Genomic DNA, 54,957 nt, shown 5'->3' with positions numbered 1-54,957 from the left:
TCCGACCCGACGCGGCTGGCGCTCATAGAAACGCTGAGCGATGGAGAAAGCCGTTCGATCGTGGCGCTGTCGCAAAATGGCAGCATTACACGGCAGGCCGTGACCAAGCACCTGTCCGTGCTGGAACAGGCGAATCTGGTCGAACGGGAAAGGGTCGGACGGGAAAGCCGTTTTCGTCTGCACCCCGCCCCGCTCATCGATGCCCGCGCCTATCTCGCAACCGTTTCCAGCCAGTGGGATGATGCTCTCCAGCGCCTGCGCCGGTTTGTCGAGGATTAGAGCGCATCCCGAAAACTGTGAAACGGTTTTCGGAAAAGATGCGCGTCAAAACAAGGAGATAGAGTGCCGATCTGATCCAATCCGATCGAAACGCGCTCTAAGGCTGATTGAAAAGCAATGACGACGTGCCCTTCACGAAGCCCAGCTTTTCGTAGAAGGGCACGAGCCGTTCGGGGCAATAAAGTTCGAAGCTTTTCACGCGCTTCAGCTTTTCATGACTGAGGATGCGTTCAATCAAGGCTAGCCCCAGCCCTTGCCCGCGATGCCGTTCCGCCACGATGACATCGAAGATCATCGCCTTGAAGGTGAAATCGCTCAGCACCCGCGCAAAACCTGCAATGCGGCCATCGGCATCGAGGCAAAACAGCAGCAGGTCGCAGTGGGCGAGCATGTTGGTGACGTCCTCGAAACTCCGCTCTTTCGTCCACCACTCCCCGCAATAAAGGGCATGGAATTCACTGTGCCGCTCGACTGGCAGCTCTTCCATCCATCGGAAATTCTTCACGGTCCCTCCCTGCTTGCAAAAACACCCGCCAGATCGTCTGGCGGGTGTCCTCAATTCAGAAGCTGAATGCCGGATCAGTGCAGGATCTGGCTCAGGAACAGTTTTGTGCGCTCGTGCTGCGGATTGTCGAAGAATTCGTCTGGCGAGTTCTGCTCGACGATCTGGCCCTGATCCATGAAGATCACACGGTTGGCGACCTGACGGGCGAAGCCCATTTCGTGCGTCACGCAGATCATGGTCATGCCTTCGGCAGCAAGGCTCACCATCGTATCCAGAACTTCCTTCACCATTTCCGGGTCGAGCGCCGATGTCGGTTCGTCGAAGAGCATGACCTTCGGGTTCATGCACAGGGCGCGGGCAATTGCCACGCGCTGCTGCTGGCCGCCCGACAGCTGCCCCGGATATTTGTTGGCCTGTTCCGGAATTTTGACGCGGGCCAGATAATGCATGGCGATTTCTTCCGCCTGCTTCTTCGGCATCTTGCGCACCCAGATCGGGGCAAGCGTGCAATTTTCCAAGATGGTCAGATGCGGAAAGAGGTTGAAGTGCTGGAACACCATGCCCACTTCGCGCCGCACTTCGTCAATCTTCTTGAGATCGTTGGTCAGTTCGATGTTGTCGACGACGATCTTGCCCTTCTGGTGCTCTTCCAGACGGTTGATGCAGCGGATCATGGTCGACTTGCCCGAACCGGACGGCCCCGCAACGACGATACGCTCCCCGCGCATCACCTTGAGATTGATGTCGCGCAAAACGTGAAACTCGCCATACCACTTATGCATATTGGTGATTTCGATGGCTACGTCGGTTTTCGAGACCTGCATCTTCGAACGATCGACTTCCACACCGATCTCGGATTGCGGCAGGGCGCTTTGTGCACTCATTTCCATTATTCCCTTTATTCTTATCGTTTATGACCCGTGTCGAGGCGTCGTTCCATGAATATAGAGTATCGCGACATTGCGAAACAGAAAATCCAGAAAACGAAACCCGCAAAGATCAGACCGGTGGCAGGTGTCTGTGGAGAAGCCCAGTTTGCATCGGAAAAGTTCTGACGGACGATGCCCAGCAGATCGAACATGCCGATGATGTAGACAAGGCTCGTATCCTTGAAGAGACCGATGAAAGTGTTGACGATTCCCGGAATGACGAGCTTCAGCGCCTGCGGCAATATGATCAGTCCGGTTTTCTGCCAGTAACTGAGGCCAAGCGCATCCGCACCTTCATATTGCCCGCGCGGGATAGCCTGCAGGCCACCGCGCACCACTTCCGCCATATAGGCCGAAGCGAAAAGCGCCACGCCGATGAGCGCACGCAGCAGCTTGTCGAACGTTACGCCCGGCGGCAGGAACAGCGGCAGCATGACACTGGCCATGAACAGCACCGTCACCAATGGGACACCACGCACCATTTCAATGAAAATGATGGAAAGCGTCTTGATGACCGGCAGCTTCGAGCGCCGCCCGAGCGCCAGCACGATGCCAAGCGGCAGCGAAACTGCGATGCCGACAAAGGACAGAACAAGCGTGACCAGAAGCCCGCCCCAGAGCGGGGTTTCCACGTAAGGAAGGCCGAACCAGCCGCCAACCAGCAGGAAGAAGGCGACAATCGGAAAGACCAGGAAGAACAGGATCGCGTTCAACCCCTTTTTCGGCGCCTTCGGGATCAGCAGCGGCACGAGCAGAACGATGAATATCAGCGCCGTCAGATTGACGCGCCAGCGTTCCGAAATCGGATAGCGGCCATAGAGAAACTGCTCGTATTTCGCATTCACGAAAGCCCAGCAGGCGCCCGACCAGCCTTCCGGTTGCGCGCCGCCTTGCGCGACGGTGAGGCAGGCGGTGCGATCCGCACCGGTCCACACGGCCTTGACGAACAGCCACTCGATGATCGGGGGAAGAAACCACGCGACAACCAGCAGGCCGAGAATGGTCAGCGCCGCATCGACGGGCGTTGCGAACAGGTTGACGCGCAGCCAGTGGGAAATGCCCTGCACCGAGCGCGGCGGCGCTTCGCCATCCACCATCTGCGTGCGGACATATTGGAGATCTGCGTTTTCCATTGTCATCTCTCCACCAGCGCCATCTTGGCATTGAACCAGTTCATGAGGCCGGAGGTAATCAGGCTGATGCCGAGATAGATCACCATCCAGATTGCCACGACTTCAACCGCCTGACCGGTCTGGTTGAGGATCGTTCCGCCGACCGCGACAAGATCGGGATAACCGATGGCAATGGCGAGCGACGAGTTCTTGATAAGGTTGAGATACTGGCTCGACAGCGGCGGAATGATGATGCGTAGCGCCTGTGGCACGATGATGAGGCGCATCGTCTGGCCGGGACGCAGGCCGACCGCATAGGCCGCTTCCGTCTGTCCCTTGTTGACGCCGAGGACACCGGCGCGGACCGTTTCTGCGATGAAGGACGCGGTGTAGAAGGACAGCGCCAGAAACAGGGCCAGAAACTCCGGCTTGACCTGCGCACCGCCCGACAGATTGAAGGTGCCGAGTTTCGGAAAGTCGAATGTGATCGGAAAGCCAGTCGCGATCAGCGCCAGGATCGGCAGGCCGATGATGAGCGCAGCCGATACGCGTATCGTGTGAAGGGGCTGGCCCGTCGCCATCTGGCGGCGTTTGGCCCAGCGCGCGACGACGACCGAAGCCACTATGCCGACAAGCAGCGCCACAGGCAGAAGCCACGCCCCCTCGCCCCACACCGGCGCGGGCATGAAGAAGCCGCGATTGTTAAGATATGTGCCGAGCGGGAGGGCGACACTGTCGCGAGCCTGCGGCAGCACCGACAGCACCCCGAAATACCAGAAAAAGATGACGAGCAGCGGCGGTATGTTGCGGAAGACCTCTACATAGACGGTACAGATCTTGCGGATCAGCCAGTTGCGCGAAAGACGCCCGATCCCGACCAGAAACCCGATGATCGAAGCCGTCACGACACCGAGCGCGGCCACGTAAAGCGTGTTCACGAGGCCGACGAGAAAGGCCCGGCCATAGTTTGAATCGCTGTTGTACTGAATGAGCGTCTGACTGATGTCGAAACCGGCGCGGCCATTGAGGAAGGCGAAGCCGGACGCAATATTTGCGCGCTGCAGATTGGTGATCGTGTTGCCGACGATCCAGTATATTGCGGCAATTACCGCCCCGAAGACAACCACCTGATAGAAGATGCCGCGAACGCGCGGATCATACAGGAGCGAGGTTCCGCCGCTATCCTGGCGGCGTTCAGTTGCAGAATAGGAAGCCATATGTTTCCTGAGCCTCTCGGCTGGCAGCATCGGCCCCAAACAAGAATGGCTGGCCCGTCTTTGCGGGGCAATTCCTGAAATGGGAGCATCGAATGCCGAACCGTTCGGTCTTGCCATTCCCTGTTCGAGCCCGTTTCGAGCTCACTTCCAACGGGGGACAGCAGGACGCGGTTAAATTCCCATAAGCAGCTTGTCAGCGTCAGACGGCCGCGCGATGCGGGCCAGCAGCAAACGGACAAACTGCAGAGCCGACAAATCCGGCGGGTGCATCCGCACCCGCCGATGATCAGTCGGGAAAGTGAGACCCGTTAGCGCACGGGGATGCCATATTGCAGGCCGCCCTTGTTCCACTGGGCGTTGATGCCGCGTGCAATCTTGAGCGGGCTGCCGGCGCCGATGTTGCGTTCAAAAATTTCGCCGTAATTGCCGACGCCCTTGATGATCTTCACAACCCAATCATTGTCGAGACCGAGATCGGTGCCGATCTTGGTGTCGGCTTCCACGCCGAGAAGACGCTTGATGTCTGGGTTGTCGGATTTCTTCATCTCTTCGACATTGGCCTGCGTAATGCCGTATTCCTCGGCGTTGAGCAGCGCATTGTGCGTCCAGCGAACAACGTCGGTCCACTTGGAATCGCCCTGACGAACGGTCAGGCCGAACGGTTCCTTGGAGATGATTTCCGGCAGGATGACGTGATCGTCCGGATTGGCAAGCGCCAGACGAACGCCGTAAAGGCTGGACTGGTCGGTCGTATAGGCATCGCAACGGCCGGAGTCGTAAGCGGCGTTCGCTTCTTCGATCTTTTCGAAGACGACCGGGTTATACTCCATCTTGTTGGAGCGGAAATAGTCCGCCATGTTCAGCTCGGTCGTCGTGCCGGCCTGAACGCAGATGGAAGCGCCGGAAAGCTGCAATGCGGAATTGATGCCCGACAGCTTCTTGGAATTGATCATGAAGCCCTGGCCGTCAAAGTAGTTGACGCCAGCAAAATCGAGGCCGAGCGCAGTGTCGCGGCTGATGGTCCAGGTCGTGTTGCGGATCAGGACGTCAATTTCACCCGACTGGAGGGCCGTAAAACGCTCCTTGGCGTTCAGCGGCGTGAACTTCACCTTGGTTGGATCGCCGAAAATCGCAGAAGCCACAGCGCGGCAATAGTCAACGTCGAAGCCCGACCATTCACCCTTGTCGTTGGGCGAAGCAAATCCGAGCAGACCCGTGTTGACACCGCACTGCAGAAAACCTTTCGCCTTCACATCGGAAAGCGTGTCAGCGGATGCTCCCGAAGCTGCGCCAAACAGCGCCACCGCACCCAATACACCCGTCATAAGAGTTTTTTTCATCTGGCCTGCAACCTTTTTGTTCCCTGGAGAGCGCCGAGCCTTTGGCTCACGGCGTCTCTTGTTGCTTTATTTTTTGCATAAACCCGTTGGATAAGTCGTGTGACCTCCCAAGCCCATGCCTCCAACAGATTGCCCTCACCCGAGACCGCTTTCCGGTCTTCGATTTTTGATTTGAGCGCAGTGACAAACCTGTCGCCTTCACGGGTCTTATCGAAGGCGAAATTTTGTCTTTGGTCAAGGCTTTAACGCAGCCTGATGAAAAGGCTTTCAAAAAAATGGAGGGGGAATTCTTTGAAAATTTACACGATTTCCCGATTTCTGGGTAGCCAGCTTCGTGAAAATGTCCCGTGCCGCACGCAAGCCCGGCACGGTGATTTATTCTAATGAATACAATTTATTACGCATCGCTACCATGTCGGATGGGCGGCGATTCCGGCAACTTGCGATGGAATCAGACGTGCGGCATCGCGCTTTCGCCATCCAAAGAAAAAATAATATTTCGCGTGGCCATATAGCGGGCCACCCACCAGGTCGTCACGAATCCGATTGTCAGACCGGCAACGACGTCGGTGGGATAGTGTGCCCCGGCTGCAAGCCTGCTGATCCCGAAGAGAATGCAGACGAGCACGGTGAGGATGCGCCAGCGCGGCAGGAATATCCAGAGCGAAACCATCATCACACCGGCCATCATGGAATGGCCGGAGGGGAAGCTTTCATAAAGAAACTGGCCGTTGAAAGGCGAGAAATAAGCCGCTCCCACGTCGTCGAGGAGAAACGGGCGCGCGCGACCGATGGCGAGTTTGCCGATTTCGACCGGCACGCTTGCGACAACGATCGAGGTCAGGATGAGCGTCGCCCAGCTGTGGAGCCTCACCAGCCATGATCTGGCGCCAGCACGCAGTTTCGGCGAAAGCAGGATCGCCGTGGCGAGCCATACGAGGATGCCGATTGCAAGCCAGACGACGGTGCGAATCGCATCCGTGACTGTCCGCAGGAATTCCATGACGAAACTGGTGCTTTGCGCGGTCACGCGAATGATGTCGGCGTCCCACAGATGCAGCACGAGAATGATGAAGGGCAGAAGCACGACGATTGCCGTCATTTCAAGCGTCCACGAGGACGGCGCCCCCTTATAGGCGGGGCGCAGCAGAGCTTTCAGAAGTTCCAGCGCCGCGCGAAAGGGATAAAGAAAAATGCTCTCCGTACCTGACGTCGCCATGCTGAAATGTCCTTTCACAAGCTTATTACGCAACAAATTGCGCGCGAGGTTGCATCCGCAACGCGCGCATCCTATCCAAGTATTCAAAGTTTCCGCCGCAGACGGAATCGCAGATCTTTTTGCCGCAGCCGACCTCGATGCGCCCGGCAGAATCCTCTCGTTCGAGAACCGGCGATAGCATGCAACATGGTCTGGAGGCATTTTCGTGACTAAGCAGCAGGGCAAGACAGAGAAGCTGGGAATAAACACGCGGCTCGCTCATGACGGTTATCAGCCGCGCGACTATCATGGCTTCGTCAACCCACCCGTTGTCCGCGCCTCAACCGTGCTTTTCCCCGATGCGGAAACAATGGCGACCGGCAACCAGAAATACACCTACGGCACGCGCGGCACGCCGACCAGCGATGCGCTCTGCAAGGCAATCGATGCGCTGGAAGGTTCGGCGGGCACGGTCTGCGTGCCGTCCGGCCTTGCAGCCGTCACGGTTCCGCTTCTCGCTTTCCTGTCGCCAGGCGATCACGCGCTGTTCGTCGATTCGATCTACAATCCGACCCGTCATTTTGCCGATACGATCCTGAAGCGCATGGGCGTGGAGGTCGAATATTACGATCCTGAGATCGGTTCCGGCATCGCGAAACTGATGCGCCCCAACACCAAGGTCGTGTTCACGGAATCGCCCGCCTCGAACACATTCGAGATGCAGGACATTCCGGCTATCGCGGAAGAAGCGCACAAGGGCGGCGCCATCGTCATGATGGACAATACCTGGGCCACCCCGCTTTACTTCAAGGCGCTCGATTTCGGGGTGGATATCACCATCCACGCATCGACCAAATATCCATCCGGTCATTCCGATATTCTGTTCGGCACGGTTTCCGCCAATGAAAAGTGCTGGCCGCAGCTTCTGGAAACGCACGGAACGCTGGGTCTTTGCACTTCGGCTGACGATACCTACCAGATCCTGCGCGGCCTGCGCACGATGGGCGTGCGGCTTGAACAACACCGCAAGAACGCGCTCGAAATCGCGCGCTGGCTCGAAGGCCACCCAGCTGTCGACCGCGTTCTGCATCCCGCGCTGGAAAGCCATCCCGGCCACGAAATCTGGAAGCGGGATTTTTCCGGCTCCTCCGGCATTTTCTCCGTCGTGCTTGCCCGTGGCGGGCAGAAGGAAGCCCATGCCTTCCTCGATGCGCTTGAGATTTTCGGGCTTGGCTACTCATGGGGCGGCTATGAAAGCCTTGCGGTTCATGTCCGCCTCAATGACAGGACCGTTGCCAAGGGCGACTATCCGGGACCGGTGATCCGCCTGCAAATCGGCCTGGAAGACGTGCCGGACCTCATTGCCGACCTCGAAAAAGGCTTCGCAGCGATCTAGGCTTATTTTTTGGCGGCCGTCTTGCGCGAGCGCGGGCCCGCTGGCTTCTTCGCCGCCTTCAATGGTTTCGGCTCTCTTTCGGAGAGCCCCTCCACGACGGCCTCCAGCATGGTGCAGGCGACGAAATCCGCCTGCATTTCTTCCCGCAGCGCCTCCCGGTCGACGGATCGCGCTTCGACCGGATCATGCCATAGCACCACGCCAATCCGAACGGAGGGTTGCAGCCGTCGCAAGCGGCGCACCGCAAACCGGGCACCGCGCGCCGCCTTCTGATCCAGAAAACAGATTATCAGCGTATCCCTTCCGGAAATATCCAGCTCCTTCAGGTTGGCGGGCGTGAGCGCATCGTGCGCGACGGCTTCTGCCGAGGCGCCCTGCACGGCAAGCACCTGCGCCAGCATGGCCGCCGCCGTGTCGTCGAGGCCTTTCCGCCCGCCGAACGTCAGAAGCGCCCGGCCTTCGCCGGAGGGGAGCTCCAGATCGGATTTGCTGCTATCACCATCCGGGTTTTCGATGGCGATTCCTTCGTCGTCGTCCTCCTCCTCGCTCGCGATCTGTTCGAGATTGGCCACCAGCGTCGCCGTGCTTTCGGTAACGATCTGCAACTGCTGCTCGGTCAGCACGCCGCGAAGCCGGTCGCGCTCTGCCATCAGAAGCGCGGGAACAGCGACCGAACCATAGAATTCGACCAGATATTTCTGTTCCAGCATTTCCTCGGCATTATCGGTCGCTTCATCCGGGTCGCCCGCCAGAAGGCGCTGATAGAGACGCTCCTTCGGATCAAGCACCGGCTCGTTGCCGAACAGGATTTCCAGAAATTCGAATTTCGGCACGTGACGCCCCAGCACCACGAGGCAGACCGTCAAAGGCGTCGACAGGACGAGCCCGACCGGCCCCCAGAGCCATGCCCAGAAAATTGCGGAAACGATGATCGCAAGCGGTGAAAGGCCGGTGCGCGAACCATAAAGCCACGGCTCGACCACATTATTGATAAGAAGCTCGATGACGACAAAGAGCCCGATGGTCCACAAAAGCAGGTTCCAGCCCGGCGCCACGGCAAAGGCGAGGAACAGCGGCAGGATAGCCGCGATCACCGGTCCGATATAGGGAACGAACCGCAGGACGATTGCCAGCATCCCCCACAGGGCCGCGTTGGGGATACCCAGAATCCAGAGACCGAAGGCGAGCGGCACGCCATAGGTTATATTCACCACAAGCTGGGTCAGCAGATATTGGCCGACGCGCTTTCCCGCATCCTGCAAGGCTTCGGTCGTGCGATGGAGATCGCCGTAGCCCACGAGCCTTATGAAACGGTCGCGCAGTTCCTCCCTTTCGAGCAGCATGAAGATCACCACGATGACGACGAGACCCGTCGTCGCCAGCGGACCGATGAGCGGTTCGATGATGCTCCTCAGCGTTTCAATCGGATGGCGCGGCGCGAATATCTGGACGAGGAGCGGCTTTTCCTCCGGCTGATCGGAAGGCAGCGCCTGCGTTTTCTGCTCCGGCCTGTTGATTTCCGTGCCGATGCGCTCGGCGAAGTTGTTGAGCCTGTCGATGAAACTGTTGTCGGAACCGGCTTCCTTGAGCGTCCTGATCTTCTCGATGATGTTGTACTGATAGTATGTAACATTCTGCGCGACTTCGGAGACCTGAAAGGCGAGCACGGCGCTGAATATAGCCACGACCATGAAACCGCCGGCCACGCTGGTAATCACCGCGAACAGACGCGGAAGGCCGGCCCGGCGCAAAAAGGCGACAATCGGCGCAAGTGCAAATGTCAGCAGCACCGCAATGGCAAGCGGCAGGAAGACATCCTTTGCGAAATAGAGAATGGCGACGGCGACAGCCATTGCCGCCAGGGTGGGCAAGCGTGGCGGTGCCGACGTGATCGGACGCACCGCGGAATCCCCCTCGTTGATACTATTCATGAACCCCTCTTTTTGCCTCGTTATTATTTTGGCTTGTCGGCCAAGTAACTGAAAAAGGAGGCGATCGGTTCCATATCACAGCGGAACAGGCAACATGGTAAATTAGATAACACTAATGATAATTATTCACGCGTCGCGGCAGCGATTCTGGAAATAAATATTAATATAATCACAATATAGAGCCTGTATAAAATACCGGAACTACCAGAATTTCATGGGGGACGCCTTGTCGATAAAGCCACCAACAAAACTTATCAATCACCACTTATGCTTAGCTCTGCTTACTCTACTTTTGGTAGCAGCTTCGTCATTCTCCCACGCCCAGCAACCACCGAAGCCTGTGCAGGTCGGCGTCTATGTCAGCGAGCCTTTCGTCAACAAGGAGGGCGATACCTATTCGGGCATGGCCATCGACATCTGGCACGATATTGCCACGCGCATGAATCTTGCCTCGCAATATGTGGAATATCCGAACTATGGCGCACTGGTGAAGGCTGTCGCCGAAGGCAAGGTCGAAGCCGGCGTCACCAATCTGACGATTACAGAGAGCCGGGCGGAAATCATCGATTTCACGCATCCATGGTTCGATGCGGGCTTGCGCATCATGATCCACACCCAGGCGGGCAGCGGCTGGGACGATCTTATCGATCGCCTGGATAATGCCGGGCATCTGGCGACCTATGCCTGGATACTGTCCATTCTCATCGCCGCCACGGTGGTGCTGACGATCTTCGACCGGCGTTTCGATGACAGCTTTCCGAAGCGTTGGCGCGAGGGGCTGGCGGAGAGCTTCTATCACGTCGTTTCGATTGCGACCTCCGGCAAAACCTCGCGCAAGAACCTGTTCGGCTGGGTGGGACGCATCTGGCAGACATTCTGGATGGTGTTCGGCATTGCGATCATCGCTTACCTGACATCGTCGATTACCAGCGTCATGACCGTCGCCCACATCGAAAACAGCATTTCCAGCCTGTCGGACCTGCAGGGAAAATCCGTCGGCGTACGCGCGGGCAGCGTCGCCGAACAGTTCCTGAAATCACGCTCCATCGCGACCGTGCCCTTCGACCATATGCCGGAAGCCGCCGAGGCCCTCGTCAATGATGAAATTGCGGCGATTGTAGGCGACGGTCCCGTTCTGGAATATTATGCCCATCAGCATGCCGACATGCCTGTTGATCTCGTCGGCAATGTGTTCAGCCCCGACAAGTACGGCTTCGCCTTCCCGCGCCAGAGCGCACTTGTCAAACCGGCGAGCGTGGCGATCATCAGCGCGCATGAGAATGAGGAAATCGCCCGGCTGAAAGCCAAATATTTCGGACCCGAGAACTGACGCTCAGACGCAAGAAAGGCGGCCACTGGCCGCCTTTTTTCATTTCTGCAAGGGATTTTACCGTCCCGCGACGATGGACGAAATGATGCCGGTTGCAATGCCGATCAGCATGTAGTCGTTGTTGACCTTGACCCAGTGATAACCGCGCGGCGGCTGGCGCAGCTTGTAGCGCGAATAGTTGTTCACGACATGACCGCGATAGTTCGGCGGCAGGCGGTTGCCCTTCTTCCAGCTCTGATGACGGCGATTGTCGTACTTGCGCGCATCGTATTTCGGGCCGCCCTTGTGCATCTGGCTGTGAGACGGCTTGCCATGATGCGCGGGGTAGGACTGGGCCATGGCAGCAGGCGCGGCGAGAAACGAAAGGGCGGTAAGAGCAATCACGATCTTCTTCATATCGGCATCCTTTGTTGTATTCGATGGGAGGACAATGCGCCCGCTAATGTGAATGACAAGTGAATGGGACCATTAAATAAGTTTAATGATTTCATCGGCCTGGAACAAAGCCGCGATCGTGCGTTTCCCATCCGCACGAAATGCGCTAGGTAGAAACCAAATTCGTGCGCACCCCGAAAAAGGGGCAAGTGTCAGAGGACTGGATGATGATGAACTGGGTTTTCATTCTGCAGGGTGTTATTGCGTGCGGACTGGCCGGACTGGCCGTCGCAGTCATCCTGCGGCACCGCCGCCACTGACACGGAGTCGGTCCGCGATATTTTTCGCACCGGCCGGCCGGTTCCAAAGCAACGGAACATGAAGTCAATCGTTTAAGCTTGGTCTGATATTTCTCAGGAGGAGACAAGAATGCGGAAAGTAGCACTTGGGTTGGTTGCCCTGCTCGCAATAACGGGCTGCACCACCACGGAAAAAGATCTTTCCATCGGCACTGGCGCAGGCGCCATCATTGGCGGCATTGCGGGTGGCGGACGCGGCGCATTGATCGGTGCCGGCGCGGGCGCGCTGGGTGGCCTGCTGGTGCGTGAATTGCGCAACGGGAATTGCCAGTATCGCGACCGCCATGGCCGCATGTATGTGGCTCGCTGCAGGCGATAGTCCGGCAATTCAAGGTTTATCGAAAGCGCCGGTTCTCCGGCGCTTTTGCTTTGCGACGTCTTCGCCTTGCCTGCCCTGATTGGAACCTTTGCTCGCCGCTGTCGTTTTATACGCAATAGAGACAGTTGAGGAGAATTCCGATGAAGCTTGTTCTCAAAGCCGCCCTTGTCGCCCTGGGCGTATTTGCGGCGGGCGCGGCGCAGGCGGCGAACGCCATATCCACCACCAACCTCAATATCCGCACCGGCCCCGGCACGCGCTATGCGACGCTGGGCTCCATCCCGAGCGGGGCGCCCGTGAACGTGCGCGGCTGCACCTCCGGTTACGGCTGGTGCCAGGTCAGCTACGGCCCGACCTTTGGCTGGGCCTCGTCACGTTATCTGGCATTCCGGGAGGGGACGTCCGGCGGTTATTCGGATGATTTCGGGCGAACGGCTGCGCTGATCGGCATTCCGCTGATTGCTGGCGTCGCCATAGGCTCGGCTCTCAATGACCGCGACGACTACTGGTATCGCGACCGCCGCTATTACCGGAACAGACATTGGGACCGCCGCGATTGGCGCGACCGTCCTCGCTGGCACGGCGATCGCGGGCCGCGGGTTTACCTGAGGCAGCGCGGGCCGGATGGTCCGCACGGACAATAACCGACTGTCGAACACGGACAGAAGACGCCGCGAAAGGAGCCATTTCGCGGCGTTTGTGTCCAAGCTTTTCAGTGATCTCAGGAGATGTCCAGACATTGGCTGAGGGAAGCAACCTTACCTGAAGTCTCAAGGCGTTCAGCTCACGCAAGTTTATCGGAGGTATAGAAATTCGCTTTATGAAACAGTAACTCGCAATCGTTAATCGATAAATGTCACGATAACTTTTTTCTGTTTCTGGACAGTGACGTCGTAGGAACCACTATTTTTCCAATAAACGCCGGGCGTATCAGCAAACAGGAGCGTTAACTCCCCATCAGCCGGGACACTCCAGTTGAGTACACCCGTGCCGATAGGGTACTGGGTTTTGTCGTCACCAATCAGCGCCACGAGCTTGAATAACGCATCATCTACTTTCCCAGAGGTGGGAATGGCTGACGATGGATCGGCCCAGTGGGTATCATCGCCACCGAATCTTACATAACCGGAAGCTTTAACGGTAATGATGTCTCCCGTCTTGAGCTGCAACCCCGTTTTTTGACCGTTTTCCAACGTGGAATCGACTTTTCCGACCCATGTTAATTGTTCTTCCATCTTAATATTCCTTTAAATTATACAAGCGATTTTCAAGATATAAATAGCGTTATGAGCATTATTAATAAGAAGCCCATAGAATCTAATATTATTGATTTCCTTTCAGAAGGAACGGAGAAAGCTCTTATTAATCGATAAACGTCACAATAATATTTTTCTGCTTCTGAACCGTAACATCGAAGGAGCCGCTATTATTATAATAACCGCCTGGCGAGTCTGTAAATAAGAGGGTTAACTCTCCATCAGCCGGGACGCTCCAATTAATCACACCGGTGCCTATCGGGTAACGGGTTTTGTCCTCGCCAATTAGTGCTACCAGCTTAAGAATTTCATCATCTGCTTTCCCGGAAGGGGGGATGGCAGATGACGGGTCCGCCCAATGGTTGCTGTTACTGCCAAATTTTACATAGCCTGAAGCGATAACGGTGATGACATCGCCCTTTTTCAGTTGCAGCCCTGTCTTCTGTCCCTGCTCCAAGCTCGCATCCACTTGTCCGGTCCATGTCATTTGTTCGTTCATTTGAGCATTCCTCTGACTTATTTGATAAATTCGGTGATTTATGAACTATACTGAACAACTATTTTAGGGAACGTCCTAGGAAAGAGTATTGGCATTCCTGACAGGCTGAATGGAAAACTTGCCCTTAGTTGATGCATGTTACGATAAGCTGTTTTTGCTTCTGGACCGAGACGTCGTAGGAGCCGCTGTTGTCGCCATACGCCCGAGGTTTATCAACAAATAGGAAGGTCAACTCACCCTCAGCCGGGGACACTCCAATTAAGCACCCCGGTGCCGATTGGATAGTGAGTTCCCTCGTCACCAATCATCGCTACGAGTCCGTGTTCGTATCCGTCATCTCCATAGGGCGGAATAACAGATGCCGGGTTGGCCCATTGGTTATCGCCGATGCCGAATTTCACGTAGCCCGAGGCGATAACGGTAATGATGTCTCCCTTTCGGAGCTGTAGTCCGGTTTTTTGACCTTGCTCCAAATTCGCAGCAACTTTTCCGGTCCATGTCATTTGTTCGTTCATTTGAAAATTCCTCTGACGTATTTGAGCTTTTTTTGATTTTTATTAACTATACCGACACCTAATTTACGAAAATTCCAGATAAATATTATCGGCATTTCTAACAGGCTAAATGGGAAAACTTGCCGTTAGTTGACGCAGGTTACGATAAGCTGTTTTTGCTTCTGGACCGTGACGTCGTAGGAGCCGCTGTTGTCGCCATACGCCCGAGGTTTATCAACAAATAGGAAGGTCAACTCACCCTCAGCCGGGACACTCCAATTAAGCACCCCGGTGCCGATTGGATAGTGAGTTCCCTCGTCACCAATCATCGCTACGAGTCCGTGTTCGTATCCGTCATCTCCATAGGGCGGAATAACAGATGCCGGGTTGGCCCATTGGTTATCGCCGATGCCGAATTTCACGTAGCCCGAGGCGATAACGGTAATGATGTCTCCCTTTCGGAGCTGTAGTCCGGTTTTTTGACCTTGCTCCAAATTCGCAGCAACTTTTCCGGTCCATGTCATTTGTTCGTTCATTTGAAAATTCCTTTCGATTGGTTGACCAATTGGTGAGTTGTTTGGAAACCCGCCGAATGCTCAGTTTAAGGAACGGCCAAGGGAATGGTATTGGCGTTTCTGACAGGTTTGCTGGTGCGTGAATTGCGCAACGGGAATTACCTGTATCGCGACCGCCATGGCCGCATTCATGTGGCTCGCTGCAGGCGATAGTCCGGCAATTCAAGGTTTGAGACAGTTGAGGAGAATTCCGATGAAGCTTGTTCTCAAAGCCGCGCTTGTCGCCCTGGGCGTATTTGCGGCGGGCGCGGCGCAGGCGGCGAACGCCATATCCACCACCAATCTCAATATCCGCACAGGCCCCGGCACGCGCTATGCGACGCTGGGCTCCATCCCGAGCGGGGCGCCCGTGAACGTGCGCGGCTGCACCTCCGGTTACGGCTGGTGCCAGGTCAGCTACGGCCCGACCTTTGGCTGGGCCTCATCACGTTATCTGGCATTCCGGGAGGGGACATCCGGCGGTTATTCGGATGATTTCGGGCGAACGGCTGCGCTGATCGGCATTCCGCTGATTGCTGGCGTCGCCATAGGCTCGGCGCTCAATGACCGCGACGACTATTGGTATCGCGACCGCCGCTATTACCGGAACAGACATTGGGACCGCCGCGATTGGCGCGACCGTCCTCGCTGGCACGGCGATCGCGGTCCTCGGGTTTACCTGAGGCAGCGCGGGCCGGATGGTCCGCACGGACAATAACCGACAGTCGAACACGGACAGAAAACGCCGCGAAAGGGAGCCATTTCGCGGCGTTTGTGCGGAGATTTTGACGCTCCCGACGCCGACAGGATTCGGTTAGCGCCGGGCCGCTTGGAAAAGGCCGTCCCTGAAGTGCGACGGCCGATATCGGCGGGCTTCAATTTACTTCGAGCACATCGCCAGTGCGCCGGTCAATAACCACCCGCATATCGTCGCCGCGTCTGTCTGCTCCACGCACGACGATTACGTTTCTACGCCGGGAGACGTCATCGACTTCCCGCATTCCTTCCCGATAGGCGATCCGCGCCGCCTGTCTTTCGCCAATTTCACGGCCACGCATCGGTGAACGATCTCGATCCCGGTCCGGGTTGACCTGAATACCGTTCGGACCGATCTCGATGCTTTGCGCGTGCGCGGGAGCAACTGAAATGAGCGAGGTCAGTACGACCGCCGCGATTGCTGAAAACTTGTACATGACATTCACCCACTGTTTGTTTGGGCCCACCGCGGGGATTAACCAACGGGAACGCCGGCGGTTCCTCCAGGAGCGCTCAACTCTCTTAACGTCCCGAATTTCCCGTGATTTTGTGTGGGTTTCTGCCGAGTTCCGGCTTTCTCTGAAGGAGTTGCCGCGATGGGCTTAGGCGGAAGGCGGGCGCATCGAGAGGAGATTATGACCTGGGGAAAGCCGGTAGAGGTAGTTGTATGGGGTCGGTCATACCGAGTTGTACCGGATCGGCGACAGTCGCCCGATGCCTGACTGGCCATTTGGAATGGCTTGCAGAACACCGCAAGAAAATCCTCTTGTGAAAACGGCAAAAACTGCTGCGCTGGCAATTCGCCCTTCTTTTTCATTTGGCTGAATACGCGTGCGTCGTTAATTAGAAGCAAATCGCCAGAAAACGGGGTAACAGAGGCTCAGCGCAACTATTATCCAAATAATCCGCCATATTGGCCGATTAGTCCAGACAAACGCCAATCCAATAATGAGGGCAGCGACAACCAGCGTTGCAGGCCAGCCTACGGCGAGGACGATTATAAGTACGTCCCACAAACTTAAAGAGTTCAACATATTAAACGGATAGCCAGGTGATATTGAAGATGGAGCAGGGCAAAAAGTGAACAGTTCTGTAACCGCCCCAAAGTGCTGTAAACCAGCCACGAACCTCCAACCACCTAAATGATTGAAAAGGTTGGCGATCCCGACAGGATTCGAACCTGTGACCATCGGCTTAGAAGGCCGGTGCTCTATCCAGCTGAGCTACGGGACCTCGCCTTTCGAAAAAGATCGAAGATATTTCAACAAGGGCAAGGCTTTGCCAGCAAAGCCTTGCCGAATTAACGCATTGCCCGGCCTGAAGCAAATTGTCAGGCCATACAGGCGGTCAGTGCGTCCAGGGCATTGTCCGGTCGAAACGGAAATTATCCGAATAGGAAACCTTGCGGCGCTTCGGCTCGTTCGGCTCGAAAACGCGATATGCAATGCCGTTGCGCTTTGCATAATCGACGGCTTCTTCCTGGGTGGCGAAGAACAGACGAATCTGGCTCTTCATATCGCCGGAAGAAGTGTAGCCCATCAAAGGCTCAACCATGCGGGGGCTTTCCGGCTCATATTCCAGAAGCCACTGGTCTGTCTTGGCCTGACCGGACTGCATGGCAGTCTTAGCTGGACGGTAGATACGTGCAACCATTTGAAGAACCCTGAACTACTCTCTTGCCCACCGGGGAGCTGAAAATCCACCAAGGCAATAGTTTACACGTGAATGCATGTCAACGCGATAAAGGCGCACGCCACAGGCTGTGGCGGGACGTTCATATATCGGCCATTTAATCCTTGGGGAAGATGGTCGGAGCGGCAGGATTCGAACCTGCGACCCCCTGATCCCAAATCAGGTGCGCTACCAGACTGCGCTACGCTCCGTCGCTTTCAAGCGGGTGCGGCTTCACTAGATAATCAAACGAGATAAAGCAAGAGGCAAATTTGTCAGATCGCACTTTTTCCTTTCAATCCGAACAGGATGGCCTTCAATGGTGCCGACAGGGCGAACCTACGCCGAGCTCCGCTTGCATCGATGTCCGTTGTGCAAAGCTCCTTCCGGAACCAAATCGCCGGTGCCCGCGTTCTCACTTCACGACCAACCACTGGAGACTGAATGTGAATAGAAACGGGCTTTATCTGATTATTGGCGCGCTGATCGTCGTGGCCGCAGGGCTGGCGGTTTATGTCTATCGCGAAGAGACCAAACCCGCCGGGATCGAGATGAAAATTGGAGAAGGCGGCGTTTCCATTCAGGAAAATTGAGATCGAAACAGAGTTATAAACATATAAACCGATTAAGATTTCAAACGCTTACGCTTTGTGATGCAACGTTTTCCCCCTCGCCATGTTATTTGGGGCGCCAGATAAAACGGAGGACTAAATGGGTATCCAGACTGTTTCCGATGAGCTTTATCGTCGTCATGAACGCGAATGGGCAGAGCTGCGCAACGCGGTTGAAGCAAGCGAAGCCAACCAGCGGCAGCAGGAGAAGGCTTCCGGCCAGACCTCCTGTGATCAGAAGACGTCTGGCCAGCAGTAAGTCTTGCAGCCTTGCCTCGAAACGCCGCGAAAGCGGCGTTTTTTGTTTCCGCCTCATCGGTCGGGCTGCGCCCGCCTGAAGCTCCGGTAACCAAATGCGAAGGAACAATTGGTAGCGTCTCCCCATCGCGATTCGAACAGGAGACAGACGATGGCTGCACGCAAACGCACCACCCGCTCGCCCAAGCGCTCCACCAAGCGTTCAAGCACGTCGTCGGGCAAATCTTCGGGCTCGTCCACCCCCCTGCTCGCGCTTGCCGCAATTCTGGGTCTCGGTGCGTTCAGCCTGTGGGCAACCTCCCAGCACAAGAGCCCGCAAGCGGCGATAACTGCCCTGTTCCAGCGCCCTACTTCCAAGCCGGTTTCGCAGCCCGCTGCGCGAACGGAACCGAAGGCGACCGTCACCAGCAAGGCGCCTGAAAGCAAGGCGCCGTCGAAGGATTTTGGCGCTGCCGTCGGCCCCGTGCCTCGCCCGTCCGCGCCCGTTGCAGCTCCCGCGCCGCAAAAGCCGGTGCAGCAGGCGGCAATCCAGACCGCTCCCCCGCCTCGCCCCGCAAGCCAGGTTGTTGCGCCCCCACCCCCGCCGCCCGCGGCTGCGCTGCGCTCCCTGCCGCCGCGCGGCGTCAACACACCGGCCAGCTCGCCCTCGGTAATTTACGCCAAGGCGCGCCTCACCATCCACAAGAATGCCTGGGACAAGTCGCCGTCCATCGGCGTCGTGGAAAAAGGCCGCGAGATGCGTTCCTATGGAAAGACCGGGCGCTGGCATCGCGTGATCGTCCCGAAGACGAACATGATCGGCTGGGTGCATGAAGACCAGCTCATCGGCGGGCGCAACAAGCCGGACAGCGCAAGCCTGATAACCGGCTCCATTGCGAAGAAGCAGCAAACCGCGACCGCAGCCGCTCCCAAACAGGCTCCGGGTCCGGCGCATTCGCGCATGGAACCGCCCAAGGCTGTCGGCCAGAAGAACTAATCCAGACGACGCGCCATTGCTTCCAGCTGCCCGTCGCCCGGCAGATAATCGAACCCGGCATCGATCAGCGATGAAGTGTCGGCGACCAGATCGCCATAAAGCTGGCCGTAAAGACCGCCTTTGCCCGCAGCCGTAAGCAGGAGCCGCATGAGAACCGGCGGAACGGGCAGAAGCCGCGAGGGTTTTCCCAAGGCAGCGCGCAACTTCGTCACCAGCTCTTTTGTCGAGCGCGGTTGCGGTTCGGCAAGATGAAACACCCGCCCGGCAACCTTGTCCGCAGGCGCAACGCTTAAGAATGCCAGCGCACGTGCGACATTCTCAAGAGACACGAAACTGCGCCGGTTATTTGCCAGACCGAAAGGCAGCGGCAATCCGCTATCGCAGAGCCTTATCAGCGCTTTCAGGTTCGCCCGCGCGCCGGGACCGTAAACGAGAACCGGGCGGGCGATGACGAACTCGATCCCGCTTAATTCCCGCAGATCGGCTTCGGCCCTGGCCTTGGCGCGCCCATAATCGTCACGCGGCTTCAGCGGCATGTCCGGCGTCAGTGGCGACGGGTTTCCGGCAATCGTATAGATCGTGGACACGAAAACGAAGCGCCTGACACCGGTTGCCTTTGCCTTGACGGCAAGTTCCACTGCCAGCCGATGATTGACCGCATCGAAGGTGGCGGCATCGGGACGTTCCGCGCCGGTCCGATGCGCGAGTGCCGCACAATGGACGACGGTTTCCACGCCTGAAAAATCGGGGTCAGACAGATCATTGCGGGACAGAGGCAGCACTTCATGCCCCTCACCGGCCAGCATTTGCGTCAATGCGCTTCCGATGAAACCGCCTGCCCCGGTGACCGCTATCTTCATCCTCAGCGGTCCGGCTGTTCGCTATCGGCCAGAACCTGAGCGGCAAGCGTGCGCGTGATGCGGCTTTTCTGTTCCAGCGCCGCCCGGTCGAGCTTGTCGACAATGCGGATTGCCGACAGAAGCGAGCGCTCTATCCGGCTGACCAGATAGGCGACGACATGCGGCTCGACGCTCACCTGCCGGTCAGCAAAGAGCTTGTGAATGACGCCGGAAAGCAAGAGGTCGTCCGGTTCGGCAATTTCCACGACGGTCGCAGCCTTGAGGCGCGAGGCAAGATCTGGAAGCTTGACGTTCCAGTTCGCGGGCCACAGCCGTGACGTCATGAGCAAGGAAGGTCCAATTCCCTGCGCCGCATTCTGCCGGACGCTGTTGATGAGGTGGAAAAGCCCGGTTTCATCGAAAGGCGTGGCGCCTATATCGTCGATCAACACGGGATATTCGGCAGCGCCGTTCACGGCCTCTTCGGTGATGTTGGAAGGATCGACCAGCAGCGCGCCCGTTCCGGCGCGCCAGATTTCCGCCAGATGCGTCTTGCCCGAGCCGGTCGGTCCGGCAAGGATCGTGACCGGAGACAGCCAGTTCGGCCAGCGGTCGATGAGATCGATGGCGGCGCGGTTGGAGCCCGTGACGATCAGGTCTTCCCGGTGATAACCGGGCTGATGCTCAAGGTTCAACGGAATCTGGCGCGGTGCCTCACGCATCGCGGCCTCCTGCAAGCCTTGCCCGGTTATGACCCAATCTCATTTCTCTCTGCCCGCATTCTCGCCTGCCTCGATCAGCGGTCCGGCATCCGGGTCCGGCTGATGATAGGCAGGATCATACATCGGTGAGTGGAGATAGCTATTCAGCGCGAACCGCACAAGCACCCCGACCGCAGCCGCGGCAGGCACCGCGACCAGCATTCCGGTGAAGCCGAACAGCGAACCGAAGGCGAAAAGCGCAAACATGAGCCAGACCGGATGCAGGCCGACCGACGAGCCGACAAGCTTCGGCTGGAGGATGTTGCCTTCCACGAACTGGCCAAGGAAAAACACGGCGGCAACAGCGCCGATCATGATCCAGTCAGGCCAGAACTGGACCAGCGCGACGCCGATGGCGAGCGCCAGACCGACGAAGGAGCCGATATAGGGAATAAAGCTGATGAGACCGGCGAAAAAGCCGATCAGCAGGCCGAAATTGAGCCCTGTCAGCGTAAGGCCGATGGCGTAATAGGTTCCAAGAATGAGGCAGAGCGTTCCCTGCCCGCGAATGAAACCGGCAACGGCTGCGTTCATCTCGCGTGCAATGCGGCGCACCGTGTGAAGCTGGCGGCGCGGCACCCATGAATCGATGCTCGAGACCATGCGGTCCCAGTCCAGAAGCATGTAGAACGCGACCACCGGCGTGACGACGAAAAGCCCCGCAATATCGATCAGCGATTTCCCCGAATTCCACAGGGACTGAAGCAAGGTCGACAGGAAACCGGCGCCCTGCTGGAGCAGGGAACTGAGATTTTGCTGAATGACGGAGCTGTCGATGCCGATATATTTCTTCAGCCATTGCGAATCCTCATTCGCCAGAAGCGATTGCAGCTGGGTGATGTATTCGGGGATTTTGGAAATGAAATCCGCAAGCTGCGTTGCGAGGATCGGCACGACGATCATCAGGCCGAGGATCAGTGCCATTAGGAAGATGAGCAGGATGACGACCGTGGCGGCAAGCCGCGAAAGGCCGAGACGTTCCAGCCGGTCGGCAACAGGATCGAGGAAGTAGGCCAGCGCCATTCCGGCCACGAAAGGTAGCAGGACGGAACTGAACACGACGAGGAACAGCACGAAGATCGCGACTGCGCCCACCCAGAACATCGCCTGGCGGCGCACCGAAGAACCTGTCAGCGCGCCCACTTCCACATTGACGTGAATGTCGCCGTCGCGAACCTTCGCTTCCGATTGGCGGATCGTTCGGCTGGCGGTGGTGCGCGTGGGTGTCGGCTTCTTGACCATGGGCTTCTATTTCCAGGAAACGTATTGGATAGAGCCAGTCCTGATAGCAGAATGGCGTTACGGATATCTTATTGCGGTCGGGAACAAGTTAGAACGGTTGCTGAGGATTGCAATGTCTGTGCGAAAAGCCTGACGAAACACAACCTCCTATCGAGTTATGGACGGTGCTTTACGATTTCAGGCAGAATCCTGCGCTGTTTCACTCTTTTCGGGCCTTGTGGCCTTGCAGGCAGCGCCGTCTCGTGTCATTGCGCGCACATTCTCTGTTTATCGCATTTTCTCAAGCAAAACCGTTACACGCTTTTGCCGAAAATGCATTAGACAGCTGCGTGGAAAAGCACCCAGTTTCAGGAGCAGGCCATGACCATGGAAAACAAGCCCGCCGATAAGCCCGCCGACAAGTCTGCTGCCCAGAATGGCCTGACCTATGCGCAGGCTGGCGTCGACATCGATGCCGGTAACCTGATGGTCGAGAAGATCAAGCCGCTCGTGCGTTCCACGCGCCGCCCCGGTGCGGACGGCGAGATCGGCGGCTTTGGCGGCCTGTTCGACCTCAAGGCTGCGGGCTTCAAGGACCCGGTGCTCGTTGCCGCCAATGATGGCGTCGGCACCAAATTGAAGATCGCCATCGATGCAGACAAGCACGACACGGTGGGCATCGATCTGGTTGCCATGTGCGTCAACGATCTCGTCGTGCAGGGTGCGGAACCTCTCTTCTTCCTCGATTATTTTGCGACCGGCAAGCTTTCGCCAGATCAGGGCGTCGATATTGTCGCGGGCATTGCCGAAGGATGCCGTCAGGCAGGCTGCGCGCTGATCGGCGGTGAAACCGCTGAAATGCCGGGCATGTACCGCGACGGCGATTATGATCTTGCCGGTTTCGCGGTTGGCGCGGCTGAGCGCGACCGCCTGCTGCCGCGTGGCGACGTTGCCGAAGGTGACGTCATTCTCGGCCTTGCTTCGTCCGGCGTTCATTCCAACGGATTTTCGCTGGTGCGCCGCATCGTCGAGCTCTCCGGCCTCGGCTGGAAGTCCGATGCACCGTTCCAGCCGGGCGCGACGCTCGGTGAAGCGCTGCTGACCCCAACGCGCATCTATGTGAAGCCGCTTCTCGCCGCGATCCGCGCGTCGGACGGCATCAAGGCGCTGGCGCACATCACTGGCGGCGGTTTTCCGGACAATATCCCGCGCGTCCTGCCGGAAGGTCTTGCTGCCGAAATCGACCTTGCGTCGATTGCCGTTCCGCCGGTCTTTTCCTGGCTTGCCAAGACGGGCGGCGTCGAGCCGAACGAAATGCTGCGCACCTTCAACTGCGGCATCGGCATGATCGCTGTCGTGAAGCCTGAAAAGGTCGAGGAAGTCGTGGCCGCGCTTGCCACCGAAGGCGAAAAAGTCGTCACGCTTGGCCGGATGGTCAAGCGCGAGAAGGACGGCGTGGTCTACAAGGGCCAGCTTTCACTATGAGCCGCAAGCGGGTCGTCATCTTCATTTCGGGCGGCGGCTCCAATATGGAGGCGCTGATCCGCGCAGCTGAAGCCCCCGGTTTTCCGGCGGAAGTGGTGGCGGTCTTTTCCGACAAGGCAGAAGCTGGCGGTCTTGCCAAGGCGCAAGCCGCCGGTATTGCCACGCAGGTTTTCAAGCGCAAGGATTATACCTCGAAGGATGAGCATGAAGACGCCATTCTGGAGGCCCTTGCCGCGTTGCAGCCGGATATTATCTGCCTTGCCGGTTACATGCGTCTTCTGTCGGGCCGCTTCATTGCTCCCTATGAAGGCCGCATTCTCAACATTCATCCTTCGCTGCTCCCGCTCTTTCCGGGGCTTCATACCCATCAGCGCGTGCTCGATGCGGGCATGAAAATTGCTGGCTGCACGGTGCATCTTGTGACCGAAGGGATGGATGAAGGTCCAATTCTGGCGCAGGCGGCGGTGCCGGTGCTCGCCGGTGACAATGCCGAAGTCCTCGCAGCCCGCGTTCTGAAAGCCGAGCATCGCCTCTATGCTTTGGCGCTGCGCAAATTTGCCGGCGAAAAGCCGGAAGCGGCAGAACCGGCAGACGCCTTGATTGTCAGCGCCTGACCCGCGGCAAAATCATCACACACGAAGTTTTTTGTTAACGAAACTTTAATTTCCCGCAAAAAGCTCTAATTCCCCCTCGTAACGGAACTTGCTTCGGCAAACCCCGTTAAGAGTCGTGGAACGCGACTCTTTCAATATGTTTTCAGAAGAGGACAAAGACATGTCTCTCCGTTTTTCGACTTCCTTCCTTTCGGCAATGGCCGTGGTTTCCGGCATTGCGGTTACGGCTCCAGCTCTCGCAGCCGACTTCGTAGCTCCTCCCGCTTCGGGTCGCACCCAGCCGCGTTCGGAAGTCGGTATGCTGTCCTGCGATATTTCTCCTGCCATCGGCGTCATCATCGGCAGCCAGCAGGATGTGGATTGCGTATTCCGGCCTGCCCGCGGCCGCGGCCCGCTTGAGCATTACACCGGGACGATCACCAAGATCGGCGTCGACGTCGGCTTCATCAATGGCGGCCGTGTCGCCTGGGCCGTATGGGCTCCGAGCGTTCGCCCCGAAGGCGCGCTTCAGGGCCGCTATGTCGGCGCTTCGGCCAATGCGGCTATCGGCGTCGGCTTCGGCACCAATGTCCTGACCGGCGGTTCGTGGAAGACGATTTCGCTGCAGCCGATTTCGGTTCAGGGACAGCGCGGCCTGAATGCGGCTGTCGGTGTTTCGAAGCTGAAACTGCGTTACGCTGGCTAACGAGCCCAAAATCAACAACGCCCGGCGCATATATAGTTTATATATGCGCCGGGCGTTGTTGGATAAATTATTTATGCATTTATTTTGCGTATCCAGATCTTGGTGTCGTGCACCGCAAGCCCGCCATAGGGGGCGGCAGGTTCAGCACCGATCAATATATTGATCCCCTCGCCGCGCTCGAATGCCGAGTTCGGGAAAATGCCCTCCGACACCACGACGCCGCGCTTTTGCCCGGCGCGCAGCACGGCATGGAGCACCAGCTCGCCGCGATGATTGCCGATCTCGATGCGCTCGCCGTCCTCGATGCCAAGCTCTGCCGCATCGTCGGGATGGATCAGAAGTTCGGGCCGAACTTCCTTGGCAAGCGATGTCGGCGTTTCGGCAAAGGTCGAGTTCAGGAAGTTATGGGCCGGTGAGGTCGTCATGCGGAACGGATGTTCGGCATCCGCCGTTTCGATCACTTCCCAATGGTCCGGAAATTCCGGAATGGCATGATGAGGCCCCTGAAGTCCCATGACTTCCGGCGGCTTGTTCGGCGAAGGGCTTCCGGTCCAGTCGGGACGGAAGCGGAATTTGCCGTCCGGCCATTTGAAGCCGTTGATATAATGCGCCTCCTCGAAAGGCGGCTGGAGATCGACAAACCGCTTTTCCTTCAATTCGTCGAAATGCGGCAGATCGCTATTGGCGTTCATATTGTCGATCAGCGTGCGCTCGTCGAGATCGAAGCCGGGCAGATGCCCGACGCCGAGCCGTTTCGCCAGCTCGTTGATGACGAAGATGTTGGGACGCGCATCGGCAAGCGGCTCGATCAGCTTCGGACCGAGCACCACATGCTGCTGCCCGCCGCCGCGATAGATATCGTCGTGTTCAAGAAAGGTCGTCGCAGGCAGGACGACATCGGCCATCTTCGCCGTATCGGTCATGAACTGCTCGTGCACGGCGACGAAAAGGTCCTCACGCGCAAAGCCCTTGCGGACAAGGCGCTGCTCCGGGGTGACATTCGCTGGATTGGTGTTCTGAATCAACATGGCCATGACGGGCGGCCCGCCATAAAGCGCTTGCCGGTCGCCGGTCAGGATACGCCCGATCTTCGACTGGTCGAGAAAGCGAATGCCGACATCCTGCATGGCGCGGCCTTCGATTTCGCGCTTGTCCATCTTGAAGATGCCGGAGTTTGAATGGAACGCTCCGCCGCCTTCATGGAGAAACGCGCCCGTCACGCAGGCAATCGAAGCGGCGGCGTGCATGTTCACCGCGCCATTGCGCTGGCGGGTGAAACCATAGCCAAGGCGGAAATAGGTGCGCTTGGTCTTGCCAACGAGATGAGCGAAAGCCTCTATCTCCTCGACGGTCAGGCCGGTGATCGCAGCCGCCCATTCCGGCGTCCGGGTCTGAAGATGCCTTTCAAGCCCCTTCGGATCGTCGGTATAGTGCTCCAGATAATCCCAGTCGGCCAGACCATCGCGGAACAGCACATGCATGACGGCACAGGCAAAGGCGCCATCGGTGCCGGGCTTCAGCACGATGCCCATATCCGCCTGCCGGACGGTCGCATTGGCGTAAACGTCGATGACGACGATCTTCGCGCCACGCTCCTTTCGCGCGCGAACCGCGTGGGTCATCACATTGACCTGCGTGGCAGCGGCATTGGTGCCCCAGATCACCACCACATCGGCTTTGGCCATTTCACGCGGATCAGGACCGGTCAGGCTGCCGGTTCCGGCAAAATAGCCGGTCCAGGCCATGTTGGTGCAGAAACTGTCGAACTGATTGGAATAGCGCTTGGCAAAGCGCAGACGATTGATCGAGTCCCGCTGCACCAGCCCCATCGTGCCCGCATAATAATAGGGCCAGACGCTTTCGCTGCCATAGTCCTGCTCGGCTTTCAAAAAACGCTCTGCGATGAGATCAAGGGCTGCTTCCCATGAAGCCTGCTTCCATTGCCCCTCACCTTTTGCACCGGCGCGAACCAGCGGATGCTTCAGGCGGTCGGGGTGATGCACACGCTCCGCATAGCGCGCGACCTTGGCGCAGATGACGCCAGCCGTGTAGCTGTTGTCCTTTGCGCCGCGCACGCGCCCGATGGTGCGCTCGTCGAGAATTTCCACGTCGAGTGCGCAGGTTGACGGGCAATCATGCGGACAGGCCGAATGACCGATCTTGATATTCGAAATGGGGGCGTGCTGGTTCATAGAAGTTTATTAGCTCAAGCCGTTCTTTGCAGAAACGAAATTCTGCCGGAAGATTGTCGCCGTGACGAAATAAATTTTCAAGATAAGCGCAGCGAAATCGCCCCAAGGACAATAAGAGCCGCTGCTGCGAAGCGCGGCAGGCCGACTTTTTCCTTCAATACCAGTGCGGAGATCAATACGCCGAAGAGGATCGCGGTTTCGCGAAGTGCGGCCACGACAGCAATGGGCGCCATTGTCATTGCCCAGAGCGCGAGACCATAAGAGCCGAGCGTACCGACCCCGCCGATCAAGGCCGGACGCCAGCGATTGCGCAGATATTGGATAAACCGGTCCGGCTCGCGATAGAATGCCCAACCAGCAAGAGGTACGGCATTCATCAGGAAGAGCCATAGCGTATAGGAAAGCGGCTCGCCGGAAACACGGACGCCAAGACCGTCGATAATCGTATAGCTTGCGATGAAGCCGGCATTGGCGAGCGCCAGCAAGGCGGTGCGGCTCGAGGTGCCGCCATTCCTGCGCCGCGCATCCAGCGCCATTGCGAGGACACCGGAACAGATCAGGATGATGCCAAGCCAGCTTTGCCAGCCCATGACCTCGCCGACCAGCGGCGCGCTCACCAAAGCCACCAGCAAGGGCGGCGTGCCGCGCATGATCGGATAGGCCTCGCTCATATCGCCGGATTTATAGGCGGCGGCCACCAGCGACATATAAAATGTCTGCGTGACCGTCGACAGAAGCATGTAGATCCAGCTTGCCGGGTTCGGCAGCGGCAAAAAAGGCAGGACGAGGAGAGCAATCAGCCCGGCAGCACTGGTGACGCTGGCTGCGCCGAAGAACTTGTCTCCGCTCCCCTTGACGATTGCGTTCCAGCTCGCGTGGAGGAACGCGCCAAAAAGGACGATCAGAAGGACGCCACCAGACATTTCGGGACTCGACTCAAAGGTAGGAGCGGAAGTTGAAGGTTGTATGTCATATTTGTGACGGCAGGGATACAGAGGTGTTTTCGCCTTTCCCTATCATCCCTCTTGCCGAAAACAGGCCGACATGAAACAAGCGCTGCCATGAATTATCGTCACGCCTATCACGCCGGAAATTTTGCGGATGTCGTCAAGCATGTCATCCTGACGCGCCTTGTCGAATATCTGAAAAGGAAGGATCAGGCCTTCCGTGTGATCGACACCCATGCAGGCATCGGCCTTTACGACCTGAAAGGCGTCGAGGCGGGCAAGACGGGCGAATGGACAGGCGGCATCGACCGCATCATGGACGCGGTCGAAAAAGGGCAGATCGAACAGCCAACGCTCGAACTGCTGGAGCCCTATCTCGCCGCCGTTCGCGCCGTCAACAAGGGCGAAAAGCTCCGCCATTATCCCGGCTCCCCCCTCCTCGTGCGGCACCTGCTGCGCAAGCAGGACCGTCTGTCCGCGCTGGAACTGCATCCGCGCGATGTGGTGACGCTATCGAAACTGTTTGAGGGCGATTATCAGGTTCGCGTAACCGAGCTCGATGGCTGGCTTGCGCTGGGCGCTCACCTTCCGCCGAAGGAAAAACGCGGCATGGTGCTGGTCGATCCGCCGTTCGAGAAAGAAGGGGAGTTCGACCGGCTTGTGGAGGGGCTCGTCAAGGCGCACAAACGTTTCAGCGGCGGAACGTATGCGCTCTGGTATCCGGTGAAGGACCGGCGGGAAACGGAGCGCTTCACCAGACAATTGCGCGAAACCGGCATTCCCAAGATCTTGCAGGTCGAACTTGCGATTCGCGCACCTTCCGCGGAACCCCGGCTTGACGGCACCGGAATGATTGTGGTCAACCCGCCCTATACACTTGAAAGTGAGATGCAAACCCTGCTTCCCTGCCTTACCAAGCTTCTGGCTGAGGAAAAGGGGAGCAATTTCAGCATCAAGTGGGTGCGCAGCGAAACGGATCGCACTTGACCCGGAGAAATTGCTAGCAGAAACTGCGCCTCAATGAGCTTCGGTCATGACAGAATTCAGCGAGCTGGCTCGCAATTTCGGACAGGATAGAGATATGCAACGAACCCTGGATCGCATCGGACAGTTTTCACGCGCAGCCGCTTTCGCCGCAGCCGTCCTTCCGCTGACGCTGGCTTCTCTGCCAGCGAGCGCCGCAGACTATCTTGCTCCAGCTCCGGCAGGTGTTGCCGATGCGGGCGCGTGCAGCCAGCAGAGCGTCCTGCGCTCCGTGGTTTCCGATTTCGGCTATCAGGTGCGCCACGTCCCGAATTTGCCGCAGGTCGGCATCACGGCCATGAGCGATGTTCAACTGACGCGCTATGAGCCGAAGACCAACCCCGCCCAGATCGAACGCACCTATTGCAAGGCGACCGCCGTCCTGAGCGACGGCCAGTATCGTCCGGTCTGGTATATGGTCGAGGAAGGTCAGGGCTTTGCCTCCATGGGCCGCAATGTCGAGTTCTGCGTCGACGGCTTCGACCGCTGGTATGTGTACGACGCCCGGTGCCGCGTTCTTCGCTAACACTACAGTTGCATTCTTCGTGATGCCGGGCTGCAAAGAGCAATTTGTCTGCGTTCCGGTGCTCATGTACCCAAAAGTACATTGCGCTCCGGTACTCGAAAATCACTCTTTTCGCCACGGCCTGACGAATTTGCAACTGTGTGTCTGTTCCAAAAGTCGCCCTGCCGCTTTTTGATTCAGACACTGAGGCGGGGGAGCGCAACGATTGAGTGGAGGACATATGCTGCGGAATTTTGGTGCGGCGGCGTTAATGTTGCTCGTAGCGGCGCTTGCGAGTGTTTCAGCGGTCGCACCGAGCCGGGCTGACGATACGCCCGGCGATTTCGACTTCTATGTCCTCTCCCTCTCCTGGTCGCCCAGCTATTGCGCCATGGAGGGTTCCCGCGCCGACCGGCAGCAATGCGGGTCAAATCGCCCGCTCGGCTTCGTGGTTCATGGTCTTTGGCCACAGAACGAATGGGGCTATCCGGCGAACTGCCAGCTCGACAACAGCCGCAGCCGTGGCAGCTATGTTCCCCGCCAGATCCTTTCCGGCCTGTCGGATATCATGCCGTCAACCGGCCTCGCCGCCTATCAGTGGCGCAAGCACGGCAGTTGCTCCGGCCTTTCGCAGGATGACTATTTTTCCACGCTGCGCAATGCTTTCGATCGGGTCAACATTCCGCCAAGTCTGCGCAATTTGGGGAGCGGACGGCGTGTCGATCCCGTTCTCGTCGAAAAAGCCTTCGTCGCGGCCAATCCGGGCATGAAGCCCGATGGCATTTCCGTCAGTTGCAAGCGGAACTACCTTCAGGAAGTCCGTATCTGCCTGACGAAAGACCTCCGGTTCCGGGCCTGCGGCGAGGTGGATGCCAATGCCTGCCGCAGCCGCTCCGTCATGATGCCCGCAACACGATGACCCTTCATATCAGGTCCAAATCAGGCCCAGCCAGGAATAAACCATGACCCAGATTCTCTATTCACCCGCTTCGCCCTATAGCGCGAAGGTTCGCATGGCCGCGCATCATGCCGGCCTTCCGTTTGAAAGCGTCGTCGTGAATACCTCGGCGGAACCGGAGAACCTCATTCATGCCAATCCGCTCGGGAAAATTCCCACGCTGATAACGGATGACGGCAAGCCGGTCTTCGACAGCCGCGCCATCGTCCAGTATCTGAACCGGGTTTCAGGCAACAAGCTGTTTCCGCGCAATGCCGAAAAGCGCACCGATGCGGAGCGGTACGAAGCCATTGCCGATGGGCTTTGCGATGTGCTCCTCGCACATGTCTACGAACGGCGTATGCGCCCGGAAGAAAAAATTCACCAGCCCTGGCTCGACCTGCAATGGCGCAAGGCCGAACGCGCGCTCGACCTTCTCAACGAAGCGCCGCCGCGTCTGGCAGGCAGGCTCCATGCCGGTCATATCGCCGTCGCAGCCGCGCTCGGCTATCTGGCGCTGCGCTTTGAAGGCAAATGGGAACGCAACCGTTCCAAGCTCAAGCGCTGGATGAAGCGTTTTCAGGAACTGCATCCCGAACTGACGGAACTGCTGCCGCGCGGCTGATGGTCCGAAACAAATGAAACCCCGGATTTTCCGGGGTTTTCTTTTGCGGTTTACTGTTTCCCGTCGATCGCCTGCAAAATCCGGTAAGCGGCCTTTATACGCTCTTCATTCGGGTAACTCCGGTTCGCGAGCAGAACGATTCCGGTCTTCTTCGCGGGAATGAAGGCCGCATAGGCGCCGAAACCATTGGTCGAGCCGGTCTTGTTGATAAACATGTTCGGCGATGGCGCTTGCGGGGGATCGAACTTCTCGATCCTGTGCGATTTCAAGGCCATATCGGATGAATTGCCGGACAGGAGCGTCTGGAGCGTCACCGGATAGGCATAAAGTTCCCAGCCGAGCCCCTGATTGTTCGGGCCGACATGGTAGTAACCCGTCTGCGTTGCGGCGACGGCCTTCCGGAACTCCGGGGCCAGCGGCGCACTGTCCATATTCAATTCTACGAAGCGAAGGAGATCGGGCGCGGTCGTCTTGATGCCGTAGGCCTCCGTATCGAATGCGCCGCCCGAAACGCGGGTCGGCTTGCCCGACTTGGAATAGCCGTAGGCATAGTTCTTCATCCGGCTTTCCGGCACATGGATGAACGTGTTTTTCAGGCCGAATGCGGGCAGAAGCTTCTGCTTCATCAACACATCGAACGGCTGGCCCATGCTGCGCGCAGCGAGGTAGCCGAACAGCCCGATGCTGGGGTTGGAATACCGGCGCTGCGTGCCTGCCGGATAATCAGGCTGCCAGTTCTTGAAATAGGGCATCACGGATTTGCGGCTGACTACCGTCTCAGGAAACTGCAACGGCAATCCGCCCGGCGTGTAGGTTCCCAGATCGAGCATGGTAATCTTGTCGAAACTGCTCCCTGCCAGTTCGGACGACCATTTCGATGCCGGGTCGGACAGCGAAAACGCACCGGTGGCCAATCCGTAACCGCCAAGCGTCGCGGTAAAGGTCTTGCTGATCGAGCCGATCTCGAAGATCGTGTCTTCATCGACCTTCTGCCCGCTTTCCTTCGATGCCACGCCATAACCGAAGAAGCGGCTCTTGCCGTCGATGGTGATGGCGACGGCCATGCCGGGGATTTTCTGCTCGGCCATGAGCGGACGCACGGTTTCATCGACAATGCGGCGCAGATCGCTATCGCCTGCAGCAAGCGCGCGGCTGTTCGGGATAATCGCGGCCGTCCCGAGGAGACCGATCAAAAGTGTCGTAGATTTTCTCATGACAGATGAATAAACCTCATGATTATGCGTTCGGCTGCGTCCTTATGAAGACATAACCGTCAATGCGCGATCCATTATACGGAAGCCCGTCATGCACGGGATGCAAGCCTTTCAGACCCTGCTGATATACGACGCTTGCGCGGTGGCGACAAACGACGTTATCTAGCATTTGGCATTAGAAAAATTTGGGTCTCCATGGTTCGTCCGCATCTTCCGCTCAATTCGCTGCGCGCCTTTGAAGCGTCGGCGCGTCACCTCAGTTTTACCAAGGCCGCGATTGAACTCTGCGTCACGCAGGCCGCTGTCAGCCATCAGGTGAAGAGCCTTGAGACCCGGCTGAATGTGACGCTGTTCGAGCGCCTGCCTCGCGGGTTGATGCTGACCAGCGAAGGGGAAACGCTGCTACCCACATTGAAGGACGCATTCGACCGCATTGCCGGAACGCTCGAACGTTTCGAGGCGGGGCATTACCGGGAGATATTGCGGGTTGGCGCGGTCGGAACGCTGGCGGTCGGCTGGCTTCTGCCGCGCCTGCGCGATTTTCAGAATCGATACCCATTCATCGATTTGCGGCTTTCGACCAATAATAACCGGGTGGATATTGCGGCGGAGGGGCTGGATTACGCCATCCGGTTTGGCAGCGGCGCCTGGCACGGCATCGATGCAACCAGGCTGCTGGAAGCGCCATTGTCACCGCTTTGCATTCCCGAACTTGCACGCGAATTGCGAACCCCGGCCGATCTTACGCGCCATACGTTGCTGCGCTCCTATCGTGCCGATGAATGGGCGCAGTGGTTTCTGGCGGCGGGCGTCGCGGGCGACATGCCCCTGCCCCGAAGCATCATGTTCGATTCGTCGCTTGCCATGATGGAAGCCGCCATGCAGGGAGCGGGCATTGCGCTTGCGCCGCCACTGATGTTTTCCCGGCAATTGCTGTCGGAAACCATCGTCCAGCCATTCGAAACGACGGTGACGATGGGCAGTTATTGGCTGACAAGGCTGCAATCGCGAGCGGAAACCGAAGCGATGTCGGCTTTTCGCGGCTGGCTGACAGATGCCGCGAACGACTGAACCCAAAAACGGCGCAACAAAAAACCGGGCAGTTGCCTGCCCGGTTTTCCGTGTTCAATTATCAGATAATTAGAACTTGTAGCCAACGCCGACGCGGATGTCGTGGGTGTCGAGCTTGTTACGGACCGTTTCGGTGCCAAGATCATAGGTCTTGTTGCCGAACTGGGTGTAACGGTATTCGACGCGGCCCAGGATGTTGTCCGTGAGCTTGGCTTCCAGACCTGCACCGGCAGTCCAACCAACGCGGAACTTGCTTTCGTCGTCAAAGCCGTTGTCGAGCTTGACCTGCGAACCGGCAACACCGGCGGTGATGTATGGCATGACCGGGTTCAGGTCGTAGCCGAGACGTGCACGCAGCGAGCCTTCGAAGCCCTGCTTGACTTCCAGACCGTCCTTGGACTTCTTGGCCCAGGAGTAGCCGGCGTCACCTTCAACACCGTATACGAACTGATCCTGCTGGAAGTTCCAGCCAGCGTAAGCGCCAGCCTTCATGTCGTCCGGCTTGATGGTGCCAACGGCGTCGGTCTTGGCCTTGTTCCAGCCGTAGCCGAGATACAGACCGGTGTAGCCGCCAGCCCAGGTGTTCTGGGGAGCCATTTCGACCGGAGCCGGAACAGGAGGCTGTTCCTGGATGGCGTCAGCAGCGAAAGCAGTCGCAGAGAACGGCAGCAGCGCAGCCGAGGCGATTACGAGAGACTTAAGAGTGCGCATAGCATTCTCCTTACACAAATTACCTTTAGCGCGGTCCCTTATCGGGCGGGCGACATAGGGAGTAATCGTCCATGCCGCGCTGACAGGACCGACATATCGGCGGTAATTGCGGCACGAAATGCCCGCTTCTGTGGAGAGAACCTGACCAGAACATGGCAAAATTGCGATGTTGCATTATCGCAACGCCGGCAACAGGCACCTATATAGTGGGTGGGGAGCGACCGGGGTGCTGCCTGTCGGTCGGCCAGATGAAACGAAGTCGCTGAAATCCCTACAAATTTGTCAGCTATGAATGTTGCGGGCGCTGTTTTTAGCTGCAATTTTCCGACCGAAGTGGCATGAAATCGATTGAAGAATCTCGATAAGAAAGTGTTTACCGTGTTGAATGATCACGAGCCCAGCCTGCTTGCCAAATGTCCGGTTCTGGTAACCGGCGGCGCACGGCGCATTGGAAAGGCAATCGTCGAAGACCTTGCCGCCCATGGCTTCCCGGTCGCCATACACTGCAATCACTCCGTCGATGAAGGCGCGGCCCTCGCAACGGCCATAAACGAACAGGGCGGGAAAGCCTGTGTCGTGCGCGCGGACCTTTCGTCCGAAGCCGATGTTCGCAATCTTGTGAAGGATGCGTCGAGCCAGATCGGGCCTGTCCGGCTTCTGGTCAACAATGCGTCGCTTTTTGAAGATGACCGCATCGGGCAACTGGACATGGCGCTGTGGGACAAGCACTTTGCCATCCACCTCAAGGCGCCTGTCCTGCTGGCCGAGGAAATGGCGAATGCCCTTCCAGACGGCGAAGACGGGCTCGTCGTGAACGTGATCGACCAGCGTGTTTGGAAGCTCAATCCGAACTTCTTTTCCTATACGCTCTCGAAGACGGCGCTTTGGAATGCCACCCGAACCATGGCGCAGGCGCTCGCGCCGCGAATCCGGGTCAACGCAATTGCCCCCGGCCCCACATTGCCGAGCGAGCGGCAGAAGCCGGGCGATTTCGAGCAACAGGTCGAGAAACTTCTTTTGCAGCGCGCTCCGGAATTGTCGGAATTTGGGCATACTGTTCGTTATTTCTGGGAAAGCCGCTCCGTGACCGGCCAGATGATCGCCCTTGACGGCGGACAGCATCTGGCATGGGAGACCCCGGATATTGCAGGAATCACCGAATGACCGGAAATCGCAAGAACAATGAGGATACTGTCGCCAACCTGCCGCCCGACGACGAGCAGGATGTGGCCGGTATCATCATTGGCGACGCGGAAACCGAAGAGGACGACGAGAGCGACGATATGGTTGAAGCTCCCGCCTCCCCGTCTGCTGCCGATTCCATCCAGTGGGATTCCTCCGACGGCCTGCCGGATATAGAAGGCCTGAGCGGTCAGGATATCATCAATGCTTTCGTGAAGCGCCTGCCCAACAATCCGGGCGTCTATCGCATGTTCAACGCCGATGGCGACGTGCTCTATGTCGGCAAGGCGCGCAATCTCAAGAAGCGCGTGTCCAACTATGCGCGCGGGATTGGCCATTCGAATCGCATAACGCGAATGATCCGCGAGACGGTGACGATGGAATTCGTCGTCACCCGCACGGAAACCGAAGCCCTGTTGCTGGAAGCCAATCTCATCAAGAGATTGCGCCCGCGCTTCAACGTGCTGATGCGCGACGACAAGTCGTTTCCCTATATTCTTTTGACCGGCGACCATCGGGCGCCCGGCATCTTCAAGCATCGCGGCGCGCGATCCCGCAAGGGCGATTATTTCGGCCCATTTGCTTCCGCTGGCGCAGTCGGTCGCACGATCAATGCGCTCCAGCGCGCCTTCCTGCTGCGAACCTGCACGGATTCGGTTTTTGAAACACGAACCCGCCCATGCCTTCTCTATCAGATCAAGCGCTGTTCCGGCCCCTGCACGCATGAAATCAGTGATGAGGACTATGCAGAACTGGTCAGGGAGGCAAAAGCCTTCCTTTCGGGCAAAAGCCAATCGGTAAAGGATCATCTGGCAGCCGCGATGCAGGCCGCATCCGCCGATCTCGACTTTGAACATGCAGCGGTCTACCGCGACCGTCTGGCAGCGCTTTCACACGTCCAGTCGCATCAGGGCATCAATCCGCAAACGGTTGAAGAAGCAGACGTTTTCGCCATCCATCAGGAAGGCGGCATGACCTGCATTCAGGTCTTCTTCTTCCGCACCGGCCAGAACTGGGGCAACCGCGCCTATTTCCCGAAAGCCGACAGTTCGCTTGGGCCTGCGGAAGTTCTCGAAGCCTTCCTGTCGCAATTCTATGACGACAAGCCATGCCCGCGTCTCGTTCTGTTGTCCGAGACGGTGGAAGAACAATCGCTGATCGCCGAAGCGCTTTCGACGCGCGCGGGGCATAAGGTGCAGGTCAACGTTCCGCAGCGCGGCGAGAAGAAGGACCTTGTCGATCACGCGCTCACCAATGCGCGCGAGGCGCTTGGGCGGCGGCTTGCCGAAACATCGTCGCAGGCACGCCTTTTGCAAGGCATGGCCGAAACCTTCGGCCTGTCGCAGCCGCCGCGCCGGATCGAGGTGTATGATAACTCCCACATCATGGGCACGAACGCTGTCGGCGGCATGATCGTCGCCGGGCCGGAAGGCTTCGTCAAAAACCAGTACCGCAAGTTCAACATCCGCTCGACCGACATTACGCCGGGCGACGATTTCGGCATGATGCGCGAGGTCATCGAACGGCGTTTCTCGCGGCTGGTCAAGGAACATGGCACGCCGGAAGCACCTGCCGACGCCGAGGTAACGGATACGTTCCCCGCCTGGCCCGATGTCATCTTGATCGACGGCGGGCAAGGTCAGGTGGGTGCCGTAAGGCAAATTCTCGGCGAGCTTGGCATCAGCCATCTTGTCAATGCCATCGGCATTGCGAAGGGCGTCGACCGTGAAGCGGGACGCGAGCGCTTCTTCGTGGAAGGCAAGCAGCCCTTCACGCTGCCGCCGCGCGATCCCGTGCTCTATTTCATCCAGCGCCTGCGCGATGAAGCGCACCGCTTCGCCATCGGCACGCACCGCGCCCGGCGCAAGAAGGAAATGGTCAAGAACCCGCTCGATGAAATCGCGGGAATCGGCCCGTCGCGCAAGCGTGCGCTCCTGCATCATTTCGGGACGGCAAAGGCTGTTTCACGCGCCGCGGTCGAGGATCTCATGCAGATCGACGGCATTTCGGAAGCCATGGCGCGGACGATCCACGACCATTTCCGGGATCGATGACACAAACTTGTCCGGGTTTCGTCCACAAGCGGCATTAGGTCCCGGCCGAACACGTTTGCGGGAGTTGATTTTATGTCCCATCCCTGTTGATGTGCGGCTGACAAACATGCGGCGGAACGATGCAGAAGAATCATACCCTCTCCCTACCCAATATCCTCACTTATGGCCGGATCATCGCCGTGCCTCTTGTGGTGTTGTGTTTCTTTGTCGAGGGACGGCTGGAATCGAGCGATTTCGCCCGCTGGACGGCTCTTGCACTGTTTGCCATCGCCAGCATCACCGACTTTTTCGACGGCTATCTTGCCCGTATCTGGAAACAGACGTCGACCATCGGCCGCATGCTCGACCCGATTGCCGACAAGCTTCTCGTATCCGCCATCCTGCTGCTGCTTGCCGCTGACGGTACGATTGCGGGCTGGACGCTATGGGCCGCCATCATCATCCTTTGCCGCGAAATTCTGGTTTCGGGCCTGCGCGAATATCTTGCCGAGCTGAAGGTCAGCGTTCCCGTTTCGCGCCTCGCCAAGTGGAAGACAACCGCACAGATGATCGCGCTGGCATTCCTGCTGGCAGGCCCTGCCGGTGACAAAATCATGCCCTATGTAACGGAAACAGGCATTGTCCTGCTTTGGGTATCGGCTCTTCTGACGCTTTACACGGGCTGGGATTATTTCAAGGCGGGCCTGAAACACGTAATGGATTGATCCAGTGGCGGTAAAACTCGTCTATTTTGCATGGGTGCGCGAGAAAATCGGCAAGGGTGAGGAGATCATCGAACTCCCCTCGCCTCAAACAACTGTCGGCGATCTGATCAGCCATCTGAAATCGCTTGGGCCGGAATATGAAGCCGCTTTCGAGCACGAGCATGTCATTCGCGCCGCGATCAATCAGGAACATGCCGAGCATGGCGAACTCGTGAATGACGGCGACGAAGTTGCGCTCTTTCCGCCCATGACGGGAGGGTGAAATGAGCGGGCAGACCGAGTGCCCACTGTTCGTCGGCATAAGAAGCGAAGATTTCGACACGGCGGCGGAACTGCGCAGGCTTGGACAGAGCCGAACGGATATCGGCGCCATCGTCACCTTTACCGGGCTTTGCCGCGATGAAAGCGGCACGCTTTCCGCCCTGGAACTGGAACATTATCCGGGCATGGCCGAAGCGGAAATCACCCGCATCGCCCGGCAGGCCATCGCGCGCTGGCCGATAACCGCGCTTACGATCATTCACCGTTACGGACTTATCAAGCCGGGCGAAAACATCGTTCTGGTGGCTGCGGCGTCATCGCATCGCCATGCGGCTTTCGAGGCCGCCTCCTTCCTGATGGACTACATGAAAACCGACGCTCCGTTCTGGAAAAGGGAGCATCTCGCGGACGGCTCGGTCGGCGGCTGGGTGTCGTCCAAAGAGGAGGATGAGAAGATTCGCGAACGCTGGAAACAGTCCTGATCTTCCGATTGCAGATTTTACTATTGATCTCAATTTTTCATCTTAATTGCGAATTAACTATTTAACCCCCTAGAATAGTGGGTAATTTAGCTGGCGCGTTCTTGCGCCGCCACAATTTTCACACGAAGATTTCGTTATTGTCGGCCTCATGAATCAGATGCCGACAGGCGATGGTAACAGACAGACCGGAAACCGCATCAGCGCCATCTGTCTTGCAACAAACAACGCATGCGGGAACGGAAGTTTCGGGCTTTAACGATGCGAAATGGATTGGCGAAAACCCTTTCAATTGCTGCAGCACTTGTGGCCGGCATTGGCGCGCTCGGCGGCGCTGCCCTGTTCCTGACCACCTCGATGCCGACAAGCAGCCTGGCGGCGGAGAAAACCGTCAACGGCAAGGTCGTCTACCGCGAGCGGATCGCGCTGCCGCCGGAAGCAAGCCTGACGGTTCAGCTTTCCGACGTCTCGCTGGCCGACGCCCCGTCCAAGGTCATTGGCGAAGCACGGATCGAATCCGTTCAGGGCTCGCCGATCCCGTTTGCCATCAATTTCGATACGGACCAGATCCAGCCCGGCCACAGCTATGCCCTGCAGGCGCGTATTTCGGCAGGCGATACGCTGTGGTTCGTCAATGACGAACGCTACGCCATCGATCCGGAGAACCCCGGCGAACCGGCGGAAATCAAGGTCGTGATGGTTCGCAAGAGCGGTGACGAGGGTGCGGCCACCGGCATAGAAGGCAAGGACTGGCTGGCGGAAGACATTCAGGGCGGCGGCGTGATCGACAACGCACAGACGACCCTGACGGTTTCGACCGATGGCGCCGTCAGCGGCTCGGGCGGCTGCAACCGCTATTTCAGCAAGGCGACCGTCACTGGAGAGAATATTGCCTTTGCCGAGATCGGATCGACCTATGTCCAGTGCCCGCCTGCCCTCATGAACCAGGAACGCAAGTTCCTCGACGTGCTCGGCAAAACCAAGTCATACAAGATCGATATGGGCAAGCTCGTTCTCTTCGACGACGAAGGGAAGGAAATGGCGAGGCTCGCGCAGAGCCTTTGAAACTTGTTTCCGCCCAACCAACAAAAAAGCCCGGTCAGACCGGGCTTTTTCTTTATATTCTCATTGGGATCAGCCGACGATTTCGGTGCCCGAGAACCAGTATGCGATTTCTTCGGCAGCGGTTTCCGGAGCATCCGAACCGTGGACGGAGTTTTCGCCGATCGACAGGGCGAATTCCTTGCGGATGGTGCCTTCATCAGCGTTTGCCGGGTTGGTTGCGCCCATGATTTCGCGGTTCTTGGCGATAGCGTTTTCACCTTCCAGAACCTGAACGACCGTCGGGCCGGAAGACATGAATTCCGTCAGTTCGCCGAAGAAAGGGCGATCCTTGTGAACAGCATAGAAGCCTTCAGCTTCACGCAGGCTCATCCAGACGCGCTTCGAAGCGACGACGCGCAGGCCAGCTGCTTCGAGCTTGGCGGTGATTGCGCCGGTCAGGTTGCGGCGGGTCGCATCGGGCTTGATCATGGAGAAGGTACGTTCGATTGCCATTATGACACCTTGTGCTGGAATTTTCAGAAAAGTGAGGCTCTATACCGTCGATAGGCCCGATTGCCAAGAGGCGAACCGATTAGCACCTTGAGACGACAGAAAATTGATTGCATAGATGATGCCGCGCCGATTCAGCCCGCGGAAGCGGTGCGGACGGACGGTCAGGGGGTCTCGTGGAACAGCATTTTCAAATGTTCGCCTATTACAACCGATGGGCAAATGAACTTGTCTATGCTGCCGCAGCGGAACTGAGCGACGAGGAATACAGGCTCGACCTCGGCCTGTTCTTCGGTTCCATCCACCGCACGCTCAATCACATACTGGTCGCCGACCGCATCTGGATGAAGCGCTTCACCACGGAAGGCGACCACCCGAAAACGCTCGATGCGATCATTTCCGACAATTTCATCATGCTGCGCGATCTGCGGCAGGCGGAAGACGCGCGCATATGCCGCTTCGCGGACGGGCTCGACAGCCAGAAACTTGGTGGCCGCTACAGCTACACCGCGCTCAATGAAATGCGCACGATAAGCCAGAGGCTCGCGCCGTCGCTTGCGCATATGTTCAACCACCAGACGCATCATCGCGGACAAATCCATACCGCGTTCACCCGGCTGGGGACGGAAGCGCCGTCGCTCGATCTCATGCATTTCCTGCGAGCGGAAGGCGGACGTCGCTTCGCCTGACTGTTGTTGATACTTGCGGAAACGCTTCAAGCCGTGCAAAAGCGCTTTCATCATGCTTATCCTTGACGATATCTCCGTACGAATTGCCGGACGCCTCCTGATCGACCACGCCAGCGTGACGCTGCCAGCGGGATCGAAGACGGGCTTTGTCGGCCGCAACGGCACCGGAAAATCCACGCTTTTCCGCGTGATTACGGGCGATCTCGCGCCGGAAACCGGCAGCATCTCGCTTCCGAAGAATACCCGTATCGGTCAGGTCGCACAGGAAGCGCCCGGCACCGAAGAAGCGCTGATCGAAATCGTCATGAAGGCGGACAAGGAACGCGCAGCGCTTCTGGAAGAAGCGGCCACAGCGACCGATCCGCATCGCATCGCCGAAATTCACACGCGCCTTGCCGATATCGACGCCCATTCCGCAGAAGCACGCGCAGGCGCCATTCTGTCCGGCCTCGGTTTCAGCGCCGAAGCGCAACGCCAGCCAGCGTCAGCCTTCTCCGGCGGCTGGCGCATGCGCGTCGCGCTGGCTGCGGTCCTCTTTGCAGCGCCAGACCTGTTGCTCCTGGACGAACCGACCAACTATCTCGATCTTGAAGGCGTTCTGTGGCTTGTCGACTATGTGAAGCGCTATCCGCACACGGTCATCATCATCAGCCATGATCGCGATCTCCTGAACTCCGCGACCAGCTCGATCATGCATCTCGACCAAAAGAAGATCAGCTTCTGGCGCGGCAATTACGACCAGTTCGAGCGCCAGCGCCACGAAATGCTGGAATTGCAGCAGAAAGCGCACGCCAAGCAGGAAGCCCACCGCAAGCACATGGAATCCTTCGTGGAACGCTTCCGCGCCAAGGCAACCAAGGCACGGCAGGCGCAATCTCGCCTGAAGGCGCTGCAAAAGCTGAAGCCGATTGAGCTTTATGTCGAAAGCCATGTGCAGCCGTTCCGCTTTCCGGACGCGGAAAAGAAGGCCGCCTCACCGATCATCGCGCTCGACAATGCGGATGTGGGCTACGTGCCGGGCAAGCCGGTGCTGCGCAACGTGACGCTGCGCATCGACAATGACGACCGTATTGCGCTTCTGGGCTCGAACGGTAACGGCAAGTCGACGCTGGCCAAGCTGATTGCCGGTCGCCTGACGCCGGAAAAAGGCACTCTTACGATTTCGCCCAATCTGAAGGTTGCCTTTTTCGCGCAGCATCAGCTTGATGACCTCATACCGGAAGACAATGCCATCGAGCATGTGCGCAAGCTGATGCCGACAGAGCCTGAAGCAAAAGTCCGTGCCCGTGTCGCACAGATGGGCCTTTCGACCGAGAAAATGCTGACGCCTGCCAAGGATCTTTCCGGCGGTGAGAAAGCGCGCCTCCTGATGGGCCTTGCGACCTTTCACGGCCCGAACCTGCTGATCCTCGACGAACCGACCAACCACCTGGACATCGACAGCCGCGAGGAGCTTGTGCATGCGCTCAACGCTTTCAACGGCGCGGTGATCCTTATCGCCCACGACCGCCACTTGATCGAAGCCACGATGGAACGGCTGTGGCTGGTTCGCGAAGGCGGCGTGAAGACGTTTGATGGCGATCTCGATGAATACCGTCAGATCGTTCTGGCCGATGCCAGGGGAGAACCGGCTTCCGACCGCGACGATAACGCCAAGGTCAACAAGGCCGAGCAGCGAAAACTCGCCGCCCAGAAACGCGAAGCCATGGCGCCACTGCAGAAAAAGATCAAGGAAACCGAAGCCTTGATTCAAAAACTGCAGAAACAGATTCAAGGCTTCTCGTCCCAACTGGAAGATCCGGCTCTTTATGAGAAGGAGCCTCAAGAGGCGATCCGCATCAACAAGGACATGAGCGATGCACGCTCTGCCCTTGCGGACGCTGAGGATAAGTGGCTGGAAATGTCGGCCGAATATGAAGAAGCAATGGTGGAATGACGATCCAGAGTGCTGTGGCGAACATCCATCGCACAAGGCCTACGACCCCACCGGCTTGTTGGCGAATTTGACAACACCGTAAAATGTTGGCATACTTGACAACATGAAAGCGCAAAAGCTCACCGAGCATAAGAGCGTCGAGACAGACGGAAGTATTATCCAATTCGTTATCTGGCAGGTTCCGACGCCGGTGCCGCCTGCGTCCCATGGGTTCAAATACCGGATGGTTTATATCCAAAACGGACAACGTGTCGTCGGCTTCGATAATGAGCGTGGAAAGGGCGACCATATGCATTTGGACGGCAAAGAATATCCTTATCAGTTCACAACCCTGGACCAACTCATCGAGGATTTTTTATTGGAAGTAGAGAAACGGAGGCGGTCATGAGAACATTAACGATCACGACGAATCCGAACTGGAAATCAGCATTGCGTACAGCTGGGCAGCGCGCCAAGGCGGGGCTGGCATCTGGTGAATATCAGGGCGAAACGCTCAATTTCGAGACGCCGGCAGCTTTCTTTTCCCAGCTTACCGAACGGCGCTGGCTGTTGCTCAATGAGCTTTTGGGAAGTGGCACAGTAGGTGTGCGGGAACTTGCCCGCCGATTGGGCCGCGATGTTAGGCGTGTCCACGAGGACGCGGCGGCTCTGGTCGAATTGGGCCTGATAGAAAAAGACGAGCGCGGCGCACTCTATTGCCCGTATGGTAATATCCACGTTGACATGGTGATGGCTCCGTCCACAAAAGTGGCGTGATGCAGGGCTGTTCCTGTCGGAAATGCCCTCTAAATCTTTCTATCCGAGGCATAATCTTATCGATCCTGGTTTCACTCCGGTCGGATTATGCCTTAGGCAAACATCAACAAGACCACGATTGCGAGTACTGCCCAGCCAATAATACGGAACGTTTTCGGCAGCGGGCGTGGCGCCAGCTGCACCGCGAACACTGCAAAAATAGCGGTCAGGATCGGAAAAGCCATGAACATGGCCAAATAGCCGCTCGATCCTTCAAAGGACGAGCCGAGCCAGCCGAGTTCCACCATCGGAACGAGCGCAACAAAGGCAGCAAGTGCGGACAGCAGTAACAGTAGAAGACGGTCGAGAATCGCAGCCCGCATCCCTGCGTCCTCAGCTTTGCCGCCGCAACCGCGTACGCATCAGGCCATAGACGCCAAGTACGCCAAGAACGAGACCGATGGTCATATAGGTCTCGTCGGGCGTTTCCGCTCCGCGCCGCAAGACGAGATCGGCTTTTGAAAGCTGAAGCCCATCCGTATTGCCCTGCACGAGCCGGAAAGCATAAGAGCCCGGAATAACCGGATCGATATCACCCGCGCTCTGGCGCAGAACGCTGCCGTCCTGCGGGCGGTCCGTATTGATGGAGCCGGTGGTCGAGGCGAAATCCAGTCCCTGGGAGAGAACCGGCTGACCGTCGCGGCTGACCGCGAGCGTAACCGCCGAACGTCGTTCCGCAGGCACATAGCCCGGCAAAGGCGTCGCATCGATGAACACGCGCACCGGCCCGTCAGCCGTCGATAATCTGACTTCCTGTATCTTGAAGCCGCTCTGCCGATTTTCCAGCATGGTCCAGCGGCCAATCTCGCTTCCGGTGAAATGGCGCATATACCAGGGATAGCCGATACCAAGGCCAAAACCCGCGACGATCATCACAATGAAAAACAACCGCCTCACGCCTTACGCTCCCAGCGGCGATCCGGCGTCTGCTGCCAGTAGGTCAAATCGTGGTTTCCCGCCTTGAAATTTTTCCATTGCCCGCGGGCAATATCGAGCTGCTCCTGATCGTGTCCGTCGAACATGACGACGAGACGCTCATAGGCGTCCGCCTGTTCCAGCCCCGCGCCTTCAACGAGAAAGCGCACCGTCGCTCCATTCGGATTGGCTTCACTCGTGGTCAGCAAGACCGGCTGGTGTTCGGGATGAGGCTCCTTGTCGGTTCCGTGCGCCACGAAAGAAGTGTCGGAGAAAGTCCAGAGCAAACCGTCCAGCGCATCGCGTCTTTCTTCGCTGACGGTCTGGATCGTGACGCGCCAGCCGCGCCCGAGCGAGCGCTCGACCAGGCCGGGCAAGGCCTCATCGAGTGTCGATTCCGTCAGATGATAGAAGAGGATTTCCGCCATGCACTATCCGTTTCACGAAAGGGTGGAGAAACTGATTCCGCTTCTCCACCCATCCCTTTGTTCAGAAAAAGATTTTAGCTTTCAAAATGATCCCGGACAAGGCGGTCCAGCAGGCGAACGCCATAGCCGGAGGCCCAGGTCTGGCTGTATTCGTTAGCGGGCGAGCCCATTGCCGTTCCCGCAACGTCGAGATGCGCCCACGGGGTCTCGCCGACGAAGCGCTTGAGGAACTGTGCCGCCGTAATCGATCCGCCGTAACGGCCAGCGCTGTTCTTCATATCGGCGAACTTCGAATCGATCATCTTGTCGTATTCGGTGCCAAGCGGCAGGCGCCACAGCTTTTCACCCGTCGACTGGCCCGCATCGTAAAGCTGGTCCGCCAGTTCGTCGTCATTGGAGAAGAGACCGGCATGATACTGGCCGAGCGCGACCATGACAGCACCCGTAAGCGTGGCCAGATTGATGATGAAGCGCGGCTTGAAACGGTCGTTCGTATAGTGCAGCGCATCGGCGAGGACGAGACGGCCTTCCGCATCGGTGTTGATGACTTCAATCGTCTGCCCGGACATGGAGGTCACGATGTCGCCCGGACGCTGGGCGTTGCCATCGGGCATGTTTTCCACAAGGCCGATCACGCCGATTGCATTGACCTTCGCCTTGCGGCCAGCCAGAGCGCGCATCAGGCCGGTCACGGCTGCCGCGCCGCCCATGTCGCCCTTCATGTCTTCCATGCCGCCAGCAGGCTTGATGGAAATGCCGCCCGTATCGAACACCACGCCCTTGCCGACGAAGGCCACCGGCTTTTCCTTGCTCTTCGCGCCCTGCCATTCCATGATGACCAGTCGCGGTGGGCGAACGGAACCCTGCGCCACGCCAAGAAGCGCACCCATGCCGAGCTTCTTCATTTCCTTCTCGCCCAGCACCTCGACCTTCACGCCGAGCTTTTCGAGCTTTTCAGCTTCCTGCGCGAACTCGACAGGGCCGAGGATATTCGCAGGCTCATTGACGAGATTGCGCGCCTGGATAACGCCGTCCGCCACCGCTTCGGCGACTTCTAGAGCCCGCTTCGCAGTATGGGCATCCGCGACGCAGATGTTGATCTTCGCGGAGTGTTTCGGATCGCCGTTTTCCTCATCGTTCTTGCGCGTCTTGTAGCGTTCGAACTTGTAGGAGCGCAGAATCATGCCCAGCGCCACATCGGCGGCTTCATCACCGGCGATGGTGGTTTCCGGCAGTGCCAGCGTCACGGTTGCGCGGTCGGCCTTGCCGATTCGTGCAAAAGCCGCCCCGCCGATCTTCAGCCAGTCGTCATTGCCAAGCTTGCCGGGTTCGCCGACACCGACCAGCACGATCTTGTCGACACCGCTGGAAGTTGTCTCGATCGCTTCAGCCGTCTTGCCCAAGGCACCCGTAAACCCGGAAATTTCGGCAATGCGCCTGATCTTTTCCGCACCGCCGGCAGCTGCGGCCGCCTCGTCCGCAAAGCCGCCGCCCTTGGCGACGAGGACGATGGACACGCCTTTTTCCGGTACTGCAAAATCGCTGAAAGAGATCGAAGGACGTTTAGACATGACAACTCCAAACTTGGTGTCGATTTAAGAATGACACGATTGTGTCGCGACTTTTCCCCACTCATGTGAGACGAATATGGCGAAACAGCAAGAGTGGAACCGGGATTGTTCCAGTTTTAGGCCGAGGAAAACCGTGCAAGACACAATTGCGAGCCAGTCTTACCCGCATCATGCAAAAACTGGTTGCCTTGAGCCGACGCATCGCTCATTAACGGGACCCGTTAACAGGAACACGAGAGCTGGCATCTTCGTGATGGTTTTAGTAATCTGTTAACCGCGTTTATTGGGTCAATCTTAGCCAAGCGTCATTAAGTTTAGTCATTGTCACGAGCGCCGCAGCCTTTTTCGGATGCGCGCTCCTTCAACGGAACCGGGATGTAGACTCCACCTATGCGATTGATCGAGTTGTACATCCTGCGCCGGGTGGCGATCATGTTCCTCGCAGTGCTTGGCGCTGCGGTCGGCATCACCTGGACCGTGCAGGTGCTCCAGCGCATCGACTTTCTGACCACAAGCGGCCAGACATTCCAGACCATCGTTCAGTTCAGTTCGCTGTTGATTCCCTCGGCTATTCCGCTCGTGATGCCGTTTGCGCTGATTATTGCCATCACGCAGACGCTGTCCACCATGAACCAGGATTCGGAGCTGGTCGTCATCAATGCATCCGGCGCACCGCGCAGCGCGGTCATGCGCCCGATCCTGATTCTCGCGGCCGTTATCTCCGTCATCTCGTTTCTGGTCGCCAACTATGTCGATCCCTATGCGCGCATGAACATGCGCGCGATGATCGCCAATGCCAGCGCCGACCTCATGAATGTCATCGTTCAGGAAGGCAATTTCCGCAAGCTCGCCGACAATCTCTACATTCAGGTGGCGGAACGGCGCGCCGATGGCAGCATCGGCGGGCTTTTCATTGCCGATTCCCGCGATCCGGCGCTCGACCTCATCTATTATGCAGCCGATGGCGCGATTGCTTCGACGCCGACCGGCGACATGCTTTTGATGCAGAATGGCGAAGTGCAGCGCCGCGATGTGGCGGATGGCACGGTTTCGATCATCAAGTTCAATTCCTATGCGTTCGATCTCAGCCAGTTCGCCTCGGCTGGCGACGATTTCGTCATTTATGCCAAGGACCGTCCTCTTTCCTATCTGCTGAACCCCGACCCGAACGATCCGATCCTGCAGACCCGACCGCTGCGATACAAGGCAGAATTGCACCGGCGGCTGACGCAATGGCTCTATCCTGTGGTCTTTGCGATGATTGCCCTGGCGTTCGCGGGCGATTCCCGCTCGCACCGCGAAGCCCGTGTGTCGGCGTCCTTCTCGGCGATCAGCACCGCCCTTCTCGTCTATTGGGCCGGCTATTTCGCCTCCGACCGGGCCGACAAGGATGCAGGCTATATCATCGTCATGTACCTGGTTCCCGCAGCCGTCATTCTCGTAACAGGCTTCGCGCTCGCCACCGGGCGGCGGATCGGCCTGCCGGACAAATGGAACGACCGCATTCTCGACAGTTTCGACAGTGTGAGAAACAATGTTTTGGCGCTCTATGCGCGCCTCACCGGACGTTCACGCAATAATGCCGGAGGAAAGGCATGATCGGCTGGACGCTTGGGCGCTATTTCTTCATCCGCTATGTGCAGATCACCCTCTATTTTCTGCTCGGCATTTTTGCTTTGTCGCTGCTTCTCGATTTTACCGAGAATGCGAGCAAACTTTCAAACCTGCCGGATTATTCCGTGTGGGCGGCGCTTGGCCTGTCCGCCATGCGCGTTCCCTTCATCATGCAGCAGATGATCCCGTTCGTCGCCCTGTTCTCGGCAATGGCGACACTCATCTCGCTCAACAGAAAATACGAGCTGGTCGTCGCGCGCTCGGTCGGCGTGTCGGCCTGGCAATTCCTTCTGCCCGCCTGTTTCGGCGCCTTCCTGTTTGGTCTGGCTACGATCTTCGTCCTCAATCCGTTTGCCGCCTACGGCTTTGCAAAGGCCGATGAAATCGCATCGACGTGGAAGACCGGCAAGGTTACCGATGTCTCCGCGCTGCGCGATCCGTGGCTGCGTCAGAAGACCGATGAGGGCGAAACGATCATCGGCGCGAAAAGCATACTGGATCAGGGCGCGACGCTGGCTGACGCCACTTTCATCCAGTTCGATGAAAAGAAGAATATCAGGGAACGCTTCGACGCACGCAGGGCGCAGCTCAAGGACGGTTACTGGGAACTGACCGATGTGACGCGATTCGCACGCGGCGAAGAGCCCCAGAAAATGGCGCGTTTCCAGATCGAGACGCAGCTGCGCCCGGAATATGTGGAAGAGAAGCTCGCGACGCCTGACACGATCCCCTTCACGCAGCTGCGCCGCAAGATCGAGGTCGCGCGTTCCTTCGGCTACTCCGCAAACGCGTTTGACATGCAATACCAGTCACTTCTGGCTTTGCCGGCATTGCTGATGGCGATGACTCTCATTGCTGCAACAGTGTCTTTGAAATTTGTGCGATTTGGTCAGTCAGGAGCTATGATTCTGGGTGGCGTTATCGCAGGCTTCATGCTTTATGTCGTTTCGGTGCTGGTGAAGGCATTCGGGAATGCGGGATTCGTCCCGCCATTCGTGGCTGCCTGGGTTCCGGTTATTATCGCGACATTCTTTGGTGTCTCCTTTTTGTTGCATAAGGAGGATGGTTAGTGGGTTTGAGTAACGCCCGCATGGTATTGCCCCATTCGCTCTCGCGCCTGACGCGCGGGACGGCCTTGGCGTGCGTCCTTGCTTTACCTTTCATTTCTGTCGCAGCCCTGCCCTCACCCGCATTGGCTCAAGACGCTCTTGGCGCCAATTACCAAAGCGATCCGAATGCGCGCATGCTCCTGCAAGCCGACGAGCTTATCTATGATCGTGACGTCAATACCGTCACGGCTCAGGGGAAGGTGCGTATCGAGTATGACGGTAATCGCCTTGTCGCTGACAAGGTGACCTATAACCAGCAGACGCGGCGCATGACCGCGACGGGCAATGTCGAGGTCGTCGAACGCGACGGCAACAAGATCTACTCCGACCATATGGATGTCACCGACAGTTTCCGCGACGGCTTCGTAAACGGCCTGCGCGTCGAGACGACGGACAACACCCGGTTTGCGGCTGAAAGCGCCGAACGCAGCAATGGCGAGATCACGACGTTCAATAACGGCGTGTATACGGCCTGCGAACCCTGCGCGAAAAATCCGGACAAGCCTGTTCTCTGGCAGATCAAGGCGCGCAAGATCATCTGGAACAGCACGACCAAGACGGTCCGCTTCGAACATGGCCGCTTCGAATTCTTCGGCATGCCGCTTGCCTATTTCCCGGCGTTCGAGATGGCCGACCCGACGGTGAAGCGGAAGAGCGGCTTCCTGTTTCCGGGTTTCTCCTACAAGGATGACCTCGGCGTCGGCATCAAGAATTCTTATTTCTGGGCGCTCGCCCCGAACTACGATCTGACGCTGTCCACGACGGCCTACACCAAGCAGGGCTTCCTGACCGAAGCCGAATGGCGTCATCGTCTGGAAAACGGCACCTATAATCTTCGCATCGCGGGCATTCACCAGAACAAGCCTGAAGAATTCAGTGCAGTTTCCGTGGATCGTTACGAAGACAATCGCGGCATGGTCGCCTCGAAAGGCGATTTCAATCTCAATTCGCGCTGGCGCTTCGGCTGGGATGTGATGGCACAGACCGACCGCAACTTCAGCCGTACCTACGGTCTTGACGGCTATAGTGCGGAAACCCAGGTCTCGAAGATTTATCTTCAGGGAATTAACAACCGGAATTATTTCGACCTGAACTTCTATCGGTTCAACGTGCAGGAATCCCTTCTGGCGAATGATCCTAACGAGATGCACTCGAAGCAGCCGTGGGTTTTCCCGAGCCTTGATTATTCCTATACCTTGCCGGAACCGGTCTATGGCGGTGAACTGAACTTCAATACCAATCTGCAAGTTCTCTATCGCCAGAATGCGAATTATACGGTGAACCCTAGAAATGGTTTACCGTACTATGCGCGTGTTCCCGGCTTCGACGGAACCAATGCGCGCCTGACCACCGAAGCGGAATGGAAGCGCACGTTCATCACGCCGTCCGGCCTGGTTATCACGCCGTTGCTGGCGCTGCGCGGCGATGCGATTGGCGCGAATACGAACTTCAATCTGGCAGATGCCGGCTATACGGATGCGGTCGTGCGTTCGGAGGCATTGCGCGCCATGGCGACCGCCGGACTTGAACTGCGCTGGCCAATCCTGTTCTCGACCACCAGCTCGACCCACATTATCGAGCCGATCGCGCAGCTGTATATCCGCAACAACGAGCGCTATGCGGGTGAGTTGCCGAATGAAGACGCCCAGAGCTTCGTCTTCGACGCGACCAACCTGTTCTCGCGTGACAAGTTCTCCGGTTATGACCGTGTTGAAGGCGGCACACGCGCCAATCTCGGTCTGCGCTATTCGGGCAACTTCAACAATAGTGACTGGGCTCTTTATGCGCTCGGTGGCCAGTCGTTCCAGCTGGGCGGCGTGAACTCGTATGGCACGAGCGACTTCCTGAATGTCGGTGCAGACTCCGGCCTCCAGGACGCCCGTTCCGACTATGTGGCCATGATCGGCACGTCCAACTCAACGGGTCTTGCGCTCGCTGCTCGCGGACGCTTCGACAAGGACAGCTTCTCGGTTCGTCGCGGCGAGCTTGAAGCGCAGCAGAGCTGGCAGAAGCTGACGGTTTCCGCGCAATATGCCTACATCGCGCCTCAGCCTGCTTACGGATATAACGATCTCCGTCAGGAAGTTACCGGGTCGGCCACGGCACGCATCAATACGAACTGGCGCGTCTTCGGCTCCGGTACCTATGACCTGGTTTCCGAAACGCTGGTCCGCGCATCGTCGGGCCTTGCCTATGACGATGAGTGCTTCACCTACTCCATGGCATACGTCCAGACCCGTAATCCGGGCGACGACAAGCCATCCCATAGCGTCGGCTTCAACATTTCGCTGCGCACATTGGGTGATATAGGCAGCGGTAACCAAACATTCTAAACTTGAGGGACCGGAAGCGTTGAAAATGCTTCCGGTCTTTCCATTTCATTTGATAAAGAAATTTGCGCTTCAGAGCTTAAACCGGCGTCCTTTTTGCAGTATTCAGAGCGAAGCAAGCTTCGCAAAATAACTTTTGGGTCATTGTTTCGCCGCACTAGCTCATCTATACAGGCAGCTTATGATCAGCCGCTGATATGGTTTTTGCTCGGCTGGATAGCGGCAATGACCATGATGGGATATGTCCGGTAAGGATTGTCGTTCGTCGACCGGAAGGAATCGGGAAAGAAAGATGATGATTGCAAGACCTCTCTTCGCCTCCATGCTGAGCGCCGCAGTCTGCCTGACGACGCTTGGGACGGCTGCAGTTCCGGCATTTGCGGCCGGTGCAGGTTCTGAGGTCAAGGTCATCGTCTCCGGCAATGCCATCACCAATAGCGATATTCAGCATCGCATGGCCTTTTTGAAGTTGCAGCGCAAGGGCGGCAATCTCGCCCAGGTCGCAAAGCAAGAGCTGACCGACGAAATGTTGAAGCGCATCGAAATGAAATCGCGCGGCATCAACATTTCGGATCAGCAGGTCGATGAAGCCTATGCCGGGTTTGCCACCCGCAACAAGATGAGCCTGGCGCAGCTGAACCAGTTGATGAACCAGTCAGGTGTTACGCCGGATCATTTCAAGAAGTACATCATGGTCCAGATGGGATGGGGCCGCCTCGTGAGTGCCCGGTTCCGTGCAACCGGCATGATCAGCGAACAGGAAGCCGTTCAGCGCATGTTGAAGGATGGCGGCAAGAAGCCTGTGGCAACCGAATATCGCCTGCAGCAGGTCATTTTCGTGGTGCCGGCCTCCAAGCGCTCTCCCGCCCTGCTCGGCAAGCGCAAGCAGGAAGCCAATGCGCTCCGCTCGCGCTTTCAGAACTGCGACGCCACCCGCCAGCAGGCCAAGGGCATTCTTGACGTGACCGTTCGCGATCTTGGCCGCATCATCGAACAGCAATTGCCAAACGAGTGGGCGAAAGCGGTCAAGTCCACTTCGGTCGGCGGCACCACCCCGCCACAGGAAACCGAAAAGGGTGTTGAATTCCTGGCTGTCTGCTCAACCCGGCAGGTATCCGACGATCGCGTTGCCCAGCTGGTTTTCTCCATGGAAGGGGCGGATTCCGCTGCCGGACAGGAAAAGAAGGCCGAGCAGCTCAGCGAGAAATATCTGGGCGAACTGCGCGAGAAGGCGAAAATCATCAATCGCTGACAGTTAGAGCGCGTTTCGGTCTGATTGAAGCAGGTCGGCGCTTTGTTTTAGGCGTATCTTTTTCCGAGATTGGGTTCCCACGTTTCGGAATACGCTCTGGACGGTTTCATTCCGCATTCATTGGTGTATTGACGCGATGTCCGCTGCTCCTCTTCCCCCTCTCGCCATGAGCATTGGCGACCCCTCCGGCATCGGCCCTGATGTTGCGCTTGCGGCCTGGCTGCGGCGCGACGAGCTTTTGCTGCCGCCCTTCGCCTTGCTGGCAGACCCGCAGCAACTGGCCGCACGCGCGCGACATCTCGGGCTCGAAGTCGAGATTGAGGTCATTCCCTCCATCGCTGCCGCAAACCACGTTTTTGCGCACGCTTTGCCGGTGCTCCCGCTCACCCACAAGCTGACGGACAGCGTGGGCAAGCCTTTGCCGGAAAACGCATCCGGCATTATTGAAGCCATTGAGCGGGCAGTGGAACTCACTTTGAAAGGCGAGGCTTCGGCAGTGGTTACCTGCCCGATTTCCAAGAAGCCGCTTTACGAAGCCGGGTTTCGGCATCCCGGCCATACGGAATTTCTGGCGGAACTTGCCAGCAAGCACACGGGCAATCATCTGGGCAAGCCGGTAACGCCGGTCATGATGCTGGCTGGTCCGCAACTTCGCGCCGTTCCGGTCACCATCCATATCCCGCTTTCAGAAGTGCCTGTTCGGTTGCGCACTGCCGATATTATCGAAGTTTCGCGGATTACCGCCATCGAATTGCGAGAACGCTTCGGCATTCCCGAACCGCGTCTGGCCATATCCGGCCTCAACCCGCATGCGGGCGAAGGCGGAGCCATGGGCAAGGAGGATGAGGCGATCATTCTGCCCGCAATCGAGGCGTTGCGCGAGGAAGGCATAAATGCACGCGGTCCCCTGCCCGCCGATACGATGTTTCATGCACCGGCCCGCGCAACCTATGATGCGGCGGTGTGCATGTATCACGATCAGGCTCTCATCCCTGCCAAGGCGCTCGCATTCGATGAGACCGTGAATGTCACGCTCGGACTGCCCTTCATTCGCACATCGCCAGATCATGGCACAGCATTCGATATTGCGGGCCAGGGCATCGCCCGTCCGGACAGCCTTGTGGCTGCCGTTCGCCTCGCACGGCAATTGGCAGAAAATGCAGCGAACGGAAACGCATGAGCATAGATAACCTTCCTCCGTTGCGTGAAGTGATCGAACGGCACGATCTGATGCCGAAGAAATCACTCGGCCAGAACTTCCTTTTCGACCTCAACCTGACGTCGAAGATCGCCCGTCAGTCGGGTAATCTTGCCGATCAGCCCGTCATTGAAGTCGGCCCCGGCCCCGGCGGGTTGACCCGCGCTCTTCTGGCGCAAGGCGCCTATGTCACCGCAATCGAGCGCGACGAGCGCTGCCTTGATGCTCTGGCCGAAATCGAGGCGCATTATCCGGGCCGCCTGCGCGTCATTTCCGGCGACGCTCTCGAACAGGATTTTCAGGCCTTGTTTCCCGATGGGCCGAAGCCGCGCATCGTCGCAAACCTGCCCTATAATGTCGGCACACAGCTGCTGGTCAACTGGCTGCTCACGGAGCCCTGGCCACCATTCTATTCATCGATGACCCTGATGTTCCAGCGCGAGGTCGCCGAGCGTATCGTGGCTGCGCCCGGCAGCGATCATTACGGACGTCTGGGTGTGCTTGCGGGCTGGAGAACCATGTCGAAGATCAGCTTCGACGTGCCGCCGCAGGCCTTTACGCCGCCGCCGAAGGTCATGTCGTCGGTCGTCCATATCGTTCCGCGCGAAGATCCGCTGCCCTGCGACGCGACTGCCCTCGGGCGGATCACACAGGCTGCTTTCGGGCAGCGCCGCAAGATGTTGCGGCAAAG

General features: G+C 57.9%; 60 protein-coding genes and 2 tRNA genes (2 of these 62 cut by a window edge). 33 read left to right on the top strand and 29 right to left on the bottom strand.

Features of this window, described 5'->3' with window-relative positions; all coding sequences use genetic code 11:
• Positions 1 to 279, top strand: the 3' portion of a protein-coding gene (locus J9800_RS14260; RefSeq protein ID WP_114215729.1) for an ArsR/SmtB family transcription factor. Its footprint begins 39 nt before the window's first position; 279 of the gene's 318 nt are visible here — the last part of the coding sequence; the start codon falls outside the window, past its left edge; it ends in the stop codon at positions 277 to 279.
• A gap of 97 nt (positions 280 to 376) precedes the next feature.
• Here the strand turns inward: J9800_RS14260 and J9800_RS14255 are convergent, their stop codons facing one another.
• The 6 genes from J9800_RS14255 to lpxE all read right to left on the bottom strand — a co-directional run bounded on the left by J9800_RS14255 (position 377) and on the right by lpxE (position 6,601).
• A complete protein-coding gene (locus J9800_RS14255) occupies positions 377 to 784 on the bottom strand; it encodes a GNAT family N-acetyltransferase (protein WP_114215688.1) in 408 nt (135 codons plus the stop codon).
• A gap of 74 nt (positions 785 to 858) precedes the next feature.
• Positions 859 to 1,668, bottom strand: a complete 810-nt coding sequence (locus J9800_RS14250) for an amino acid ABC transporter ATP-binding protein (protein WP_006472418.1) — start codon at positions 1,666 to 1,668, stop codon at positions 859 to 861.
• A 20-nt stretch (positions 1,669 to 1,688) separates the two neighbouring features.
• A complete protein-coding gene (locus J9800_RS14245; protein ID WP_112589567.1) occupies positions 1,689 to 2,846 on the bottom strand; it encodes an amino acid ABC transporter permease in 1,158 nt (385 codons plus the stop codon).
• A 2-nt stretch (positions 2,847 to 2,848) separates the two neighbouring features.
• Positions 2,849 to 4,042, bottom strand: coding sequence for an amino acid ABC transporter permease (locus J9800_RS14240; protein WP_210845860.1), 1,194 nt, complete (start codon positions 4,040 to 4,042; stop codon positions 2,849 to 2,851).
• Between the two features lie 308 nt (positions 4,043 to 4,350).
• Positions 4,351 to 5,382 carry an amino acid ABC transporter substrate-binding protein gene (locus J9800_RS14235; protein ID WP_112589571.1) on the bottom strand — a complete coding sequence of 344 codons (1,032 nt, stop codon included), beginning with the start codon at positions 5,380 to 5,382 and terminating at the stop codon, positions 4,351 to 4,353.
• Between the two features lie 451 nt (positions 5,383 to 5,833).
• Positions 5,834 to 6,601, bottom strand: coding sequence for a lipid A 1-phosphatase LpxE (lpxE, locus tag J9800_RS14230; RefSeq protein WP_114215690.1), 768 nt, complete (start codon positions 6,599 to 6,601; stop codon positions 5,834 to 5,836).
• 205 nt (positions 6,602 to 6,806) lie between these two features.
• On the opposite strand from lpxE, the gene J9800_RS14225 reads away from it, so the two are divergent.
• Positions 6,807 to 7,976, top strand: a complete 1,170-nt coding sequence (locus tag J9800_RS14225) for a cystathionine beta-lyase (protein WP_112589577.1) — start codon at positions 6,807 to 6,809, stop codon at positions 7,974 to 7,976.
• A gap of 2 nt (positions 7,977 to 7,978) precedes the next feature.
• Here J9800_RS14225 and J9800_RS14220 read toward each other — a convergent pair whose 3' ends face one another.
• A complete protein-coding gene (locus J9800_RS14220; RefSeq protein ID WP_114215691.1) occupies positions 7,979 to 9,907 on the bottom strand; it encodes an AI-2E family transporter in 1,929 nt (642 codons plus the stop codon).
• A 292-nt stretch (positions 9,908 to 10,199) separates the two neighbouring features.
• Here J9800_RS14220 and J9800_RS14215 point away from each other — a divergent pair, with 292 nt between their 5' ends.
• Positions 10,200 to 11,237, top strand: coding sequence for a transporter substrate-binding domain-containing protein (locus tag J9800_RS14215; RefSeq protein WP_114215692.1), 1,038 nt, complete (start codon positions 10,200 to 10,202; stop codon positions 11,235 to 11,237).
• A gap of 57 nt (positions 11,238 to 11,294) precedes the next feature.
• On the opposite strand, the gene J9800_RS14210 is transcribed toward J9800_RS14215, so the two are convergent.
• Positions 11,295 to 11,633, bottom strand: coding sequence for an RcnB family protein (locus J9800_RS14210; protein WP_112589583.1), 339 nt, complete (start codon positions 11,631 to 11,633; stop codon positions 11,295 to 11,297).
• Positions 11,634 to 12,041: 408 nt separating this feature from the next.
• On the opposite strand from J9800_RS14210, the gene J9800_RS14205 reads away from it, so the two are divergent.
• Both J9800_RS14205 and J9800_RS14200 read left to right on the top strand, forming a co-directional pair.
• Positions 12,042 to 12,290: a YMGG-like glycine zipper-containing protein gene (locus tag J9800_RS14205; protein WP_114215693.1), complete on the top strand. Its 249-nt coding sequence runs from the start codon at positions 12,042 to 12,044 to the stop codon at positions 12,288 to 12,290.
• 140 nt (positions 12,291 to 12,430) lie between these two features.
• The gene (locus tag J9800_RS14200; RefSeq protein WP_114215730.1) at positions 12,431 to 12,934 is read left to right on the top strand and encodes an SH3 domain-containing protein; all 504 of its coding nucleotides are present in this window, start codon (positions 12,431 to 12,433) and stop codon (positions 12,932 to 12,934) included.
• A 198-nt stretch (positions 12,935 to 13,132) separates the two neighbouring features.
• On the opposite strand, the gene J9800_RS14195 is transcribed toward J9800_RS14200, so the two are convergent.
• From J9800_RS14195 to J9800_RS14175, 5 genes are all read right to left on the bottom strand, one after another.
• Positions 13,133 to 13,525, bottom strand: coding sequence for a LecA/PA-IL family lectin (locus J9800_RS14195; protein ID WP_114215731.1), 393 nt, complete (start codon positions 13,523 to 13,525; stop codon positions 13,133 to 13,135).
• Positions 13,526 to 13,652: 127 nt separating this feature from the next.
• Entirely contained in the window at positions 13,653 to 14,045 is a 393-nt protein-coding gene (locus tag J9800_RS14190) for a LecA/PA-IL family lectin (protein ID WP_205315915.1), read from the bottom strand.
• Between the two features lie 124 nt (positions 14,046 to 14,169).
• On the bottom strand, positions 14,170 to 14,298 hold the full coding sequence (locus tag J9800_RS22230; protein WP_353618738.1) for a LecA/PA-IL family lectin: 129 nt from the start codon (positions 14,296 to 14,298) through the stop codon (positions 14,170 to 14,172).
• Positions 14,285 to 14,560: a LecA/PA-IL family lectin gene (locus J9800_RS14180; RefSeq protein ID WP_210845858.1), complete on the bottom strand. Its 276-nt coding sequence runs from the start codon at positions 14,558 to 14,560 to the stop codon at positions 14,285 to 14,287. The genes J9800_RS22230 and J9800_RS14180 overlap by 14 nt, the downstream gene beginning before the upstream one ends.
• A gap of 125 nt (positions 14,561 to 14,685) precedes the next feature.
• Positions 14,686 to 15,075 (bottom strand): LecA/PA-IL family lectin, encoded by a 390-nt coding sequence (locus tag J9800_RS14175; RefSeq protein ID WP_210845857.1) that lies wholly within the window; start codon positions 15,073 to 15,075, stop codon positions 14,686 to 14,688.
• Between the two features lie 232 nt (positions 15,076 to 15,307).
• Here J9800_RS14175 and J9800_RS14170 point away from each other — a divergent pair, with 232 nt between their 5' ends.
• The gene (locus J9800_RS14170) at positions 15,308 to 15,811 is read left to right on the top strand and encodes an SH3 domain-containing protein (protein ID WP_114215730.1); all 504 of its coding nucleotides are present in this window, start codon (positions 15,308 to 15,310) and stop codon (positions 15,809 to 15,811) included.
• 157 nt (positions 15,812 to 15,968) lie between these two features.
• Here the strand turns inward: J9800_RS14170 and J9800_RS14165 are convergent, their stop codons facing one another.
• From J9800_RS14165 to J9800_RS14150, 4 genes are all read right to left on the bottom strand, one after another.
• Positions 15,969 to 16,286, bottom strand: coding sequence for a PepSY domain-containing protein (locus J9800_RS14165; protein ID WP_112589589.1), 318 nt, complete (start codon positions 16,284 to 16,286; stop codon positions 15,969 to 15,971).
• 719 nt (positions 16,287 to 17,005) lie between these two features.
• A tRNA-Arg gene (locus J9800_RS14160) sits at positions 17,006 to 17,082 on the bottom strand.
• 114 nt (positions 17,083 to 17,196) lie between these two features.
• Positions 17,197 to 17,502, bottom strand: a complete 306-nt coding sequence (locus J9800_RS14155) for an ETC complex I subunit (RefSeq protein WP_114215733.1) — start codon at positions 17,500 to 17,502, stop codon at positions 17,197 to 17,199.
• A 153-nt stretch (positions 17,503 to 17,655) separates the two neighbouring features.
• A tRNA-Pro gene (locus J9800_RS14150) sits at positions 17,656 to 17,732 on the bottom strand.
• Positions 17,733 to 17,966: 234 nt separating this feature from the next.
• Here J9800_RS14150 and J9800_RS14145 point away from each other — a divergent pair.
• The 3 genes from J9800_RS14145 to J9800_RS14135 all read left to right on the top strand — a co-directional run bounded on the left by J9800_RS14145 (position 17,967) and on the right by J9800_RS14135 (position 19,365).
• A complete protein-coding gene (locus J9800_RS14145) occupies positions 17,967 to 18,113 on the top strand; it encodes a hypothetical protein (protein ID WP_010661698.1) in 147 nt (48 codons plus the stop codon).
• A 118-nt stretch (positions 18,114 to 18,231) separates the two neighbouring features.
• Positions 18,232 to 18,390: a hypothetical protein gene (locus J9800_RS14140; protein WP_205315916.1), complete on the top strand. Its 159-nt coding sequence runs from the start codon at positions 18,232 to 18,234 to the stop codon at positions 18,388 to 18,390.
• Between the two features lie 150 nt (positions 18,391 to 18,540).
• Positions 18,541 to 19,365 (top strand): hypothetical protein, encoded by an 825-nt coding sequence (locus tag J9800_RS14135; RefSeq protein ID WP_114215734.1) that lies wholly within the window; start codon positions 18,541 to 18,543, stop codon positions 19,363 to 19,365.
• Here the strand turns inward: J9800_RS14135 and J9800_RS14130 are convergent.
• The 3 genes from J9800_RS14130 to J9800_RS14120 are packed head-to-tail and all read right to left on the bottom strand — an operon-like array spanning position 19,362 to position 22,207.
• On the bottom strand, positions 19,362 to 20,225 hold the full coding sequence (locus tag J9800_RS14130; RefSeq protein WP_114215735.1) for an NAD-dependent epimerase/dehydratase family protein: 864 nt from the start codon (positions 20,223 to 20,225) through the stop codon (positions 19,362 to 19,364). The genes J9800_RS14135 and J9800_RS14130 overlap by 4 nt on opposite strands.
• A gap of 2 nt (positions 20,226 to 20,227) precedes the next feature.
• On the bottom strand, positions 20,228 to 20,926 hold the full coding sequence (hdaA, locus tag J9800_RS14125; RefSeq protein ID WP_114215736.1) for a DnaA regulatory inactivator HdaA: 699 nt from the start codon (positions 20,924 to 20,926) through the stop codon (positions 20,228 to 20,230).
• Positions 20,927 to 20,965: 39 nt separating this feature from the next.
• Positions 20,966 to 22,207, bottom strand: coding sequence for an AI-2E family transporter (locus tag J9800_RS14120; RefSeq protein ID WP_205315917.1), 1,242 nt, complete (start codon positions 22,205 to 22,207; stop codon positions 20,966 to 20,968).
• 360 nt (positions 22,208 to 22,567) lie between these two features.
• Between J9800_RS14120 and purM the strand changes: the two genes are divergently transcribed.
• The 3 genes from purM to J9800_RS14105 all read left to right on the top strand — a co-directional run bounded on the left by purM (position 22,568) and on the right by J9800_RS14105 (position 24,970).
• Positions 22,568 to 23,671 carry a phosphoribosylformylglycinamidine cyclo-ligase gene (gene purM, locus J9800_RS14115; RefSeq protein WP_114215737.1) on the top strand — a complete coding sequence of 368 codons (1,104 nt, stop codon included), beginning with the start codon at positions 22,568 to 22,570 and terminating at the stop codon, positions 23,669 to 23,671.
• Positions 23,668 to 24,285, top strand: coding sequence for a phosphoribosylglycinamide formyltransferase (gene purN, locus J9800_RS14110; RefSeq protein ID WP_114215738.1), 618 nt, complete (start codon positions 23,668 to 23,670; stop codon positions 24,283 to 24,285). Before purM ends, purN begins: the two co-directional genes overlap by 4 nt.
• Positions 24,286 to 24,445: 160 nt before the next feature.
• Complete coding sequence (locus J9800_RS14105) at positions 24,446 to 24,970, top strand: DUF992 domain-containing protein (RefSeq protein ID WP_112592155.1); 525 nt, start codon at positions 24,446 to 24,448, stop codon at positions 24,968 to 24,970.
• Positions 24,971 to 25,041: 71 nt separating this feature from the next.
• On the opposite strand, the gene J9800_RS14100 is transcribed toward J9800_RS14105, so the two are convergent.
• Positions 25,042 to 27,162, bottom strand: a complete 2,121-nt coding sequence (locus J9800_RS14100) for a molybdopterin oxidoreductase family protein (RefSeq protein WP_114215739.1) — start codon at positions 27,160 to 27,162, stop codon at positions 25,042 to 25,044.
• Between the two features lie 77 nt (positions 27,163 to 27,239).
• Positions 27,240 to 28,085 (bottom strand): EamA family transporter, encoded by an 846-nt coding sequence (locus J9800_RS14095; RefSeq protein ID WP_112592058.1) that lies wholly within the window; start codon positions 28,083 to 28,085, stop codon positions 27,240 to 27,242.
• Between the two features lie 138 nt (positions 28,086 to 28,223).
• Here J9800_RS14095 and J9800_RS14090 point away from each other — a divergent pair, with 138 nt between their 5' ends.
• The 4 genes from J9800_RS14090 (at position 28,224) to J9800_RS14075 (ending at position 31,199) form a co-directional block, all read left to right on the top strand.
• Positions 28,224 to 29,096 (top strand): 23S rRNA (adenine(2030)-N(6))-methyltransferase RlmJ, encoded by an 873-nt coding sequence (locus tag J9800_RS14090; RefSeq protein ID WP_210845856.1) that lies wholly within the window; start codon positions 28,224 to 28,226, stop codon positions 29,094 to 29,096.
• A gap of 94 nt (positions 29,097 to 29,190) precedes the next feature.
• On the top strand, positions 29,191 to 29,658 hold the full coding sequence (locus J9800_RS14085; RefSeq protein WP_112592157.1) for a phage portal protein: 468 nt from the start codon (positions 29,191 to 29,193) through the stop codon (positions 29,656 to 29,658).
• Positions 29,659 to 29,878: 220 nt separating this feature from the next.
• Complete coding sequence (locus J9800_RS14080; protein ID WP_112592061.1) at positions 29,879 to 30,556, top strand: ribonuclease T2 family protein; 678 nt, start codon at positions 29,879 to 29,881, stop codon at positions 30,554 to 30,556.
• Positions 30,557 to 30,599: 43 nt separating this feature from the next.
• Positions 30,600 to 31,199, top strand: coding sequence for a glutathione S-transferase (locus J9800_RS14075; protein WP_114215741.1), 600 nt, complete (start codon positions 30,600 to 30,602; stop codon positions 31,197 to 31,199).
• 50 nt (positions 31,200 to 31,249) lie between these two features.
• On the opposite strand, the gene ampC is transcribed toward J9800_RS14075, so the two are convergent.
• Positions 31,250 to 32,413, bottom strand: a complete 1,164-nt coding sequence (gene ampC, locus J9800_RS14070; protein ID WP_114215742.1) for a class C beta-lactamase — start codon at positions 32,411 to 32,413, stop codon at positions 31,250 to 31,252.
• Positions 32,414 to 32,608: 195 nt separating this feature from the next.
• Here ampC and J9800_RS14065 point away from each other — a divergent pair, with 195 nt between their 5' ends.
• The gene (locus J9800_RS14065) at positions 32,609 to 33,484 is read left to right on the top strand and encodes a LysR family transcriptional regulator (protein ID WP_114215743.1); all 876 of its coding nucleotides are present in this window, start codon (positions 32,609 to 32,611) and stop codon (positions 33,482 to 33,484) included.
• A gap of 69 nt (positions 33,485 to 33,553) precedes the next feature.
• On the opposite strand, the gene omp25 is transcribed toward J9800_RS14065, so the two are convergent.
• Positions 33,554 to 34,195: an outer membrane protein Omp25 gene (gene omp25 / locus J9800_RS14060; RefSeq protein WP_112592067.1), complete on the bottom strand. Its 642-nt coding sequence runs from the start codon at positions 34,193 to 34,195 to the stop codon at positions 33,554 to 33,556.
• 348 nt (positions 34,196 to 34,543) lie between these two features.
• Here omp25 and J9800_RS14055 point away from each other — a divergent pair, with 348 nt between their 5' ends.
• From J9800_RS14055 to J9800_RS14030, 6 genes are all read left to right on the top strand, one after another.
• A complete protein-coding gene (locus J9800_RS14055; protein ID WP_114215744.1) occupies positions 34,544 to 35,359 on the top strand; it encodes an SDR family oxidoreductase in 816 nt (271 codons plus the stop codon).
• The gene (gene uvrC / locus J9800_RS14050) at positions 35,356 to 37,431 is read left to right on the top strand and encodes an excinuclease ABC subunit UvrC (protein WP_114215745.1); all 2,076 of its coding nucleotides are present in this window, start codon (positions 35,356 to 35,358) and stop codon (positions 37,429 to 37,431) included. The genes J9800_RS14055 and uvrC overlap by 4 nt, the downstream gene beginning before the upstream one ends.
• Positions 37,432 to 37,550: 119 nt before the next feature.
• Entirely contained in the window at positions 37,551 to 38,135 is a 585-nt protein-coding gene (pgsA, locus tag J9800_RS14045) for a CDP-diacylglycerol--glycerol-3-phosphate 3-phosphatidyltransferase (RefSeq protein WP_112592072.1), read from the top strand.
• Positions 38,136 to 38,139: 4 nt separating this feature from the next.
• Complete coding sequence (moaD, locus tag J9800_RS14040; protein ID WP_112592074.1) at positions 38,140 to 38,397, top strand: molybdopterin converting factor subunit 1; 258 nt, start codon at positions 38,140 to 38,142, stop codon at positions 38,395 to 38,397.
• A gap of 1 nt (position 38,398) precedes the next feature.
• Positions 38,399 to 38,878, top strand: coding sequence for a molybdenum cofactor biosynthesis protein MoaE (locus J9800_RS14035; RefSeq protein WP_114215746.1), 480 nt, complete (start codon positions 38,399 to 38,401; stop codon positions 38,876 to 38,878).
• A gap of 258 nt (positions 38,879 to 39,136) precedes the next feature.
• Positions 39,137 to 39,940, top strand: coding sequence for a YbaY family lipoprotein (locus J9800_RS14030; RefSeq protein ID WP_112592077.1), 804 nt, complete (start codon positions 39,137 to 39,139; stop codon positions 39,938 to 39,940).
• Between the two features lie 69 nt (positions 39,941 to 40,009).
• Here the strand turns inward: J9800_RS14030 and ndk are convergent, their stop codons facing one another.
• Positions 40,010 to 40,432 (bottom strand): nucleoside-diphosphate kinase, encoded by a 423-nt coding sequence (gene ndk / locus J9800_RS14025; protein ID WP_112592078.1) that lies wholly within the window; start codon positions 40,430 to 40,432, stop codon positions 40,010 to 40,012.
• A 173-nt stretch (positions 40,433 to 40,605) separates the two neighbouring features.
• On the opposite strand from ndk, the gene J9800_RS14020 reads away from it, so the two are divergent.
• From J9800_RS14020 to J9800_RS14005, 4 genes are all read left to right on the top strand, one after another.
• Positions 40,606 to 41,118, top strand: a complete 513-nt coding sequence (locus tag J9800_RS14020; RefSeq protein WP_114215747.1) for a DinB family protein — start codon at positions 40,606 to 40,608, stop codon at positions 41,116 to 41,118.
• A 52-nt stretch (positions 41,119 to 41,170) separates the two neighbouring features.
• Entirely contained in the window at positions 41,171 to 43,054 is a 1,884-nt protein-coding gene (locus J9800_RS14015) for an ATP-binding cassette domain-containing protein (RefSeq protein ID WP_114215782.1), read from the top strand.
• Positions 43,055 to 43,157: 103 nt separating this feature from the next.
• Positions 43,158 to 43,442 carry a toxin-antitoxin system TumE family protein gene (locus J9800_RS14010; protein ID WP_114215748.1) on the top strand — a complete coding sequence of 95 codons (285 nt, stop codon included), beginning with the start codon at positions 43,158 to 43,160 and terminating at the stop codon, positions 43,440 to 43,442.
• Positions 43,439 to 43,810, top strand: a complete 372-nt coding sequence (locus tag J9800_RS14005; RefSeq protein ID WP_114215749.1) for an HVO_A0114 family putative DNA-binding protein — start codon at positions 43,439 to 43,441, stop codon at positions 43,808 to 43,810. The genes J9800_RS14010 and J9800_RS14005 overlap by 4 nt, the downstream gene beginning before the upstream one ends.
• Positions 43,811 to 43,902: 92 nt before the next feature.
• On the opposite strand, the gene J9800_RS14000 is transcribed toward J9800_RS14005, so the two are convergent.
• The 4 genes from J9800_RS14000 to J9800_RS13985 form a co-directional block, all read right to left on the bottom strand.
• The gene (locus J9800_RS14000; protein WP_114215750.1) at positions 43,903 to 44,172 is read right to left on the bottom strand and encodes a hypothetical protein; all 270 of its coding nucleotides are present in this window, start codon (positions 44,170 to 44,172) and stop codon (positions 43,903 to 43,905) included.
• Between the two features lie 10 nt (positions 44,173 to 44,182).
• Positions 44,183 to 44,746 (bottom strand): type IV secretion system effector BspB, encoded by a 564-nt coding sequence (gene bspB, locus J9800_RS13995; RefSeq protein WP_114215751.1) that lies wholly within the window; start codon positions 44,744 to 44,746, stop codon positions 44,183 to 44,185.
• The gene (locus J9800_RS13990) at positions 44,743 to 45,192 is read right to left on the bottom strand and encodes a DNA polymerase III subunit chi (RefSeq protein ID WP_112592084.1); all 450 of its coding nucleotides are present in this window, start codon (positions 45,190 to 45,192) and stop codon (positions 44,743 to 44,745) included. The genes bspB and J9800_RS13990 overlap by 4 nt, the downstream gene beginning before the upstream one ends.
• Before the next feature lie 74 nt (positions 45,193 to 45,266).
• Complete coding sequence (locus J9800_RS13985; protein WP_112592086.1) at positions 45,267 to 46,763, bottom strand: leucyl aminopeptidase; 1,497 nt, start codon at positions 46,761 to 46,763, stop codon at positions 45,267 to 45,269.
• A gap of 390 nt (positions 46,764 to 47,153) precedes the next feature.
• Here J9800_RS13985 and lptF point away from each other — a divergent pair, with 390 nt between their 5' ends.
• The 6 genes from lptF to rsmA all read left to right on the top strand — a co-directional run.
• The gene (gene lptF / locus J9800_RS13980; protein ID WP_114215752.1) at positions 47,154 to 48,362 is read left to right on the top strand and encodes an LPS export ABC transporter permease LptF; all 1,209 of its coding nucleotides are present in this window, start codon (positions 47,154 to 47,156) and stop codon (positions 48,360 to 48,362) included.
• Positions 48,359 to 49,447: an LPS export ABC transporter permease LptG gene (gene lptG, locus J9800_RS13975; protein WP_112592090.1), complete on the top strand. Its 1,089-nt coding sequence runs from the start codon at positions 48,359 to 48,361 to the stop codon at positions 49,445 to 49,447. Before lptF ends, lptG begins: the two co-directional genes overlap by 4 nt.
• A gap of 20 nt (positions 49,448 to 49,467) precedes the next feature.
• On the top strand, positions 49,468 to 51,819 hold the full coding sequence (locus tag J9800_RS13970) for an LPS-assembly protein LptD (protein ID WP_114215753.1): 2,352 nt from the start codon (positions 49,468 to 49,470) through the stop codon (positions 51,817 to 51,819).
• Between the two features lie 289 nt (positions 51,820 to 52,108).
• Complete coding sequence (locus J9800_RS13965) at positions 52,109 to 53,068, top strand: peptidylprolyl isomerase (protein ID WP_114215754.1); 960 nt, start codon at positions 52,109 to 52,111, stop codon at positions 53,066 to 53,068.
• Positions 53,069 to 53,204: 136 nt separating this feature from the next.
• Positions 53,205 to 54,248, top strand: coding sequence for a 4-hydroxythreonine-4-phosphate dehydrogenase PdxA (gene pdxA / locus J9800_RS13960; RefSeq protein WP_114215755.1), 1,044 nt, complete (start codon positions 53,205 to 53,207; stop codon positions 54,246 to 54,248).
• A protein-coding gene (rsmA, locus tag J9800_RS13955) for a 16S rRNA (adenine(1518)-N(6)/adenine(1519)-N(6))-dimethyltransferase RsmA (protein ID WP_114215756.1) crosses the window boundary here: on the top strand, positions 54,245 to 54,957 show its 5' portion. It continues 124 nt past the right edge of the window; the window shows 713 of its 837 coding nt (coding positions 1–713); it begins with the start codon at positions 54,245 to 54,247; the stop codon falls past the right edge of the window. Before pdxA ends, rsmA begins: the two co-directional genes overlap by 4 nt.

This window comes from Ochrobactrum sp. AP1BH01-1 (assembly GCF_018066705.1).
Classification (GTDB): Bacteria; Pseudomonadota; Alphaproteobacteria; order Rhizobiales; family Rhizobiaceae; genus Brucella.
Note: the sequence above shows the minus strand (reverse complement) of the source record. Positions and strands in the feature narration are given on the sequence as shown.

Bases quoted from the DNA above. Each gene is read 5' to 3' on its own strand.
- J9800_RS14250 (WP_006472418.1), bottom strand. From the start codon at position 1,668: ATGAGTGCACAAAGCGCCCTGCCGCAATCCGAGATCGGTGTGGAAGTC.
- J9800_RS14245 (WP_112589567.1), bottom strand. From the start codon at position 2,846: ATGGAAAACGCAGATCTCCAATATGTCCGCACGCAGATGGTGGATGGC.
- J9800_RS14240 (WP_210845860.1), bottom strand. From the start codon at position 4,042: ATGGCTTCCTATTCTGCAACTGAACGCCGCCAGGATAGCGGCGGAACC.
- J9800_RS14235 (WP_112589571.1), bottom strand. From the start codon at position 5,382: ATGAAAAAAACTCTTATGACGGGTGTATTGGGTGCGGTGGCGCTGTTT.
- lpxE (WP_114215690.1), bottom strand. From the start codon at position 6,601: ATGGCGACGTCAGGTACGGAGAGCATTTTTCTTTATCCCTTTCGCGCG.
- J9800_RS14220 (WP_114215691.1), bottom strand. From the start codon at position 9,907: ATGAATAGTATCAACGAGGGGGATTCCGCGGTGCGTCCGATCACGTCG.
- J9800_RS14210 (WP_112589583.1), bottom strand. From the start codon at position 11,633: ATGAAGAAGATCGTGATTGCTCTTACCGCCCTTTCGTTTCTCGCCGCG.
- J9800_RS14205 (WP_114215693.1), top strand. From the start codon at position 12,042: ATGCGGAAAGTAGCACTTGGGTTGGTTGCCCTGCTCGCAATAACGGGC.
- J9800_RS14200 (WP_114215730.1), top strand. From the start codon at position 12,431: ATGAAGCTTGTTCTCAAAGCCGCCCTTGTCGCCCTGGGCGTATTTGCG.
- J9800_RS14195 (WP_114215731.1), bottom strand. From the start codon at position 13,525: ATGGAAGAACAATTAACATGGGTCGGAAAAGTCGATTCCACGTTGGAA.
- J9800_RS14190 (WP_205315915.1), bottom strand. From the start codon at position 14,045: ATGAACGAACAAATGACATGGACCGGACAAGTGGATGCGAGCTTGGAG.
- J9800_RS14180 (WP_210845858.1), bottom strand. From the start codon at position 14,560: ATGAACGAACAAATGACATGGACCGGAAAAGTTGCTGCGAATTTGGAG.
- J9800_RS14175 (WP_210845857.1), bottom strand. From the start codon at position 15,075: ATGAACGAACAAATGACATGGACCGGAAAAGTTGCTGCGAATTTGGAG.
- J9800_RS14170 (WP_114215730.1), top strand. From the start codon at position 15,308: ATGAAGCTTGTTCTCAAAGCCGCGCTTGTCGCCCTGGGCGTATTTGCG.
- J9800_RS14165 (WP_112589589.1), bottom strand. From the start codon at position 16,286: ATGTACAAGTTTTCAGCAATCGCGGCGGTCGTACTGACCTCGCTCATT.
- J9800_RS14155 (WP_114215733.1), bottom strand. From the start codon at position 17,502: ATGGTTGCACGTATCTACCGTCCAGCTAAGACTGCCATGCAGTCCGGT.
- J9800_RS14140 (WP_205315916.1), top strand. From the start codon at position 18,232: ATGGGTATCCAGACTGTTTCCGATGAGCTTTATCGTCGTCATGAACGC.
- J9800_RS14135 (WP_114215734.1), top strand. From the start codon at position 18,541: ATGGCTGCACGCAAACGCACCACCCGCTCGCCCAAGCGCTCCACCAAG.
- J9800_RS14130 (WP_114215735.1), bottom strand. From the start codon at position 20,225: ATGAAGATAGCGGTCACCGGGGCAGGCGGTTTCATCGGAAGCGCATTG.
- hdaA (WP_114215736.1), bottom strand. From the start codon at position 20,926: ATGCGTGAGGCACCGCGCCAGATTCCGTTGAACCTTGAGCATCAGCCC.
- J9800_RS14120 (WP_205315917.1), bottom strand. From the start codon at position 22,207: ATGGTCAAGAAGCCGACACCCACGCGCACCACCGCCAGCCGAACGATC.
- purM (WP_114215737.1), top strand. From the start codon at position 22,568: ATGACCATGGAAAACAAGCCCGCCGATAAGCCCGCCGACAAGTCTGCT.
- purN (WP_114215738.1), top strand. From the start codon at position 23,668: ATGAGCCGCAAGCGGGTCGTCATCTTCATTTCGGGCGGCGGCTCCAAT.
- J9800_RS14105 (WP_112592155.1), top strand. From the start codon at position 24,446: ATGTCTCTCCGTTTTTCGACTTCCTTCCTTTCGGCAATGGCCGTGGTT.
- J9800_RS14100 (WP_114215739.1), bottom strand. From the start codon at position 27,162: ATGAACCAGCACGCCCCCATTTCGAATATCAAGATCGGTCATTCGGCC.
- J9800_RS14095 (WP_112592058.1), bottom strand. From the start codon at position 28,085: ATGTCTGGTGGCGTCCTTCTGATCGTCCTTTTTGGCGCGTTCCTCCAC.
- J9800_RS14090 (WP_210845856.1), top strand. From the start codon at position 28,224: ATGAATTATCGTCACGCCTATCACGCCGGAAATTTTGCGGATGTCGTC.
- J9800_RS14085 (WP_112592157.1), top strand. From the start codon at position 29,191: ATGCAACGAACCCTGGATCGCATCGGACAGTTTTCACGCGCAGCCGCT.
- J9800_RS14080 (WP_112592061.1), top strand. From the start codon at position 29,879: ATGCTGCGGAATTTTGGTGCGGCGGCGTTAATGTTGCTCGTAGCGGCG.
- J9800_RS14075 (WP_114215741.1), top strand. From the start codon at position 30,600: ATGACCCAGATTCTCTATTCACCCGCTTCGCCCTATAGCGCGAAGGTT.
- ampC (WP_114215742.1), bottom strand. From the start codon at position 32,413: ATGAGAAAATCTACGACACTTTTGATCGGTCTCCTCGGGACGGCCGCG.
- J9800_RS14065 (WP_114215743.1), top strand. From the start codon at position 32,609: ATGGTTCGTCCGCATCTTCCGCTCAATTCGCTGCGCGCCTTTGAAGCG.
- omp25 (WP_112592067.1), bottom strand. From the start codon at position 34,195: ATGCGCACTCTTAAGTCTCTCGTAATCGCCTCGGCTGCGCTGCTGCCG.
- uvrC (WP_114215745.1), top strand. From the start codon at position 35,356: ATGACCGGAAATCGCAAGAACAATGAGGATACTGTCGCCAACCTGCCG.
- pgsA (WP_112592072.1), top strand. From the start codon at position 37,551: ATGCAGAAGAATCATACCCTCTCCCTACCCAATATCCTCACTTATGGC.
- J9800_RS14035 (WP_114215746.1), top strand. From the start codon at position 38,399: ATGAGCGGGCAGACCGAGTGCCCACTGTTCGTCGGCATAAGAAGCGAA.
- J9800_RS14030 (WP_112592077.1), top strand. From the start codon at position 39,137: ATGCGAAATGGATTGGCGAAAACCCTTTCAATTGCTGCAGCACTTGTG.
- ndk (WP_112592078.1), bottom strand. From the start codon at position 40,432: ATGGCAATCGAACGTACCTTCTCCATGATCAAGCCCGATGCGACCCGC.
- J9800_RS14015 (WP_114215782.1), top strand. From the start codon at position 41,171: ATGCTTATCCTTGACGATATCTCCGTACGAATTGCCGGACGCCTCCTG.
- J9800_RS14010 (WP_114215748.1), top strand. From the start codon at position 43,158: ATGAAAGCGCAAAAGCTCACCGAGCATAAGAGCGTCGAGACAGACGGA.
- J9800_RS14005 (WP_114215749.1), top strand. From the start codon at position 43,439: ATGAGAACATTAACGATCACGACGAATCCGAACTGGAAATCAGCATTG.
- J9800_RS14000 (WP_114215750.1), bottom strand. From the start codon at position 44,172: ATGCGGGCTGCGATTCTCGACCGTCTTCTACTGTTACTGCTGTCCGCA.
- J9800_RS13990 (WP_112592084.1), bottom strand. From the start codon at position 45,192: ATGGCGGAAATCCTCTTCTATCATCTGACGGAATCGACACTCGATGAG.
- J9800_RS13985 (WP_112592086.1), bottom strand. From the start codon at position 46,763: ATGTCTAAACGTCCTTCGATCTCTTTCAGCGATTTTGCAGTACCGGAA.
- lptF (WP_114215752.1), top strand. From the start codon at position 47,154: ATGCGATTGATCGAGTTGTACATCCTGCGCCGGGTGGCGATCATGTTC.
- lptG (WP_112592090.1), top strand. From the start codon at position 48,359: ATGATCGGCTGGACGCTTGGGCGCTATTTCTTCATCCGCTATGTGCAG.
- J9800_RS13970 (WP_114215753.1), top strand. From the start codon at position 49,468: ATGGTATTGCCCCATTCGCTCTCGCGCCTGACGCGCGGGACGGCCTTG.
- J9800_RS13965 (WP_114215754.1), top strand. From the start codon at position 52,109: ATGATGATTGCAAGACCTCTCTTCGCCTCCATGCTGAGCGCCGCAGTC.
- pdxA (WP_114215755.1), top strand. From the start codon at position 53,205: ATGTCCGCTGCTCCTCTTCCCCCTCTCGCCATGAGCATTGGCGACCCC.